This window comes from Aeromicrobium sp. UBA7512 (genome assembly GCF_002476985.1).
GTDB lineage: Bacteria > Actinomycetota > Actinomycetes > Propionibacteriales > Nocardioidaceae > Aeromicrobium > Aeromicrobium phoceense.
Map to the genome: position 1 here is coordinate 925,751 of NZ_DLNK01000007.1, position 56,972 is coordinate 982,722.

54 protein-coding genes (2 of these 54 running past the window's edge) are annotated in these 56,972 nt (G+C 70.9%); 30 read left to right on the forward strand and 24 right to left on the reverse strand.

Annotated features, from left to right (window positions below):
• Both B2363_RS15355 and B2363_RS15360 read right to left on the reverse strand, forming a co-directional pair.
• Positions 1-97: the beginning of a gamma-glutamyltransferase gene (locus tag B2363_RS15355; RefSeq protein WP_286931250.1), read on the reverse strand. It extends 1,379 nt beyond the left edge of the window; the window shows 97 of its 1,476 coding nt (coding positions 1-97); the start codon lies at positions 95-97; the stop codon falls past the left edge of the window.
• Between the two features lie 31 nt (positions 98-128).
• Positions 129-707, reverse strand: a complete 579-nt coding sequence (locus B2363_RS15360) for a dihydrofolate reductase family protein (protein ID WP_286931252.1) — start codon at positions 705-707, stop codon at positions 129-131.
• Positions 708-805: 98 nt separating this feature from the next.
• On the opposite strand from B2363_RS15360, the gene B2363_RS15365 reads away from it, so the two are divergent.
• On the forward strand, positions 806-2,005 hold the full coding sequence (locus tag B2363_RS15365; RefSeq protein WP_286931254.1) for an MFS transporter: 1,200 nt from the start codon (positions 806-808) through the stop codon (positions 2,003-2,005).
• A gap of 132 nt (positions 2,006-2,137) precedes the next feature.
• On the opposite strand, the gene B2363_RS15370 is transcribed toward B2363_RS15365, so the two are convergent.
• The 4 genes from B2363_RS15370 to B2363_RS15385 are packed head-to-tail and all read right to left on the reverse strand — an operon-like array spanning position 2,138 to position 5,913.
• Positions 2,138-3,154 (reverse strand): sulfate/molybdate ABC transporter ATP-binding protein, encoded by a 1,017-nt coding sequence (locus tag B2363_RS15370; protein WP_286931256.1) that lies wholly within the window; start codon positions 3,152-3,154, stop codon positions 2,138-2,140.
• A 14-nt stretch (positions 3,155-3,168) separates the two neighbouring features.
• Positions 3,169-3,999: a sulfate ABC transporter permease gene (locus B2363_RS15375; RefSeq protein WP_286931258.1), complete on the reverse strand. Its 831-nt coding sequence runs from the start codon at positions 3,997-3,999 to the stop codon at positions 3,169-3,171.
• Positions 3,992-4,837 (reverse strand): sulfate ABC transporter permease subunit CysT, encoded by an 846-nt coding sequence (gene cysT, locus B2363_RS15380; protein WP_286931260.1) that lies wholly within the window; start codon positions 4,835-4,837, stop codon positions 3,992-3,994. The genes B2363_RS15375 and cysT overlap by 8 nt, the downstream gene beginning before the upstream one ends.
• Complete coding sequence (locus tag B2363_RS15385) at positions 4,834-5,913, reverse strand: sulfate ABC transporter substrate-binding protein (protein WP_286931262.1); 1,080 nt, start codon at positions 5,911-5,913, stop codon at positions 4,834-4,836. The genes cysT and B2363_RS15385 overlap by 4 nt, the downstream gene beginning before the upstream one ends.
• A gap of 188 nt (positions 5,914-6,101) precedes the next feature.
• Here B2363_RS15385 and B2363_RS15390 point away from each other — a divergent pair, with 188 nt between their 5' ends.
• Positions 6,102-8,318 (forward strand): NADP-dependent isocitrate dehydrogenase, encoded by a 2,217-nt coding sequence (locus B2363_RS15390; RefSeq protein WP_286931264.1) that lies wholly within the window; start codon positions 6,102-6,104, stop codon positions 8,316-8,318.
• A 61-nt stretch (positions 8,319-8,379) separates the two neighbouring features.
• On the opposite strand, the gene B2363_RS15395 is transcribed toward B2363_RS15390, so the two are convergent.
• The 5 genes from B2363_RS15395 to galK all read right to left on the reverse strand — a co-directional run bounded on the left by B2363_RS15395 (position 8,380) and on the right by galK (position 14,050).
• Positions 8,380-9,801 carry a DHA2 family efflux MFS transporter permease subunit gene (locus B2363_RS15395; protein ID WP_286931543.1) on the reverse strand — a complete coding sequence of 474 codons (1,422 nt, stop codon included), beginning with the start codon at positions 9,799-9,801 and terminating at the stop codon, positions 8,380-8,382.
• An 80-nt stretch (positions 9,802-9,881) separates the two neighbouring features.
• The gene (locus B2363_RS15400; RefSeq protein WP_286931266.1) at positions 9,882-10,985 is read right to left on the reverse strand and encodes a GNAT family N-acetyltransferase; all 1,104 of its coding nucleotides are present in this window, start codon (positions 10,983-10,985) and stop codon (positions 9,882-9,884) included.
• Complete coding sequence (locus B2363_RS15405) at positions 10,982-11,821, reverse strand: prephenate dehydratase (protein ID WP_376785984.1); 840 nt, start codon at positions 11,819-11,821, stop codon at positions 10,982-10,984. Before B2363_RS15405 ends, B2363_RS15400 begins: the two co-directional genes overlap by 4 nt.
• Positions 11,822-11,933: 112 nt before the next feature.
• Positions 11,934-12,791, reverse strand: a complete 858-nt coding sequence (locus B2363_RS15410) for a hypothetical protein (protein WP_286931269.1) — start codon at positions 12,789-12,791, stop codon at positions 11,934-11,936.
• A 164-nt stretch (positions 12,792-12,955) separates the two neighbouring features.
• Complete coding sequence (galK, locus tag B2363_RS15415; protein ID WP_286931271.1) at positions 12,956-14,050, reverse strand: galactokinase; 1,095 nt, start codon at positions 14,048-14,050, stop codon at positions 12,956-12,958.
• A 42-nt stretch (positions 14,051-14,092) separates the two neighbouring features.
• Between galK and trpS the strand changes: the two genes are divergently transcribed.
• Positions 14,093-15,112: a tryptophan--tRNA ligase gene (gene trpS, locus B2363_RS15420; protein WP_181752777.1), complete on the forward strand. Its 1,020-nt coding sequence runs from the start codon at positions 14,093-14,095 to the stop codon at positions 15,110-15,112.
• Positions 15,109-15,621, forward strand: a complete 513-nt coding sequence (locus B2363_RS15425; protein ID WP_286931273.1) for a 2'-5' RNA ligase family protein — start codon at positions 15,109-15,111, stop codon at positions 15,619-15,621. The genes trpS and B2363_RS15425 overlap by 4 nt, the downstream gene beginning before the upstream one ends.
• Before the next feature lie 15 nt (positions 15,622-15,636).
• Here the strand turns inward: B2363_RS15425 and B2363_RS15430 are convergent, their stop codons facing one another.
• Positions 15,637-16,515 carry a LysR substrate-binding domain-containing protein gene (locus tag B2363_RS15430; RefSeq protein ID WP_181752775.1) on the reverse strand — a complete coding sequence of 293 codons (879 nt, stop codon included), beginning with the start codon at positions 16,513-16,515 and terminating at the stop codon, positions 15,637-15,639.
• Between the two features lie 81 nt (positions 16,516-16,596).
• Between B2363_RS15430 and B2363_RS15435 the strand changes: the two genes are divergently transcribed.
• From B2363_RS15435 to B2363_RS15465, 7 genes are all read left to right on the forward strand, one after another.
• A complete protein-coding gene (locus tag B2363_RS15435; protein WP_286931276.1) occupies positions 16,597-17,313 on the forward strand; it encodes a succinate dehydrogenase cytochrome b subunit in 717 nt (238 codons plus the stop codon).
• Between the two features lie 7 nt (positions 17,314-17,320).
• Positions 17,321-19,279 (forward strand): fumarate reductase/succinate dehydrogenase flavoprotein subunit, encoded by a 1,959-nt coding sequence (locus tag B2363_RS15440; protein ID WP_206679942.1) that lies wholly within the window; start codon positions 17,321-17,323, stop codon positions 19,277-19,279.
• Complete coding sequence (locus B2363_RS15445; RefSeq protein WP_181752772.1) at positions 19,276-20,016, forward strand: succinate dehydrogenase/fumarate reductase iron-sulfur subunit; 741 nt, start codon at positions 19,276-19,278, stop codon at positions 20,014-20,016. Before B2363_RS15440 ends, B2363_RS15445 begins: the two co-directional genes overlap by 4 nt.
• Positions 20,017-20,139: 123 nt before the next feature.
• Complete coding sequence (locus B2363_RS15450; protein WP_286931279.1) at positions 20,140-21,456, forward strand: hypothetical protein; 1,317 nt, start codon at positions 20,140-20,142, stop codon at positions 21,454-21,456.
• A 28-nt stretch (positions 21,457-21,484) separates the two neighbouring features.
• Positions 21,485-22,810, forward strand: a complete 1,326-nt coding sequence (locus B2363_RS15455; protein WP_286931281.1) for a hypothetical protein — start codon at positions 21,485-21,487, stop codon at positions 22,808-22,810.
• A gap of 101 nt (positions 22,811-22,911) precedes the next feature.
• On the forward strand, positions 22,912-23,328 hold the full coding sequence (locus B2363_RS15460) for a MarR family transcriptional regulator (RefSeq protein WP_181752762.1): 417 nt from the start codon (positions 22,912-22,914) through the stop codon (positions 23,326-23,328).
• Positions 23,325-24,620: an MFS transporter gene (locus tag B2363_RS15465; protein WP_286931283.1), complete on the forward strand. Its 1,296-nt coding sequence runs from the start codon at positions 23,325-23,327 to the stop codon at positions 24,618-24,620. Before B2363_RS15460 ends, B2363_RS15465 begins: the two co-directional genes overlap by 4 nt.
• On the opposite strand, the gene B2363_RS15470 is transcribed toward B2363_RS15465, so the two are convergent.
• Positions 24,552-25,556: an EamA family transporter gene (locus tag B2363_RS15470; RefSeq protein ID WP_286931285.1), complete on the reverse strand. Its 1,005-nt coding sequence runs from the start codon at positions 25,554-25,556 to the stop codon at positions 24,552-24,554. The genes B2363_RS15465 and B2363_RS15470 overlap by 69 nt on opposite strands.
• Positions 25,557-25,594: 38 nt before the next feature.
• Between B2363_RS15470 and B2363_RS15475 the strand changes: the two genes are divergently transcribed.
• The 3 genes from B2363_RS15475 (at position 25,595) to B2363_RS15485 (ending at position 27,886) form a co-directional block, all read left to right on the forward strand.
• Entirely contained in the window at positions 25,595-26,125 is a 531-nt protein-coding gene (locus B2363_RS15475; RefSeq protein WP_286931287.1) for a CGNR zinc finger domain-containing protein, read from the forward strand.
• Between the two features lie 82 nt (positions 26,126-26,207).
• Positions 26,208-27,374, forward strand: coding sequence for an amidohydrolase (locus B2363_RS15480; RefSeq protein WP_286931289.1), 1,167 nt, complete (start codon positions 26,208-26,210; stop codon positions 27,372-27,374).
• A 44-nt stretch (positions 27,375-27,418) separates the two neighbouring features.
• Positions 27,419-27,886: a hypothetical protein gene (locus B2363_RS15485; protein WP_286931291.1), complete on the forward strand. Its 468-nt coding sequence runs from the start codon at positions 27,419-27,421 to the stop codon at positions 27,884-27,886.
• 1 nt (position 27,887) lies between these two features.
• Here the strand turns inward: B2363_RS15485 and B2363_RS15490 are convergent, their stop codons facing one another.
• Positions 27,888-28,358, reverse strand: a complete 471-nt coding sequence (locus B2363_RS15490) for a universal stress protein (RefSeq protein WP_181752751.1) — start codon at positions 28,356-28,358, stop codon at positions 27,888-27,890.
• A gap of 147 nt (positions 28,359-28,505) precedes the next feature.
• Between B2363_RS15490 and B2363_RS15495 the strand changes: the two genes are divergently transcribed.
• The 9 genes from B2363_RS15495 (at position 28,506) to B2363_RS15535 (ending at position 38,077) form a co-directional block, all read left to right on the forward strand.
• Complete coding sequence (locus tag B2363_RS15495; RefSeq protein ID WP_286931294.1) at positions 28,506-29,552, forward strand: BMP family lipoprotein; 1,047 nt, start codon at positions 28,506-28,508, stop codon at positions 29,550-29,552.
• A 116-nt stretch (positions 29,553-29,668) separates the two neighbouring features.
• Positions 29,669-31,234, forward strand: a complete 1,566-nt coding sequence (locus B2363_RS15500) for an ABC transporter ATP-binding protein (RefSeq protein ID WP_286931296.1) — start codon at positions 29,669-29,671, stop codon at positions 31,232-31,234.
• On the forward strand, positions 31,231-32,331 hold the full coding sequence (locus B2363_RS15505) for an ABC transporter permease (RefSeq protein WP_286931298.1): 1,101 nt from the start codon (positions 31,231-31,233) through the stop codon (positions 32,329-32,331). Before B2363_RS15500 ends, B2363_RS15505 begins: the two co-directional genes overlap by 4 nt.
• Positions 32,328-33,590 (forward strand): ABC transporter permease, encoded by a 1,263-nt coding sequence (locus B2363_RS15510; RefSeq protein WP_286931300.1) that lies wholly within the window; start codon positions 32,328-32,330, stop codon positions 33,588-33,590. Before B2363_RS15505 ends, B2363_RS15510 begins: the two co-directional genes overlap by 4 nt.
• Positions 33,587-34,009: a cytidine deaminase gene (locus B2363_RS15515; protein ID WP_286931303.1), complete on the forward strand. Its 423-nt coding sequence runs from the start codon at positions 33,587-33,589 to the stop codon at positions 34,007-34,009. Before B2363_RS15510 ends, B2363_RS15515 begins: the two co-directional genes overlap by 4 nt.
• Positions 34,006-35,184: a cytochrome P450 gene (locus B2363_RS15520; protein WP_286931305.1), complete on the forward strand. Its 1,179-nt coding sequence runs from the start codon at positions 34,006-34,008 to the stop codon at positions 35,182-35,184. The genes B2363_RS15515 and B2363_RS15520 overlap by 4 nt, the downstream gene beginning before the upstream one ends.
• Positions 35,181-36,467, forward strand: a complete 1,287-nt coding sequence (locus B2363_RS15525; protein ID WP_286931308.1) for a thymidine phosphorylase — start codon at positions 35,181-35,183, stop codon at positions 36,465-36,467. The genes B2363_RS15520 and B2363_RS15525 overlap by 4 nt, the downstream gene beginning before the upstream one ends.
• 73 nt (positions 36,468-36,540) lie before the next feature.
• A complete protein-coding gene (locus B2363_RS15530; protein WP_078700098.1) occupies positions 36,541-36,996 on the forward strand; it encodes a MaoC family dehydratase in 456 nt (151 codons plus the stop codon).
• Between the two features lies 1 nt (position 36,997).
• A complete protein-coding gene (locus tag B2363_RS15535) occupies positions 36,998-38,077 on the forward strand; it encodes an adenosine deaminase (protein ID WP_286931311.1) in 1,080 nt (359 codons plus the stop codon).
• Between the two features lie 226 nt (positions 38,078-38,303).
• On the opposite strand, the gene B2363_RS15540 is transcribed toward B2363_RS15535, so the two are convergent.
• From B2363_RS15540 to B2363_RS15570, 7 genes are all read right to left on the reverse strand, one after another.
• Positions 38,304-38,876, reverse strand: a complete 573-nt coding sequence (locus tag B2363_RS15540) for an ATP-binding protein (RefSeq protein WP_286931313.1) — start codon at positions 38,874-38,876, stop codon at positions 38,304-38,306.
• 24 nt (positions 38,877-38,900) lie between these two features.
• Positions 38,901-39,755, reverse strand: a complete 855-nt coding sequence (locus tag B2363_RS15545; RefSeq protein WP_286931315.1) for an aldehyde dehydrogenase family protein — start codon at positions 39,753-39,755, stop codon at positions 38,901-38,903.
• Positions 39,752-41,191, reverse strand: coding sequence for an aldehyde dehydrogenase family protein (locus tag B2363_RS15550; protein ID WP_181752731.1), 1,440 nt, complete (start codon positions 41,189-41,191; stop codon positions 39,752-39,754). The genes B2363_RS15545 and B2363_RS15550 overlap by 4 nt, the downstream gene beginning before the upstream one ends.
• A gap of 6 nt (positions 41,192-41,197) precedes the next feature.
• Entirely contained in the window at positions 41,198-42,103 is a 906-nt protein-coding gene (deoC, locus tag B2363_RS15555; RefSeq protein WP_286931317.1) for a deoxyribose-phosphate aldolase, read from the reverse strand.
• Complete coding sequence (tkt, locus tag B2363_RS15560; protein WP_286931319.1) at positions 42,100-44,196, reverse strand: transketolase; 2,097 nt, start codon at positions 44,194-44,196, stop codon at positions 42,100-42,102. Before tkt ends, deoC begins: the two co-directional genes overlap by 4 nt.
• 68 nt (positions 44,197-44,264) lie before the next feature.
• Positions 44,265-45,416, reverse strand: coding sequence for an ROK family transcriptional regulator (locus B2363_RS15565; RefSeq protein ID WP_286931321.1), 1,152 nt, complete (start codon positions 45,414-45,416; stop codon positions 44,265-44,267).
• Positions 45,417-45,466: 50 nt separating this feature from the next.
• Entirely contained in the window at positions 45,467-46,657 is a 1,191-nt protein-coding gene (locus tag B2363_RS15570; RefSeq protein ID WP_181752722.1) for an ROK family transcriptional regulator, read from the reverse strand.
• Positions 46,658-46,821: 164 nt separating this feature from the next.
• Here B2363_RS15570 and B2363_RS15575 point away from each other — a divergent pair, with 164 nt between their 5' ends.
• The 6 genes from B2363_RS15575 (at position 46,822) to B2363_RS15600 (ending at position 53,074) form a co-directional block, all read left to right on the forward strand.
• Positions 46,822-47,865, forward strand: coding sequence for a substrate-binding domain-containing protein (locus B2363_RS15575; protein ID WP_286931324.1), 1,044 nt, complete (start codon positions 46,822-46,824; stop codon positions 47,863-47,865).
• Positions 47,866-47,931: 66 nt separating this feature from the next.
• Positions 47,932-48,909, forward strand: coding sequence for an ABC transporter permease (locus B2363_RS15580; RefSeq protein WP_181752719.1), 978 nt, complete (start codon positions 47,932-47,934; stop codon positions 48,907-48,909).
• Complete coding sequence (locus B2363_RS15585) at positions 48,906-49,688, forward strand: ATP-binding cassette domain-containing protein (RefSeq protein ID WP_181752717.1); 783 nt, start codon at positions 48,906-48,908, stop codon at positions 49,686-49,688. Before B2363_RS15580 ends, B2363_RS15585 begins: the two co-directional genes overlap by 4 nt.
• Positions 49,685-50,596, forward strand: coding sequence for a sugar phosphate isomerase/epimerase family protein (locus B2363_RS15590; RefSeq protein WP_286931328.1), 912 nt, complete (start codon positions 49,685-49,687; stop codon positions 50,594-50,596). Before B2363_RS15585 ends, B2363_RS15590 begins: the two co-directional genes overlap by 4 nt.
• 10 nt (positions 50,597-50,606) lie before the next feature.
• The gene (locus B2363_RS15595) at positions 50,607-52,013 is read left to right on the forward strand and encodes a xylulokinase (RefSeq protein ID WP_286931330.1); all 1,407 of its coding nucleotides are present in this window, start codon (positions 50,607-50,609) and stop codon (positions 52,011-52,013) included.
• Positions 52,010-53,074 carry a Gfo/Idh/MocA family protein gene (locus B2363_RS15600; RefSeq protein ID WP_286931332.1) on the forward strand — a complete coding sequence of 355 codons (1,065 nt, stop codon included), beginning with the start codon at positions 52,010-52,012 and terminating at the stop codon, positions 53,072-53,074. The genes B2363_RS15595 and B2363_RS15600 overlap by 4 nt, the downstream gene beginning before the upstream one ends.
• A gap of 177 nt (positions 53,075-53,251) precedes the next feature.
• On the opposite strand, the gene B2363_RS15605 is transcribed toward B2363_RS15600, so the two are convergent.
• Positions 53,252-54,868, reverse strand: a complete 1,617-nt coding sequence (locus tag B2363_RS15605) for a phospho-sugar mutase (RefSeq protein WP_286931334.1) — start codon at positions 54,866-54,868, stop codon at positions 53,252-53,254.
• A 43-nt stretch (positions 54,869-54,911) separates the two neighbouring features.
• The gene (locus B2363_RS15610) at positions 54,912-55,703 is read right to left on the reverse strand and encodes a purine-nucleoside phosphorylase (protein ID WP_286931336.1); all 792 of its coding nucleotides are present in this window, start codon (positions 55,701-55,703) and stop codon (positions 54,912-54,914) included.
• A gap of 131 nt (positions 55,704-55,834) precedes the next feature.
• Between B2363_RS15610 and B2363_RS15615 the strand changes: the two genes are divergently transcribed.
• Positions 55,835-56,398, forward strand: a complete 564-nt coding sequence (locus B2363_RS15615; RefSeq protein ID WP_181752705.1) for a TetR/AcrR family transcriptional regulator — start codon at positions 55,835-55,837, stop codon at positions 56,396-56,398.
• 189 nt (positions 56,399-56,587) lie between these two features.
• Here B2363_RS15615 and B2363_RS15620 read toward each other — a convergent pair whose 3' ends face one another.
• Positions 56,588-56,972, reverse strand: the 3' portion of a protein-coding gene (locus B2363_RS15620; protein WP_286931339.1) for an HtaA domain-containing protein. 1,226 nt of this gene lie beyond the right edge of the window; only the last 385 of its 1,611 coding nucleotides appear in the window; its start codon lies beyond the right edge, outside the window; it ends in the stop codon at positions 56,588-56,590.

A 56,972-nucleotide genomic window follows, 5' to 3' on the forward strand; every position in this document is an offset into this window, starting at 1 on the left:
CCAGCGCCGCGTCGATCGCGTTGCCCCCGGCCTTGACGATCGCCTCGCCCGCCTCCGCCGCGGCGGTGTTCGGGGCGGCGATCGCAACGCTGGTCACTCGCTCAGCGTAGGGGCGCGGGCCGCAGTTATCAGGTGGGCCGCGCGACCGCGTAGGTCAGGTGGGCGAACTGGCCGCGGCGGTCGACGTCGGTGAGCCGGAGGCGGTCGGGCCCGAGCCGGCGGGGGAGGAGGGGCTGGCCCGCGCCGAGGGTGGCCGGCGCGACGCTCACCTGCACCTCGTCGAGGGCGTTCGCGTCGTCGAACTGGCCCACGAGGTCACCTCCGCCCATGAGCCAGACGTCGAGGTCGCCCGCGCGTGAGCGGATGGCGTCGAGGTGGTCGCGGACGTCGCCCGAGACGACGGTCAGGTCGGCGCCGGCGGGCACCGGCAGGTCGCGCGAGGTGAACAGGAAGGCCGGCTTGCCCGACATCGCGTCGGGCCAGGCCTCGGGCTTCTCCAGCGCGCCCGTCTCGCGCAGCAGCCACTCGTACGTCGAGGAGCCCAGCACGGTGACGCCGACCGAGGCGAGGAACGCGGTGAACGGGTCGGCGTGCTCGGGGGCGTCGGGGGTGCCGCCCTCGACGGCGAAGAGCCAACTGAGGCTGTGGTCGGTGTCGGCCAGGAATCCGTCGAGCGTGGCGGCGGTGTTGAAGACGAATCGGGTCACACCCGATCGTCGCGCGAACGAGCGGCCTGCGGCAAGCAGTGACCCGGCTCGCACCGCCGGAACGGAATCGAAGCGGCGATGAGGGCCTTGTACCTGCTGTGACCTCGACACCAACCGAACCGACGCGCGCCCGCCACGTCGGCCTGGCCCTGCTGGCCCTGGCCCTCGGTGGCTTCGCGATCGGCACCACCGAGTTCGTGACGATGGGCCTGCTGCCCGACGTCGCCGAGAGCATCGACCGCGACATCCCCACGACGGGTCACATCATCTCCGCGTACGCCCTCGGCGTCGTCGTGGGAGCGCCGCTGATCGTGTCGCTCGCCGCGCGGATGCCGAAGCGCACGCTGCTGCTGTGGCTGCTGGCCGGCCTGGGCCTGGGCAACGCCCTCACGGCCGTGGCGAGCGGATACGTCCCCGTCCTGCTCGCTCGCTTCGTCGCCGGGCTGCCGCACGGCGCCTACTTCGGCGTCGCGTCGCTCGTGGCCGCGTCCCTCGTCCCGGCCGGGCGCCGGGGTCGCGCCGTGGCCATGGTGATGATGGGCCTCTCGGCGGCCACGGTCGCCGGCGTCCCCGCCAGCGCGTGGCTCGGGCAGGCGCTCACGTGGCGCGCCGCCTACGCGCTGGTCGTGGTGATCGCCGCGGTCGCCGCGATCCTCGTCCTGGCTTTCGTGCCCCACCTCCCGGGCGACCCCTCGGCCACGATCCGCGCTGAGCTCGGGGCCCTGCGCGAGCCCGCGGTCATCGCCGCCTTCGCCACCGGCGTCGTCGGCTTCGGCGGGGTCTTCGCGATGTACAGCTACATCGCACCGATCGTCACGGACGTGGTGGACCTCCCGTCATCGGTGATCCCGGTGTTCCTGCTGGTCTTCGGTCTCGGCTCCGTCGGCGGCACCCTGCTCGCCGGGCGTCTGGCCGACTGGGACAACGTCCGCCAGGTCATCGGTGGCCTGGGCGCCACGGTCGTCGTGCTGCTGGCCTTCTACGAGCTGGCCTCGTTCGCGCCCGCGGCCCTGCTGTGCGTGTTCCTCGTCGGGGCGCTCGGCAGCATCGTCGCGATCGGCCTGCAGATCCGGCTGATGGCCGCGGCCGGCGATGCCCAGATGCTCGGCGCCGCGCTCAACCACGCCAGCCTCAACATCGCGAACGGACTGGGTGCCTGGCTCGGCGGTCTCGTGATCGCCGCGGGCGCCGGCTACGCCGCTCCGGCGCTGGTGGGCGTCGCGCTCGCCGTCGCGGGACTCGTGGCGTTCCTCGTGGGGCTCAGGGTCGCGCCCGTGCGGACCCCCGTGCACGCCTGACGCACGTTGAGGGCGACCGGGCCTCCCGGCCCGGCCGCCCTCGTACTCCACCGTCCCGTGGAGCGTGCGGTCGCAGGGCGGTGCCCGGCGAACGGCGTGTGGATCTCGCGGCTCAGCGTACTGAGACGTGGGTCACACTGTAACCCCGAGTTGCGCCGGCGTCGAGAGCGTGAGCGGATCGTTCGTGGCGCGGATCGCCTGGGCGCCCGCCGCGGGGGACAGCCACAGCTCGTCGCCGTGCTGGAGGCCGAGGTTTCTGGCCTCGGCACGGGTCACCGTGACCTGCACGGGCGGCTGCTGCCCCTCGCTCGGCGTGACGTCGAGACGGACCTCGAAGCCGATCCGCGTCCACCGCGTGATGCGGCCGCGCACGGCGTCCGGTCGCGGGGTCACCGAGACCTCGATGTCGTGGGGACGGATCTGCAGGTCGCCGAGCCGGGTGACCGGGCCGAGGAAGCTCAGCACGAAGTCGGTGGCGGGAGCGTCGTAGAGCTCGTCGGGCGACCCGACCTGCTCGATGCGGCCGTCGTTGATGACCACGATCGAGTCGGCGACCTCGAGCGCCTCCTCCTGGTCGTGGGTGACGAAGACCGTGGTCACGTGCACCTCGTCGTGCAGTCGGCGCAGCCAGTCGCGCAGCTCCTTGCGGACCTTCGCGTCGAGGGCTCCGAACGGCTCGTCGAGCAGCAGCACGGTGGGCTCGATGGCCAGGGCGCGGGCCAGGGCCATGCGCTGGCGCTGGCCGCCCGAGAGCTGCGAGGGCAGCCGGTCGCGGAACTGGCCCAGGTGCACGAGCTCGAGCATCTCGTCGACCTTGGCCGCGATCTCGGCCTTGGGTCGCTTGCGGATCTCGAGGCCGAACGCGATGTTCCTCGCCACGGTCATGTGCTTGAACGCGGCGTAGTGCTGGAACACGAAGCCGACGTTGCGCTTCTGCGCCGGCAGCCGGGTGGCGTCGACGCCCTCGATCTCGACGCGGCCGGAGTCGGCCTCCTCGAGGCCGGCGATGATGCGCAGCAGCGTGGACTTGCCGCCGCCGCTGGGTCCCAGGAGCGCGGTCAGCTGCCCGGTGGGGATGGACAGGTCGATGCCCTCCAGCGCGACGAAGTCGCCGAAGTTCTTGTTCACCTGGGAGATCTCGATGCTCATGGCGGCCTTTCGCTTCAGTGCCGCTCGGTGCGCGAACGCAGGAGGGACACGACGATGATGCACAGGACGGAGACGCTGGCCAGCAGGAAGGCGATGGCGTACGCCGACTCCTGCTCCCAGTTGAGGTACTTCTCCTCGACGGCGAGCGTGGCGGTGCGGGTCTCGCCGAGGATGTTGCCCGAGACGACCTTGACCGCGCCGAACTCGCCGAGCGACCGGGCCAGGGTCAGCACGACGCCGTAGATGACGGCCCACTTGATGCCGGGGAGGGTCACCCGCCAGAAGGTCTGCCAGCTGCTCGCGCCGAGCGAGCGCGCGGCCTGCTCCTGCTCGGTGCCGATCTCCTCCAGCACCGGGACCACCTCGCGGACGACGAGGGGCAGCGCCACGAACGCGGTGGCCATGATGATGCCCGGGGTGGCATAGATGATCTGGATGCCGGCGCTCTCCAGCCCCGGACCGAACCAGCCGCCGCGGCCGCCGTAGACCAGCACGAGGGACAGACCCACGACGATCGGTGAGATGGCCAGCGGCAGGTCGATGAACGAGCCCAGCAGGCGTTTGCCGCGGAACTCGTTGCGGACCAACAGCAGCGAGATCGTGACGCCGAAGACCGTGTTGATCACGGTGGCGACGACGGCCGCGAACGCGGTGAGCCGCAGGGCGGCCACGGTGTCGGCGTCGGCGAAGACCGTGCGGAGGGCGTCGAAGCCGTTCTCGAACGTGTTCGTCACGACGAGCGAGACGGGCCACGCCACCAGCAGGAACAGGTAGGCGATCACGGCGAAGCGCACGACGTAGGTGACCGGGCCCTTGCGCGTGCGGATGCGCTGGATGTCAGCCACGGCGGGCCACCCTCCGCTGCAGGAGGTCCAGGAGCAGGATCACGGTCAGGGACACGATGAGCAGCAGCGTGGCGATGGACGCCGCGGCCGCCGGGTTGTCGTTCTCGATCGCGCCCAGGATGCGCACGGAGGCGACCTCGGACGTGAAGGGCAGGTTGCCCGAGAGCAGCACGAGCGAGCCGTACTCGCCGACGCCGCGGGCGAACGACAGGGTGGCGCCGGCGGCGATCGCGGGCGTCAGCGTGGGCAGGATGATGCGCGTGAAGGTGGTGAACCGGCTGGCCCCGAGCGAGGCCGCGGCCTCCTCGATCTCCACGTCGATCTCCTCCAGCACCGGCTGGACCGTGCGCACGACGAACGGCAGGGTCACGAACAGGAACGCCAGGAAGACGGAGGCCTCGGTGTTGGCCACGTTGATGCCCAGCGGACTCTCGTCGTTGCCGTAGAGCGAGAGCAGCACGAGACCGGCCACGATCGTTGGCAGCGCGAACGGGATGTCGATGAGGACCTCGAGCAGGGCCTTGCCGGGAAAGCTGTCGCGGACCAGGACCCACGCGATGGCGGTGCCCACGAAGACGTTCACCACGGTGACGAGCAGGGCGGACGTGACGGTGAGCCGGATCGCGTCGGCGGTCTGCTCGTTCGTCACCGCGTCCCAGAACGCACCGATCCCGCCGCCGGCCGCGGTGGCCACGACCGCCGACAGGGGAATGAGCACCAGGAGGCTGAACCACGTCATGGTGACCCCCAGGCCGATGGCGGAGGCGCGGTTCAGCGCGCCGGCCGGCCGGGTGCTCCCCGGCCGGCCCACGCGCGTGACGACGTCCGCAGAGGTCACGAGGCCGCCTTGCCCGACTTCGCGATCGCCTCGGTCACGATGCCGACGGGGTTTCCGTCCTTGCCGTCGCCGAACAGCTTGTCCTTGACCTCGCCCCAGCCCGGACCGCCGAAGTTCTTCTCCAGCGTGAGCAGGTTGTTCACGGCCGGGTAGGGATCGGAGGAGTCGGGAGCGCCCTTGATGTCGCCGGGCTCGAGATCGACCGCTGCCAGGTCGGGCGTGCCGGGGTTCTCCAGGTTGAGGGGACGGAAGCCGGTCAGCGCGAACTGGCGCTGGCCTTCCGTGCCGAGCACGAAGTCCAGCCAGTCCTGCGAGACGGCGCTGGAGTCCTTGAGGATGGCGCCGGGGTTCTCGATCAGCAGGGTCGTGTCGGGGATGACGAACTCGAAGCCGTTGCCGTTCTGGGCGGCCAGGATCGCCTCGTTCTCGTAGGCGAGCAGCACGTCGCCGGCGCCGCCGAGGAAGCTCTGGGTGGCGTCGCGGCCGCTGTTGGTCAGCGACACGACGTTCGCGAAGAGGTCGTTCACGAACTCGGTGGCCTCGGCCTCGGTGCCGCCGTTCTCGGTGACGTGACCCCACGCGGCGAGGGCGTTCCAGCGCGCGGCGCCCGAGGACGCGGGGTTGGCCGTGACGATCTCGACGCCGGGCTTCACCAGGTCGTCCCAGCCCTTGATGTCCTTGGGGTTCCCGTCACGGACGCCCAGGACGACGATCGAGTTCGACACGATGCCCTTGTTGTCGGCGTCGTCCCAGGTCTCCTCGACCAGGCCGGCCTCGACCAGGCGGTCGACGTCGGTGGCCACCGAGAGGTGGACGTAGTCGGCGTCGAGCCCCTCGACCACAGCGCGGCTCTGGTCGCCCGAGGCGCCGTACGACGTCTTGAAGCTGGTGCCCTCGCCGGCGTCGGTCTTGACGAACTCCTTCTGGATGTTCTTGTTGGCGGCCTCCGGCACGGCGAACCCGACGATCGAGATCTGCTCGCCGCTCTCGGCGGCCTCCGAGCCGCAGGCCGTGAGGGCGGTGGCAGCGGTCAGCAGCAGGGCTGCGGCCGCGATGGGGCGCAAGCGATGTGCCATGGGAGTTCCTCTCGATTGGTCCGCCGCTTCGTGCGGTGGGCTCGAGCAGTCAACGTAGGTCAGTCGCACGAGCTTGTGGACCATGTTCATATTCTGGACTGATTAACTCGACAATGAGTGCTCCGCTACAGGGCGGGGGAGGCCGGGCGACCGCAGCGGTGACCGGCGGACCCGGTAGTTTGGGGGGCGTGACGGACTCGACGATCATCTACACGCACACCGACGAGGCTCCCGCCCTCGCGACCTACTCCTTCCTCCCGATCATCGAGGCGTACGCCTCGAAGGCCGGTGTGGAGGTCGAGACCCGGGACATCTCGCTCGCCGGCCGCATCATCGCGGCGGTCAGCGACCTGCTCCCCGAGGACCAGCGCGCGGCGGACGCCCTCGCCGAGCTGGGCGAGCTCGCGAAGCGGCCCGAGGCCAACATCATCAAGCTGCCCAACGTCTCGGCGTCGGTGCCGCAGCTCAAGGCGGCCATCGCCGAGCTGCGCGAGCAGGGCCACGACCTGCCCGACTACCCCGAGGACCCGCAGACCGACGAGGAGCGCGACGTCCGCGCCCGCTACGACAAGGTCAAGGGCTCCGCGGTCAACCCGGTCCTGCGCGAGGGCAACTCCGACCGCCGCGCGCCCGCGTCGGTCAAGAACTACGCCAAGAGCCACCCGCACTCGATGGGCGCCTGGAGCAGCGACTCCAAGACGAACGTCGCCACGATGGGCGTCGACGACTTCCGCTCCAACGAGAAGTCCGTGACCCTCGAGGCCGACGACACCCTTCGCGTCGAGCTGGTCGGCGACGACGGCTCCACCACCGTGCTGCGCGAGTCGATCCCGGTCCTGGCCGGCGAGATCGTCGACGCCACGAACATCAACGTCGCCGCGCTGCGCGAGTTCCTGACCGCCCAGATCGCCCAGGCCAAGGCCGACGACGTCCTCTTCTCGGTGCACCTCAAGGCCACGATGATGAAGGTCTCCGACCCGATCATCTTCGGCCACGTGGTCCGCGCCTTCTTCCCGAAGACGTTCGCCCAGTACGGCGCCGACCTCGCCGCCGCGGGCCTGAGCCCCAACGACGGCCTCGGCGGCATCCTCGCCGGCCTGGAGTCGCTGCCGAACGCCGCCGAGATCAAGGCCTCGTTCGACGCCGAGCTGGCCGACGGCCCGGCGCTGGCGATGGTCGACTCCGACAAGGGCATCACCAACCTGCACGTCCCGAGCGACGTCATCGTCGACGCGTCGATGCCGGCCATGATCCGCACCTCGGGCCACATGTGGGGCCCGGACGGCCAGGAGGCCGACACCCTCGCGGTGATCCCCGACAGCTCCTACGCCGGCGTCTACCAGGTCGTCATCGACGACTGCAAGGCCAACGGGGCGTTCGACCCGTCCACGATGGGCTCGGTGCCGAACGTCGGCCTGATGGCCCAGAAGGCCGAGGAGTACGGCTCGCACGACAAGACGTTCGAGATCCCCGCCACGGGCACCGTGCGCGTCGTGAACTCCGCCGGCGACGTGCTCCTCGAGCACACGGTGGCGCAGGGCGACATCTGGCGCGCCTGCCAGACCAAGGACGTGCCGATCCGCGACTGGGTCAAGCTGGCCGTCAACCGCGCCCGCGCCACCGGCGACCCGGCCGTGTTCTGGCTCGACGCCGACCGCGCCCACGACGCGCAGCTGATCGCCAAGGTGCAGCAGTACCTCAGCGAGCACGACACCGAGGGCCTCGACATCCGGATCATGTCGCCGGTCGAGGCCACGCAGCTGTCGGTCGAGCGCCTGCGTCAGGGTCAGGACACCATCAGCGTCACGGGCAACGTCCTGCGCGACTACAACACCGACCTGTTCCCGATCCTCGAGCTCGGCACCAGCGCCAAGATGCTGTCGGTGGTCCCGCTGATCAACGGCGGCGGCCTGTTCGAGACCGGCGCCGGTGGCTCGGCGCCCAAGCACGTGCAGCAGCTCGTCAAGGAGAACTACCTGCGCTGGGACTCGCTCGGTGAGTTCTTCGCGCTGGTCCCCAGCCTCGAGCAGTACGCCACCGCCACGGGCAACGCCAAGGCGCAGGTCCTCGCCGACGCCCTCGACCGCGCCACGGCCAGCTTCCTCGAGCACGACCGCTCGCCGGGCCGCAAGCTCGGCACGATCGACAACCGCGGCAGCCACTTCTACCTGGCCCTCTACTGGGCGCAGGAGCTGGCGCAGCAGTCCGAGGACACCGAGCTCGCTGAGGTCTTCGCGCCGCTGGCGCAGAAGCTGGCCGGCGACGAGCAGACGATCGTCGACGAGCTGCTCGCGGTGCAGGGCCAGCCGGCCGACCTCGGCGGCTACTACCAGCCCGACCCGCAGAAGGCCGCGAAGATCATGCGACCGAGCACGACGTTCAACGAGGCGCTCGCCTCCTTCTGAGCCTGCTCACACGACAGCGGCGGCCGGGTGATCCCGGCCGCCGCTGTCGTTCGTGTGGAGGTCAGCGCTGCGACGTGCGCGCGTGGCTCGAGGGCGCGAAGAACTGCACGACGGCGAGTCCGAGGGCGAACGCCAGGGCCGGCACCAGGAGCGACTCGGCCATGGCCTCGGAGAAGGGTCCGGCCAGCTGCTCGGGCAGGCTCTGGCCGCCCGTGCCGCGGGCGGCGGTCTCCCCCGCCTCGGGCAGGTGCACGGCGAGCCGGCTCGTGATCGCGGCGGCGATCGCCGCCGAGCCCAGGACCGCGCCGACCTGGCGGGTGGCGTTGTAGACGCCCGAACCGGCGCCGGCCGACGACATCGGCAGGTTGCGCGTGGCGGTGGAGGCCAGCGGCGCCCACAGGAACGCGTTGCCGAAGCCGAGCACGGCGTTGAGGACGAGCAGCTGCCACAGGGGAGTGTCGGGGGCGATGACCCACGCGGTCCCCAGCATCGCGAGCGCCGAGGTGCCGAAGCCCACCGAGGCGAGCCGGCGCGGCGGCAGCCGGTCGCTCAGCCGGCCGACGACCGGGGCCATGGCCGCGGTGACCACCGCCATCGGCACGAAGAGCAGGCCGGACTGGGTGGCGTCGTAGCCGAGCACGGTCTGGGTCCAGAGCATGAACGGGAAGGCCATCGCCGTCACCGAGAAGGAGACGGTGGAGATGGCCATGTTGGACACCGAGAAGTTCCGGTCGCGGAAGAGGCTGAGCGGCACGAGCGGCTCGCGCCGGTTCCGTGCCTGCCACCAGACGAACACCGCGAGCACGAGCAGTCCGGCCGCGATCAGCAGCGGGACCGAGATCCAGCCCTCGATCGTGCCCCAGTCGTACTCCTCGCCCTCCTGGATGCCGAACACGATGAGGAACATCGCGACGGCGCTCAGCGCCACGCCGATCCAGTCGAAGCTGTGCGTGTGGGTCTCCAGGCTCGGCACGAGGCGCAGCGCCAGCACGAAGCCCACGATGCCCACCGGGACGTTGATGAAGAAGATCCACTCCCAGCCGGCCGAGTCGACGAGGATGCCGCCGAGGACGGGACCGACGAGCGTCGCGACGCCGGCGGTGGCGCCCCACAGGGCCATCGCGCGACCGCGGCTGTCCGCCGGGAACGTGCGCGTGATGACGGCCATCGTCTGTGGCGTCATCATCGACGCGCCGAGGCCCTGGAACACGCGGGCGACGATGAGTCCCTCGACCGAGCCGGTCAGGCCGCACCACAACGAGGAGAGGGTGAAGACGGTCAGGCCCACGAGGTAGACCCGCTTCGGACCGAAGCGGTCGCCGAGGCGGCCGGTGATCAGCAGCGGCACCGCGTAGGCCAGCAGGTAGGCGCTGGTGACCCAGATGACCGAGTTGTAGTCCGTCTGCAGGTCGTCGCGGATGACCGGCGTCGCCACGGAGACGATCGTCGAGTCGACCAGGATCATGAAGAAGCCGATGACCATGGCCCACAGGGCGGGCCACGGGTTCTCCGGCAGGGTCCGGGCGGGGGCGGTGGAACTCACCCGGGGAATCTACGCCTGCGTCAGCGAAGCCGCTCGTACAGGTGGTGGTCGGTGACGGTGCCGTCGGAGAGATGCGCCGTGCGGTGCTCCGTGCCGTAGCGCGAGAAGCCCAGCGACTCGGCGATGCGCAGGCTGGGGGTGTTGCCCTCCGCGGCGACGATCGAGAGCCGCTCGAGGTCGAGCTCCTCGGGGTCGAACGCGTGCTCCACGACGGTTCGCGCCGCCTCGGTCATGAAGCCGCGTCCGCGCGCATCGGGGTGCATCCAGTAGCCGAGCTCGCCGTTGCGCTCGGCCGGGCCGTCGAGGTCCATCACCGAGATGGTGCCGAGCAGCCGGTCGACCCCGGGCTCGGTGATCGCCCACGTCTGGCGCTTGTCGATCGCGGCGTTCCACCACGCCGCGTACAGGAACCGGCGGGCGTCGTCGACCGTGTAGGGCTCGGGCATGTGCGAGAGGTACAGGCGCGTGCTGGGGTCGCCGCACGCCTCGATGATGCGGGGGACGTCGGACTCCACCAGCGGCCGCAGGCGCAGCCGCTCGGTGGCGAGCGTCGACTCGAGCCACGCCGTGCGGGCAGCGGGTGCGTCGCCGAAGCGGATCGACCCGGTCCAGGCGTCGAGGATCCGCCCGCGCTCGAACAGGCGGTCGGGCTCGGTCCCGTGGAGACGGAAGCCGACGGAGTGGGCGACGCGGAGGCTGCCGACGTTGCCGACGTGGGCCGTCCACTGGATGGCCTCCTTGCCCGCCTCGACGAACGCGTGGTCCACCGCCAGGCGGACCGCGGCGGTCATGACGCCCTGCCCGCGGCAGTCGGGGTGCAGCGCGAAGCCGACGTCGGCGAGCGCCTCCTTGCCGCGGATGTCCACGTTGCCGGCGTAGCGGCCCTCGAACTCGATGGCCCAGCACATCGCGGTGCCCTCGTTCCAGTTCTTCGGGACGATCTGCAGCGCGAACTGCTCGCTCATGGCGCGCGAGTGCGGCGTGGGGACCGCGGTCCAGCGCACCATGCCGTGATCCTGGGCCATCTGCAGGGCACGGTCGATGTCTGACGGGGTGTGGGCGCGCAGCGTGACGAGCCCGTCGGTGAGGACGGGGACGTTCAGGGGCCAGAGGGGTCCGCTCACCGGTGCGCGTCGCGGAACGGGCTGGCCGGGTAGACGCCGAGGATCTTGATCTCGGTGGTGAAGAAGCGCAGCTCCTCCAGGGCGCGAGCGAGGCCCATCTCCTCGGGGTGACCGTCGACCTCCGCGAGAAACATCGTGGCGGTGAACTCACCATCGACCATGTAGCTCTCGAGCTTGGTCATGTTGATGCCGTTGGTCGCGAAGCCGCCGAGCGCCTTGTAGAGCGCTGCGGGCAGGTTGCGCACGTTGAAGATGAAGCTCGTGACGACCGGGCCGTTGCCCGCGGGCGCGCGCTGGTCCTCGCGCGACAGCAGGACGAAGCGCGTGGTGTTGTGCTCCTCGTCCTCGATGTCGGCGGCGAGCAGGTCGAGCCCGTAGATCCCGGCGGCCAGGGGAGGCGCGATGGCCGCGGCGGTCACGTCGTTCGCCTCCGCGATCTCGCGCGCGGCGCCGGCGGTGTCGCCCGAGATCAGCGGGGTCCAGCCGTGCTCGCGGATGATCCGGCGGCACTGCCCCAGCGCGTGCACGTGGCTGTGCACGGTCTTGATGGACTCCAGCGTCGTGCCCGGCGTGCCCATGAGGGCGAACTTGATCGGCAGGAAGTGCTCGCCGACGATGTGCAGCCCACTCGTGGGCAGGAAGTGGTGGATGTCCGCGACGCGACCGGCCAGCGAGTTGTCGATCGGGATCATCGCGAGGTCGCAGTGCCCCGAGCTGACGGCCGCGAAGGCGTCCTCGAAGGAGGCGCACGGCACCGCCTCCGCGTCGGGGTGGTGCAGGTCGATGACCAGGTGGGAGTTCGAGCCGGGCTCCCCCTGGTAGGCAATGCGCGTCACGGGGCCAGCGTATGCCCGCCCTGCGTCGGGCCCGACGCCGTGGGGACGCTCCGGGGACGAACGATGATGCATTGGGGTACCGCAGCGGGGCGAGATGCATCATCGTTCGTGCTCATGCTGCCGGACGCGCCGTGGCCCGCAGGAGTTGGTCGATCACCCGGTCGGGCTCGTGTCGGATGGAGAACGAGGAGAACGCGAGCACGCGCCGGCCATCGATCACCAGCTCGTTGGACCGGTGCAGGTCATCGCTCCACTGGTCGATAGCGAGATGTGGGATGCCGTGGATCTCGACGGCGAGGTTGAACCGCTCCCACCAGGCATCGAGGTAGTACCGGCCGTCACGGCCCTTCGCCCGAGCTTGGCGGGTGGGCCGGGGCAGTCGTGCGGCAAGGCGCAGCGCGTCGAAGTCCCTTTCGGGCAATGACTGGATCCCGCCGCGTGCGTCGAGGACCGACTGGATGATCAATGACTTGTGGCGGCAGTTGCCGCGGCGCTCGAGGACCCGGCGCATCCGCACGACACTCGTGAGCCGTTGCTGGAATGCCGCGATCACGAGAGCGCGGGCGCGCCGTGGCGTGGCCGCCCAGCTGGCCGCGTCGACGATGCTGCGCTCGAGCGTCGTGCGCCGCGGCTCGTTCGGGGGAACGTCGACCCCGTCCAACTGGGTGCTCCAGTGCAGTTCGATATCTCCGTGCGGTCGCCGTCCTCCCTCGGGCAGGACGATCGAAATGCGCTCCGCGTCGAACCCCTTCAGCCCCCAGCGGCGCGCTGCCGTGAGCCCAGCCAGGGCGCTCCGGCTCGGGCTGGCGGCCAGCCAGGCGCGCTCGAGCTGGTCGGACGTGAGAGGCCCGTTGTGGGTGACGACCACCCCACGCATCGGTTGCTGCCACGCGCCCGACCGGATCCGCTGCCGCACGACTGACCTGCCGTGGAGAGCGACGGCGCGGGCGGTGGTGAGGACGTCGAGCATGCGCCGAGGCTGCCGCTCGCGTCTCACCCACGGCCAGCACCTTCCGGAGGGCTGTGGACGGCCACTCGGACCCGGACCGCCTGTGGAGGACGAACGATGATGCTTATCGCCCCGCTCCGGTACCTCAATGCATCATCCTTCGTCCCGTCAGCGGGCGGAATGCATCATCCTTCGTCCTCCCGGGCGGCCGCGGGGGCGGGCTGGACGACGAAGACGTGAGGGGCGGCCCAGGAGCGGGCGGCGAAGGCGGCCTCGACGCGGGCGCGGAGGGGGTCGACGTTCTCCGGGGGGAGGAGCGCGATGGCGCTGCCGCCGAAGCCGCCGCCGGTCATCCGGGCGCCCAGCGCGCCGGAGGCGAGGGCGGCGTCGACCGCCACGTCGAGCTCCTCGCACGAGACGGCGAAGTCGTCGCGCAACGACTCGTGCGACGAGGTCAGCATCGCGCCGAACTGCGCCCAGTCGCGGCGGCGCAGCGCGGTGACGGCGCCGCGGACGCGGGTGGTCTCGGTGAGCACGTGGCGGGCGCGCGCCTTCAGCGTGTCGTCGGTGAGCGACAGCAGCCCGTCGAGGCCGATCGCGGCCAGCGACTCGAGGCCGGCCGAGGCCGCCGCCTCGGCGCACTCGCGCCGGCGCTCCGCGTACTCGCCGGCGGCGAGCTCGTGGTGGACGCCCGTGTCGATCACGGCGAGGACCAGCCCGGCATCGACCCAGTCGGCCGGCACGGGCTCGGTGGTGGGCGGGTCGGCGCCGAAGTCGAGGTGCACCGCCTGTCCGGCCTCGGCGAACAGCACCGCGTACTGGTCCATCAGCCCGGTGGGGACCCCGACGAAGTCGTTCTCCGCGCGCTGCGCGATCACTGCCAACTCCTGGCGGGAGTGGCCGGCCCCGGCGAGGTCGTCGAGCGCGAGGGCCACACCGCAGGTCAGCGCCGCCGACGAGGACAGACCCGCACCGACGGGCAGGGTGGACTCGAGCACGAGGTCGGCGCCGGTGACCGGAACCCCGGCCGACCGCAGCGCCCACACGACGCCGGCGGGATAGGCGGCCCAGCCCGAGACGTCGCCGGGCGACACGTCGAGGCCGAACGAGGCGCGCTCGCCGCGGCTCCACAGGTTGACGGCGCCGTCGTCGCGGCGGCGGGCCTTGAGCAGCAGGGAGCGGTCGATCGCGATGGGCAGCGCGGACCCGCCGTTGTGGTCCAGGTGCTCACCGATGAGGTTCACCCGTCCGGGAACCCGCCAACGGCGCACGTCATCCACGCCGTTCACCCTACTCATCGGACGACTGGCAGAATCGACCCCATGTCACGCCTCCCTCGTGCGTTGTCCGGCGCCCAGCCGACGGCCGATTCGTACCACCTCGGCAACTACATCGGCGCGTTCATGAACTGGGTAGCGCTCCAGGACGACTTCGAGGCGTTCTACTTCATCCCGGACATGCACGCGATCACGGTGGACTACGACCCCGCGCAGCTCGCGGAGCGCACCTACGTGGCCGCGGCGCAGATGCTCGCCGCCGGCGTCGACCCCGAGCGCAGCGCCCTGTTCGTGCAGAGCCACGTGCCCGAGCACGCCCAGCTGGCCTGGATCCTGAACGGCGTCACGGGCTTCGGCGAGGCCAGCCGGATGACCCAGTTCAAGGACAAGAGCGCCAAGGCCGGCACCGAGTTCGCCAGCGTGGGCCTGTTCACCTACCCGATCCTCATGGCCGCCGACATCCTCGTCTACCAGGCCGACAAGGTCCCGGTGGGCGAGGACCAGCGCCAGCACGTCGAGCTCACCCGCAACCTCGCCCAGCGGTTCAACCACCGGTTCGGCGAGACCTTCACCGTCCCCGAGGCGTACATCGTCAAGGAGACAGCGAAGATCTACGACCTGCAGGAGCCGACGAACAAGATGAGCGGGTCGAACCCCGTGCACACGGGCGTCATCGACCTCACCGACACCCCCAAGCAGGCCGCCAAGAAGATCAAGTCCGCGGTGACCGACTCCGAGACCGAGATCCGCTTCGACGTGCAGGCCAAGCCCGGCGTCTCGAACCTGCTCACGATCTACTCGGTGCTCACCGGCCGCACGATCGACGACCTCGTCAAGGCCTACGAGGGGAAGCAGTACGGACATCTCAAGGTCGACCTGGCCGAGATCGTCGGCGAGCTCGTGGGCACGTTCGGGGCTCGCACGCGCGAGCTGCTCGACGACCGCGGCGAGCTCGACCGCATCCTGGCCGCGGGTGCGGCCCGCGCCCGCGAGGTGGCCGCGCCCACCCTCGACCTGGTCTACGAGCGCTCCGGCTTCGCCAAGCCGCTGGGCGGCCGCCCGTGACGATCACCGTCGGCGTCTCGATCGCCATCCCCGAGCCGTACGGCGAGGACCTGCGCGACAAGCGGCGGTCCTTCGGCGACGAGATGGCCGACCGAATCCCCAGCCACATCACCCTGGCTCCGCCGCTGGAGGTGGACGACGACGGGATCGCATCGCTCACCGAGGACCTGCGCGAGCTGACCGAGGTCTTCAGCTCCTTCCGGGTGAGTCTGCTCGGCACCGGCACGTTCCGCCCGATCTCGCCCGTCGTGTTCGTCGCGGTGAGCGAGGGCATCGCCCAGATCGAGACCCTCGCCGAAGGCGTGCGCAAGGCCATCGGCGCGCCCGACCCCGAGTTCCCGTTCCACCCGCACGTGACGATCGCGCACAACGTGCCCGACGAGGCGCTCGACGCGGCCCTGAACGACCTGATCGACTTCCGCTGCAGCTTCGAGGTCGACGCGATCCACCTGTACGTCGACGATCCCGAGCAGGGCTGGCTGCCCACCTCGACCTTCCCGCTGGGCTGACGAGGCTGGGCTGAGTCAGCCCTCCAGCGCCTCCACCAGGACGGCGCGAAACGCGCGGGCCGCGAGGGGGAGGGTGTCGAGCGGCCGGTGCGCCACGGCGATGCTGCGCGCCAGCGGTGGGTTCTCCAGCTGGGTGCGACGCAGGCCGGTGCGGGTGCCCATGACGATGTCGGGCACGACGGCGTGGCCGAGCCCGGACTCCACGAACCGCAGCACCGAGCCCATCTCACCGCCCTCCACCGACAGCCGCGGCTCGAAGCCGGCCCGCGCGCACGCGCCGAGCGTGACGTCGCGTAGGTCGTATCCCTCGCGGAACATCACCAGCGGCAGCCCGGCGAGGTCGGCGACGTCCATCGTCTCGGGCATGTCCGTGTCGGCGGGGCTCGCCAGCACGAGCCGCTCGGTGTAGACGATCGAGGTCTCCAGGTCGGGGATCTGCGAGGCGAGCGGCACGATAAGCAGGGCCAGGTCGATGCGCCCGGCCGACAGCTCCGCGGTGAGGTCGCGCGAGCCGGCCTCGTGCACCTCCAGATCGATCTCCGGGTACTCGGCGCGGAACCGGCCGAGCACGGGAGCGAGCAGTCCCTCGACCATCGACGGCGTGGCGCCCATCCGCACCCGGCCGCGTCGCAGCGAGGCGACCTCGTGCACCGACCGGGTGGCGTTGTCGACCTCGATGAGGATGCGCCGGGCATGGGGGAGGAGGGCCTCGCCGGCGCTCGTCAGCTCGATGCCCGCGCGGTCGCGGTCGAGCAGACGCGTGCCCAACGAGTTCTCCAGCGCCCGGATCTGCTTGGACAGGGTGGGCTGCGAGACGCCGAGGATGTCGGCCGCGCGGGTGAAGCTGCGCTCGTCCGCGACGGTGACGAAGTAGGCGAGGTGGCGCAATTGCACGGGGCAAGCATAGCCGTTGTCTATGAAAGACGGGCTTACTTCGACTTAGCGTGAATCGAGGAACGCGCCTAACCTGTGGCCGTGGCCACTTCCCAGATGACGCGCCTGCCCGCTCAGCGGTCAACGGTGGCGCTGAAGTTCCTGATGGCGGTGACCGGCCTGATCATGGTCGGCTACCTGCTCCTGCACATGTACGGCAACCTCAAGGTCTTCGCGGGCCAGGAGGCGTTCGACGACTACTCGCACCACCTGCGCACGCTGTTCCAGCCGTACCTGCCGTTCGGCGGACTGCTGTGGATCATCCGTGTCGTCCTGCTGGCGTCGATCGTCGGGCACGCGTACGCGGCCGTGACGCTGTGGCGCCGCAACCGCAAGGCGGCCGGGTTCGTCGGCGGCAAGCGCTACCACTCGCCCCGCGGCTCGCGCGGCATCCAGCGCTCCTACGCCTCCTTCACGCTGCGCTGGGGCGGCGTCGTGATCCTGCTGTTCGTGATCTACCACCTGCTCCACCTGACCGGGAACCAGATCCACCCCGGCGGCGCGAGCGACAGCCCCTACGAGCGGGTCGTCAACGGCTTCGAGATCTGGTGGGTCGTCCTGTCCTACACGATCGCCCTGCTCGCGGTGGGCCTGCACCTGTGGCACGGCGTCTGGAGCGCCCTCACCACGCTCGGCGCCAACCACAGCGGCACCCGGGTGGGCTCGCGCCTGACCCCGCTGTCGTGGATCGTCGCGGGCATCATCACCATCGGCTTCCTGATTCCGCCCTGGGCGATCCTGCTCGGGATCGTCGACTGAGAGAGACATGAACATGGCTTTGGACTTTCACGTCGTCGGCGACGAGATCCGCGACACCGCCGCGCCGGCGGGCCCCATCGAGAAGCGCTGGGACGAGCACCGGGCGCACATGAACCTGGTCAACCCGGCCAACCGCCGCAAGCTCAGCGTGATCATGGTGGGCACCGGCCTGGCCGGCGCCTCCGCCGCGGCCACGCTCGGCGAGGCCGGCTACCACGTCAAGGCGTTCTGCTACCAGGACAGCCCGCGCCGCGCCCACTCGATCGCCGCCCAGGGCGGCATCAACGCGGCGAAGAACTACCGCAACGACGGCGACTCGATCTACCGCCTCTTCTACGACACGGTCAAGGGCGGCGACTTCCGCGCCCGCGAGTCGAACGTCTACCGCCTCGCGCAGGTCTCGGTGAACATCATCGACCAGTGCGTCGCGCAGGGTGTCCCGTTCGCCCGTGAGTACGGCGGCCTGCTGGACAACCGCTCCTTCGGCGGCGTCCAGGTCTCGCGCACGTTCTACGCCCGCGGCCAGACCGGCCAGCAGCTGCTGATCGGTGCCTACCAGGCCCTCGAGCGCCAGATCGGCCTCGGCACGGTGGAGATGAACACCCGCCACGAGATGCTCGAGCTGATCATGGTGCCCGACGCCGACGGCACCGAGCGCGCGCGCGGCATCATCGTGCGCGACATGGTCACCGGCGCCATCGAGACCCACCTCGCCGACGCGGTCGTCCTCGCGACCGGCGGCTACGGCAACGTCTTCTTCCTGTCGACGAACGCCATGGGCAGCAACGTCACGGCCACGTGGCGAGCGCACCGCAAGGGCGCCTACTTCGCGAACCCCTGCTACACGCAGATCCACCCGACCTGCATCCCCGTCTCGGGCGACTACCAGAGCAAGCTCACGCTGATGAGCGAGTCGCTGCGCAACGACGGTCGCATCTGGGTGCCGAAGAAGGCCGGCGACGACCGCCTGGCCTCGGACATCCCCGAGGACGAGCGCGACTACTACCTGGAGCGCATCTACCCGGCGTTCGGCAACCTGGTCCCGCGCGACATCGCCTCGCGCGCGGCCAAGTACCAGTGCGACGCGGGCAAGGGCGTCGGCCCGGGCGGACTCGGCGTCTACCTCGACTTCGCCGAGGCCATCGAGCGCCTCGGGCGCCCGGCCGTCGAGGCCAAGTACGGCAACCTCTTCGACATGTACGCCCGGATCACCGGCGAGGACCCGTACACGCAGCCGATGCGCATCTACCCGGCCGTGCACTACACGATGGGCGGACTGTGGGTCGACTACGACCTGCAGAGCAACCTGACCGGTCTGTTCGTCGCCGGTGAGGCGAACTTCTCCGACCACGGCGCCAACCGCCTCGGTGCCTCGGCGCTGATGCAGGGTCTGGCCGACGGCTACTTCGTGCTGCCGTACACGCTGGCGAACTACCTGTCGCACGCCCCGTACGAGAAGGTCCCCGAGGACCACCCGCGGGTCGTCGAGGCCCAGCAGGCCGTCGAGGAGCGGGTGCAGAAGCTGCTCTCGATCAACGGCACGCGCACGGTCGACTCCTTCCACAAGGAGCTCGGCCAGATCATGTGGGACTACTGCGGCATGGAGCGCACCGAGGAGGGCCTGATCAAGGCCATCCAGATGATCCGCGACCTCAAGGCCGACTTCTGGAGCAACGTCAAGGTCACCGGCGAGGCCGAGGAGCTCAACCAGACGCTCGAGCGGGCCAACCGCGTGGGCGACTTCTTCGAGCTCGGTGAGCTCATGTGCATCGATGCGCTGAACCGTCGCGAGTCCTGTGGCGGCCACTTCCGCGGCGAGAGCCAGACCGAGGACGGCGAGGCCCTGCGCCACGACGACGAGTTCGCTTACGTCGCCGCGTGGGAGTTCGCCGACAACCAGCCCATCCTGCACAAGGAGCCGCTGGAGTACGAGTACGTCGAGATGAAGGCCAGGAGCTACAAGTGAAGATCACCGTTCGGATCTGGCGTCAGAAGAACGCCGACTCCAAGGGCCAGATGGTCACCTACGGCCTCGAGGACGTCAGCGAGCACATGTCGTTCCTCGAGATGCTCGACGTCCTCAACGAGCAGCTCACGCTCGAGGGCGAGGAGCCGGTGGCGTTCGACTCCGACTGTCGCGAGGGCATCTGCGGCACGTGCGGGGTCGTGATCAACGGCATCCCGCACGGCCCCGAGGTCACCACCACGTGCCAGCTGCACATGCGCACGTTCCACGACGGCGACGTCATCGACATCGAGCCGTGGCGCGCCGGGGCCTTCCCGGTCGTCAAGGACCTCGTCGTCGACCGTGGCTCGTTCGACCGCATCATCCAGGCCGGCGGCTACATCACCGCGCCCACCGGCTCGGCGCCCGAGGCCAACAACCTGGCCGTGCCGAAGGAGGACGCCGACCACGCGTTCGAGGCGGCCACGTGCATCGGCTGCGGCGCCTGCGTCGCCGCGTGCCCCAACGGCTCCGCGATGCTGTTCACGGCCGCGAAGATCACGCACCTGGGCCTGCTCCCGCAGGGTCAGCCCGAGCGTGACTCGCGCGTGCTGGGCATGGTCGAGCAGATGGACTACGAGGGCTTCGGCGGCTGCACCAACATCGGCGAGTGCGCCGCGGCGTGCCCCAAGGGCATCCCGCTCGACGTCATCAGCCACCTGTACCGCGACATGCGCAACGCCCTCACCAAGGCGTGAGCTGACGAAGTAACCGATCGAAGGGGTCCACCGCGCGGTGGGCCCCTTCGTCGTTCCCGAACGCCTCCGGTGTGACGTATGGTTCGCTAACCGGTACATGTTGCTGAATTTCGGGGGGAACCGATGAACACGATGGTCCGACGCGTCGTCATCGCGCTGCTGGCGCTGACCGCGAGCCTGCTGATCGCGCCGGCAGGAGCCGCGCCGTCGTCGAGCGTCCACGCGACTGCGGCGGCCCCCGTGGGGACGATCTCCGGCACCGTGACGGCCTCGCCGGCCCTGCCGGCCGGGTCCCAGGCGTTCGTGGAGGCGCATCGTCGGCTCGCCTCGGGTGAGTGGGAGTCGTTCCAGGGAGGCGCGACCGTCACGGTGGGTCGCAGCTACTCGTTCAGCGTCAAGTCGACGGGCACCTATCGGGTGCGAGCCCAGATCGAGGGGTCGAGCAGTTCCGACTTCCGGACCGTCTCGATCACGAAGGGCGCGAAGCGGACGGGGGTCAACCTCGTGCTGCAGCCGAACCGCACCGTCACGGGGTCGGTGGCGCCCCAGGGCTTCACCGTGGGCGGACTCGACCCCGAGATGCCCCTCATGGTGGCCGCGACCACCGCGCAGGAGGACGCGGCGAGTGCCGTCGTCCGTGCCGATGGCTCCTACACCCTCTCGGTGCCCCGTCCCTACGACCTGGTCCGCATCCGCTTCTTCCAGCAGGGCTGTCCTGACGAGCCGGACGCGGAGTGCACGTTCGGCACGGCGCCGGACGTCCTGACGACCTTCTGGAACGACACGGCGGAAGGCGCGCCCACGTTCGAGCAGGCGAGGGCGCTGGACCTCAGCGCGGCCGGTCCCTTCGCACTCGGGAACACCGCCCTGACGTTGGCCCAGAAGTTCAGCGTCGCCACGAAGCCCACGATCACCGGCACGCGAGCCGTGGGCAAGGTCCTCACGGCTCAGCCCGGCCGGTACTCGCCCGCGGCGACGTCCGTGGTCTACGAGTGGTACTCCGGCTCCGCCGTCTACTACGGCGAGTACGACAAGTACCTGGGAACGGGCCGAACGCTGAAGGTGACCCCCGACCTGCTCGGTGGCTCGGTCGTCGTGCTCGCCCGGCCGGTGCGTGCGGGCTACGAGGGCCCCACCCACAAGTCGTCGTACCTGCGGGTCAAGAGCCCGGCCAGGATGGGGTTGAAGGCCAAGGCGGGCAAGCGCACGGCAACCGTCACGGTGCGGGTCGCCGCGCCCGAGATGAGTGCCGTCCGGGTCTACGGGAAGGTGTCGATCTACGCCAAGGGCAAGCGGATCAAGACGATCACCATGCGCCGCGGCAAGGCGACCATCAAGATCGCCAAGCAGAAGAAGGGCAAGCGCACCTACACGGTCCGCTGGTCCGGCAACGAGTCGATCACGCCGGTGGCGAAGTCGATCAAGATCAAGATCCGCTGACCGCGAGAAGGACAGCACCATGAAGAACATGACTCGAGCCGCACTCGTTGCGGTCCTCGCCCTGGTGGCGAGCCTGCTCCTCGCCCCGGCGGGCACCGCCACCGCGGCTCCGTCCGCCGCGGGAGCGATCTCCGGAACCGTGACCGCCGCGAACCCGATTCCCGGCGGGAAGAAGGCGCTGGTCTCGCTGTACCGCCGCGAGTCCGACGGTCGCTGGACGTGGGCCGACGGCACGTACGTCGCGGTGGGCGGCTCCTACACCGTGTCCGCACCCGCCGCTGGCTCGTACCAGGTCCGCGCCGAAGTCGGGAGCGTGGCGAGTGCGACACCCAGCAGGACCCTGAGCGTGTCGAAGGGTGCCCGGCTGACCGGCGTCAACCTCGTCCTGCAGGACAATCCCACGATCTCCGGGACGATCACCACCGAGGGCTTCGACCTCTCCTCCGTGGGCCCCAAGCGGCTCTACATCCAGTCATGGGGAGGGACGGACGGTCACTGGAGCAAGATCGGCGGCATCACCACCTCCTACGCCGAGCGGCCCGACCTGCAGATCCGGCCCGACGGGACGTACACCATCGCGGTGCCGCACCACTACGACGCGATCCGGTTGGAGTTCGCCCAGGGGCAGTGCCTCGAGGAGGACGAGCTGCCCCCGGACGTGCCGGGCGGATGCGAGTGGGGCGCCGCGCGTGACGTGCAGACCGTCTATTGGGACGGCACCACCCACGGTGCGTTCACGCTGGCGGACGGCGGAGACATCGACGTCCGCTCGGGGTCGGTCGTCGGGAAGGACGTCACCCTCCGGCTCGCCGAGAAGCTCCGCGTGGTGAGGGGTCCGAGGATCACCGGCACGGTCGAGCCCGGCCAGGTGCTCACGGTGGACCCGGGCACCTACGTTCCGGCCGCGACGTCGGCGGAGTACGAGTGGTACAGCGGCGAGTACTGGATCCCCGGAGCGACGAGCCGGACCTTCCGGCCGACGACGGCACACATCGGTGCGTCACTGCGCGTCCTCGTGCGGCCGAACCGTGTCGGCACCGAGGCGCCGGTCCTGTGGACCCCCTACGTCACGGTTAAGTCGCGCAGCAGGTTCGCGGTGAAGGCCAAGGCGGGCAAGGCCAAGGCGACGGTGACGATCGCGATCAAGGCGCCGGGTGTGGCCACGTCGCGGATCCACGGCAAGGCGTCGATCTACGCCAAGGGCAAGCGGATCAAGACCGTGAACGTCAGGAACGGCAAGGCCACGATCAAGATCGCGAAGCAGAAGAAGGGCAAGCGCACATACACGGTGCGCTACTCGGGCAACCGGGTGATCACGTCGTCGACGAAGTCACTCAAGATCGCCATCCGCTGAGCCTGGTCGGAGGGGCCCGCCGTCTCGGTGGGCCCCTCCGTCGTGCCCGAGGGTGAGCCCCGTCTCTTTGATTAGCATGGTTAATGAACTATGCTAAGGACATGCCCACCGAATCCCAGCGTCTCGCGCAGGCGGTGGCCCGACTCAACCGACGTCTGCGCCAGGAGCGCCAGTCCGACCTGACCGCCACCCAGCTCTCCGTGCTGGGCTCCGTGCGCGTCCTCGGATCCGCGACGCCCAGCCAGATCGCCGCGCGCGAGCGCGTCTCCCAGCCGTCGGTCGCCCGGACGCTCAAGTGCCTGCTCGAGGACTCCTACGTCATCAAGAATCCCCATCCCGACGACGGCCGCCAGGTCCTGATCTCGATGTCCGACCTCGGCGAGAAGGTCCTGGCCGAGGAGCGGCAGCGCCGCGACCTGTGGCTCGACCGCCGACTCGCCACGCTGTCCACCGACGAACGCGCACGTCTCCGGGATGCCACCGACCTGTTGGTCAGGCTCGCGGAGGACGACGCGTGAGCCCCACCTTCCGCAGCCTCTCGATCCGCAACTACCGGATCTACTTCGCCGGCTCGATCGTCTCCAACATCGGCACGTGGCTCCAGCAGACCGCCCTGGCCTGGCTCGTGCTCGAGCTCACCGGCAGTGGCGCCGCGCTCGGCGCCACCGTCGCGCTCTACCTCCTGCCCACGCTGCTGTTCTCGCCGATCGCCGGCGCGGTGGCCGACCGCGTGCCGAAGCGCTCCCTGCTGCTGTGGATGCAGGTCGCGATGTCGGTGCCGGCCGGCTTCCTCGGCATGTTCGCGATCCTCGGCCACGTCGAGCCGTGGCACGTCTACGTGCTGACGTTCGTGCTCGGCATCGGCAAGGCCTTCGAGGCGCCGGCGCGCCAGTCGTTCGTCAGCGAGATGGTCGACGCCGACCGGCTCACGAACGCCGTCGCGCTCAACTCCGCCTCGTTCAACTCCGGGCGCCTCATCGGGCCGGGGCTGGCCGGCCTGCTGATCGCCGCCCTCGGGTCCGGCGTCGTCGCCACCGGCTGGGTCATCGTGCTCAACGCGATCAGCTTCTGGTTCGTCGTCGGCGCGCTGCTGCTGATGGATCGCTCCGCGCTGGCCCCCGCGCCGATCTCCGCCCCCGGCAAGCGATCGGTCCTCGACGGCGCTCGGTACGTGGCGTCGCGTCCTGACCTGATGCTGCTCTTCGTGACGGTGTTCTTCCTCGGCGCGTTCGGGATGAACTTCCAGATCACCAGCGCCCTGATGGCCACGGACGTCTTCGGCAAGGGTGCCGGCGAGTTCGGCGTCCTCGGGTCGATCCTGGCGATCGGATCGCTCGCCGGCGCGCTGCTGGCGGCCCGGCGCCCGAAGCCGCGACTGCGCTTCATCATCGGCGCGGCCCTGCTGTTCTCGGTCGCGCAGGTGCTGTCCGGCCTGATGCCGACGTACTGGGCCTACGCCGCCGTGCTGCCGCTCATCGGCATCAGCGTGCTGACCACCGCCACCACGGCGAACGCGGTCATCCAGCTGACGACGATCCCCGAGATGCGAGGGCGCGTGGTGTCGCTCTACCTGATGGTCTTCGTCGGGAGCACGCCCTTCGGTGCGCCCGTCATCGGCTGGATCGGCGAGCACGTCGGGGCTCGCGAGGCCCTCGTGGCCAGCGGCCTCATCGCCGGGCTCGGGATCAGCATCGCCACGCTGCTGTACGCGCGACGCCACGATCTCGACACGCCCGAGCTGTCACCGCTCGTGCGCCGGATGCTCGGGCGGCAGCGCTTCGACCAGCAGGTCCTGGCCCGGGCCGACTGACGTCACCTCGCGCTCGCCGAGCTTCACCACGACGATGCCGGCGAGCACGAGCAGGGCACCCACCAGCTGCAGCGGCTCGGGCACCTGGTCGAGCAGGAGCCAGGCGAAGCCCAGGCCCGCCGCGACCTCGGTGAGCGCCACGAACGACGCGAGGCGCCCGCCGAGGTGGCGCGCCGCGGCGATGCCGGTGCCGTAGGCGATCGCGGCCGCGACGAAGCCCAGGACGAGCACGGGCACCCACCAGGGGACCGAACCGGTCGAGAAGGCGACGTCCTCGGTGGTCGCGGTGAAGGGCAGCAGCCCCGTGGCCGCCACGATCCAGAACGTCACCGAGGCGACCACGAGGCCGCCCGCTGCCAACGTGAGCGGCGGCAGGCCGCTCGTGTCGTCGGCGGACATGACGAAGTACGCCGCGGCTCCGGTCATCGCGCCGAGGGCGAGCAGGACGCCGACGAGATCGAGCTCCGTGCCGCCGAAGACGTCGAGCAGCAGGACGAGGCCCCCGGCGGCCACCGCCGCGCCGACGAAGGTGAACCGGCCCGGCCGCTGGCCGTGCGCGAGCCACATCCACAGGACCACCGCGACCGGTGCCGTGTACTCGATGAGCAGGGCGATACCGACGTCCAGCCGCTGGACGGCCATGAAGTAGAGCAGCTGCGCGCACACCACGGCGGACAGGCCGTAGAGCACGATCGTGCGTGCATGCGTGAGCAGCAGGCGGTAGTGGCCGCGGATCGCCAGCAGGCCGGGGATCGCGAGCACGAGCGCGGCGAGGCTGACGCGCACCGCGAAGGCGGCGCCCGGCGACCAGCCGGCGTCCATGAGGCCGCGCGCCATCGTGCCCGAGGTGCCGAACGACAGGGCGGAGGCCAGGGCGAGCACCAGGCCGGTGGGAGTGTGGCGGACGAAGGTCGCGTCAGGAGTGTCAACGCTCATGAGTCCTGACGCTAGACCTCATGGCATAAGGTGTCAACATGGTCTTCACTCCTGACGTGAGCGATGCGCTCGGCGCGGCCGCCGAGCTGGCGAACTCGGCCGGCGACCCCGACAGGCTCGAGGCGCTGTCCGACCTGACCGAGTTCTTCGACCGGTGGGGCTACACCGGCTCGCGCCCGCGGACGCGGGCCGACCTCGAAGCCCTGCGTGACGTGCGGCCGCGCCTGCGTGAGCTGCTCACCGCCGACCGCGGCGGCGCCGTGCAGCTGGTCAACGCGATCCTCGTCGAGCAGCAGGCCGTGCCGCAGCTGGTCCGCCACGGGCACCTCGACTGGCACGTGCACGCCATCGACGAGGACCGCCCGGTGCACGAGCGCGTCCTGGTCGAGACCGCGATGGCGATGATCGACGTGATCCGCGCCGACGAGATGGACCGCCTCGGCACGTGCGCGGCGTCCGACTGCGAGGACGTCGTCGTGGACTTCTCGCGCAACCGCTCGCGCAAGTTCTGCAGCACGACCTGCGGCAACCGGGAGGCCCAGGCCGCCTACCGCGCGCGCCAGGGGTGAAGGAAACCCCGCTCGGTGACGCGCCGTCCCCGATCTGAGATGACCGCCCTGCGCGGGACGACCGGCGTAGAGTGGACAGGTCATGAATCTTCGAGAAACGATTGCGCGCGCCGTGGAGACGGTGACCCCCGACCTCATCGAGCTGAGGCGTGACCTCCACGCCTTCCCCGAGCTGTCGTGGCAGGAGGAGCGCACCACCGATCTCGTGTACGCCTGGATGGACAAGCTCGGGCTGAGCCCCCAGCGCTTCGACGGCACCGGACTCTCGGTCGACCTCGGCCCCTCCGGCGGCCCCATCGTGGCCCTGCGTGCCGACCTCGACGCGCTGCCCATCCTCGACACCACGCAGGACCCCTGGCGCTCGAAGAACCCCGGCGTCGCCCATGCCTGCGGTCACGACGTGCACATCTCGGCGCTCATCGGTGCGGCCACCGCGCTGGCCGCCGCCGATCGCGAGGTCGGCCTGCCGTACCGCGTGCGGCTCATCTTCCAGCCGGCCGAGGAGGTCATGCCCGGCGGCGCCCTGCGCCTGCTGTCCGACGGCGTGCTCGCCGGCGTCAGCCGCATCTTCGCGCTGCACTGCGACCCCTCGCTCGACGTCGGTCGCGTGGGCATCCGCGAGGGTGCCATCACCGGCGCCTCCGACCAGATCCACGTCGTCCTGAACGGCCGCGGCGGTCACACCTCGCGCCCGCACCTCACCGAGGACCTCACGTTCGCCCTCGGCAGCCTCATCACCCAGCTGCCCGCCGTGCTCTCGCGCCGCTTCGACCCGCGTGCCGGCGCCAGCCTCGTCTGGGGCCAGGTCAGCGCGGGCAACGCGGCCAACGTCATTCCCGCGGTGGGTGAGCTGAAGGGCACGCTGCGGATGCTCGACGCGGCTGCCTGGCACGACGCCGAGCACCTCGTGCGGGGGATCATCGCCGACATCGTCGAGCCGTTCGGCGTCGGCGTCGACCTCACCTACACGCGGGGCGTGCCGCCCGTCGTGAACGACTTCGCCGTCACCGAGCGCCTGCGCCAGGCGGTCGCCAGCGCCCTCGGTCCCGAGGGCGTGGCCAGCACCTCGCAGAGCCTCGGCGGCGAGGACTTCGCCTGGTACGTCGAGACGCTGCCGGGCACGATGGCCCGCCTCGGCACCCGCACCCCGGGTGGCGCCACGTACGACCTCCACCAGGGCAACCTGCGCGTCGACGAGCGCGCCATCGCGGTGGGCTCGCTCGTGCTCGCCAACGCCGCGATCGCCTGAGCGCCACCGTCATCGACGCCGCGGGGGACTGCTAGCGTCCGCGCATGCAAGTCCACGGGAGACGGCGGCTGGCTCGGCTCGGGCCCGTCCTGCTGCTGATGGTGGGCCTCGGAGCCTGCGACGACGAGAAGGCGGACGACGAGACCGAGCTGTCACCGCCGGTCTCCCTCGAGGAGACGATCGACCGCGAGACGCCCCTGGAGGAGCTGATCGGGGAGATCTCACTGGAGCCCGGGACCGTGCTGGCCGAGGCCTCGGGCCGGGGCGGGTCGATGGACGCGGAGTTCGCGACCGACGGCCACCACGCCTTCCGCGCCGTGTGCGACGGCGGGGGCACCCTGCGGGTGACCTCCCTGGCGTCGGGCGAGCGCCCGGCTCAGATCCCCTGCAACCGCGTCGTCACGGGTCTTCGGTACGTGCTGGACACGGACGTGGAGGCATGGTCGCTCGAGGCGAGCCCTGCCCAGGAGTGGTCGATCGTCTGGGTCGACTGGGACCCGCGCGAGGGCTGAGTCAGGCCTCCGGCTCGGACTGCGCCGGGTCGTCGTCGCCGCGCACCACCACGACGGGGCACGGGGCGCTGCCGACGGCGTGCTCGCTCACCGAGCCCAGCATGAGCCCCTTGAAGCCGCCGAGGCCGCGCGGGCCGACCACGAGCAGCGAGGCGCCGTGGGCGGCCTCGACCACGACGGTGGCGGGCTGGCCGCGCTCGACCTGCAGCGTCACCTCGACGCCGGGGTGCTCGGCGAGGATGTCGCGGGTGCCGTCCTCGAGGCGTTCGCGCACCGCGTCGGCGTAGTCCGAGGCCGGGGGGACGTAGCCGAACTCGTGGGTCTTCGGCTTGGGCGCCGTCCGCATCGTCCAGGCGCGGACGATGGTGACGGGCATGTGGGCGCGCTCGGCCAGGGTGAGGGCCCAGCGCAGGGCGTGATCGGCGAAGGAAGAGCCGTCGTGGCCGACGACGATGGGTCCGGAGAAGGGCATGTCCTGATCCTAGGACCCCTTTTGATTACGGTTCGGTGACAGTTGCCGCGTGGGCGGCCGACTCGGTCCGTGGCAGGCCATTCTGCGCCTAATGTCGTGCTGACATCGCGTGCGCCCTCGTTCCGGGCGCAACCCCGAGGAGGAAAAGTGCGTCGAGTGAACAAGCTGACCGCAGCGGCCGCCGTGACCGCTCTGGTCTTTGCCGGAGCCGGTTGTTCGAAGAAGAGCAGCGACGAGGAGAGCGCCTCCGGCGAGGACTGCGTCGAGAAGGGTGACGTCAAGGTCGGCATGGCCTTCGACGTGGGCGGTCGTGGCGACCAGTCCTTCAACGACTCCGCCGCCAAGGGCCTCGACAAGGCCGCGTGCGAGCTCGGCTTCGAGGTCAAGGACGCCGAGGCCCAGGACGGCGAGCCCGAGTCGGCTCGCGAGGAGCGCCTCCAGCAGCTCGTCGACGCCGGCTACAACCCGGTCGTGGCCGTGGGCTTCGCCTACTCCGCCTCCGTCGCCAAGATCTCCGCGGCGAACCCCGACGTGAACTTCGCGATCGTCGACGACGCGGTCGAAGCCGACAACGTCACGAACCTGCTGTTCGCCGAGGAGCAGGGCTCGTTCCTGGTCGGCGCCGCTGCCGCGCTCAAGTCCGAAACCGGCACGATCGGCTTCGTCGGTGGTGTCGACACCGAGCTGATCCACAAGTTCGAGGCTGGCTACAAGGCCGGCGCCAAGGCCGCCAACCCGGACGTCAAGGTCCAGTCGGTCTACCTGTCCACCCCGCCGGACTTCAGCGGCTTCGGTGACCCGGCCAAGGGCAACACGGCCGCCACCGGCATGTTCGAGAAGGAAGCCGACGTGGTCTACCACGCGGCCGGCGGCTCGGGCGGTGGCGTCTTCCAGGCGGCCACCGACGCCGAGAAGTGGGCCATCGGCGTCGACTCCGACCAGGCCAAGACGGCCGACGAGTCGGTGCGCGACAGCATCCTGACCTCGATGACCAAGAACATCGACGTCGCCGTGTACGACTTCCTCAAGGGCGTCGAGGCGGGCGACATCAAGACCGGTCCGCAGGTCTACGACCTCAAGGTCGACGGCGTCGGCTACTCCACGACCGGCGGTCACGTCGATGACATCAAGGAGAAGCTGGACGAGTACAAGCAGCAGATCATCGACGGCACCATCACGGTGCCCTCGAAGTGAGCTTGCTTCCTCAGTGAGAACCTTCTCGACGTACTGAGGCCTGAGGCCCGGCCCTGCGCGATAGCGTGGGGCCGGGCCGCATCTTTGGGCCCGCTGAACCACCGAAAGGTGACACCGTGAGCATCACACCGTCCGAATCCGGCACCGACGCCAGCACCTCGTCCGACGTCGTCGTCCGGCTGCGGGGCATCGGCAAGACCTTCCCCGGCGTCATCGCCAACCACGACATCGACATCGACGTCCGTCGTGGCACGATCCACGCGATCGTGGGCGAGAACGGCGCGGGCAAGTCCACGCTGATGAAGATCCTGTACGGCGTGCAGAAGCCCGACTCGGGCACCATCGAGCTCGACGGGAACGCGGTGTCGTTCTCGTCGCCGTCCGACGCGATCGGGCACGGCGTCGGCATGGTGTTCCAGCACTTCATGCTCGCGGACAACCTCACCGTGCTCGAGAACGTCGTCCTCGGCGCCGAGAAGCTGCACGGCATCGGCGACCGCGCGCGGCAGGCGATCCGTGAGCTCTCCGACACCTACGGCCTCGGTATCCATCCCGACGACCTCGTCGACGACCTCGGCGTGGGTGCCCGTCAGCGCATCGAGATCCTCAAGGTGCTCTACCGCGGTGCGCGGATCATCATCCTCGACGAGCCCACCGCGGTCCTGGTGCCCCAGGAGGTCGACGAGCTGTTCGACAACCTGCGCGAGCTCAAGTCCGAGGGCCTGGCCGTCATCTTCATCTCCCACAAGCTCGACGAGGTGCTGTCGGTCGCCGACACGGTCACCGTGATCCGCCGTGGCACCACCGTCGACTCCGTCCCCGCCGCCAGCGTCACCGCGCGCCAGCTGGCCGAGCTGATGGTCGGCTCCGAGCTGCCCAGCCCGAGCACGGAGCTCTCCACCGTCACCGACGTCGAGGTGCTCGAGGTCGTCGACCTCGGCCTGCCCGACCCGCGCGGCGGCCGTCCCCTGCTGGACGGCATCTCCTTCAAGATCCACCGCGGCGAGATCCTGGGCATCGCCGGCGTCGAGGGCAACGGCCAGGCCGAGCTCGTCGAGGCCATCATGGGCATGCGCCAGGAGACGAGCGGGCACGTCGAGCTCGACGACGCCGACATCGCCGACTGGTCCACCCGGCGACGTCGCGAGGCCGGCATCGGGTACATCCCGGAGGATCGCCACCGCCAGGGCCTGCTGCTGGACGCCCCCCTGTGGGAGAACCGCGTGCTCGGCCACCAGACGCGCGAGCCGAACATCTCCGGCCCCTTCATCGACCGGCGCGGCGCCCGCAAGGACACCGACCGCATCGTCGAGGAGTACGACGTGCGCACGCCCGGCATCGACACCCTCGCCCGCGCACTCTCCGGCGGCAACCAGCAGAAGCTGATCGTCGGCCGCGAGATGAGCAGCGAGCCGAGCCTGCTGATCGCGGCGCACCCCACCCGCGGCGTCGACGTCGGCGCGCAGGCCGCGATCTGGGACCACATCAAGCGCGCCCGCCGCAACGGCCTGGCGGTGCTGCTGATCTCGGCCGACCTCGACGAGCTGATCGGCCTGTCCGACACGATCGCGGTGCTGCTGCGCGGTCGCATCGTCGGCACGTTCGATCCCAGCGACGTCACCCCCCAGCAACTCGGCTCGGCCATGACCGGTGCCACCGACGAGGATGAGGAGTCCGCATGAGGACAGAGTCGCGACTGACGAAGGTCGGGCTCGCGCTGGCCGCGCCGATCCTGGCGCTGGTCACCGCCTTCCTCATCACGAGCCTGGTGCTGATCCTGGCCGGTGACGACTGGCTCGGGGTCTGGAGCCAGATCCTCAGCTGGCCCAACAACCGCACGATGGTGAACATCCTGAACTCCGCCACGGTGTACTACCTGTCGGCGGTCGCGGTGGCCATCGGCTTCCGGATGAACCTGTTCAACATCGGCGTCGACGGCCAGTACCGCATCGCGTCCTTCGCGGCCGCGTGGGTCGCCGGCGAGGCGTGGCTGCCGGGCTTCCTCAACATCGCGCTGGCGATCGTCGCGGGCATGTTCGTGGGTGCCATGTGGGCCGGCATCGCGGGCCTGCTGCGCGTCACTCGCGGCGTCTCCGAGGTCATCTCGACGATCATGCTGAACGCCATCGCCACGGCCGTGGTCGCCTACCTGCTGCGCAAGGTCGCCGTGCGCGAGGAGGGCAGCAACATCATCTCCACGAAGCCGCTGCCCGAGAGCAGCCGGATCCCCGGCATCCCGTTCCTCGGCGGCGAGGTCTACGGCTTCATCGTCGTGGCAGTCATCGTCGGCATCGTCTACTGGGTGCTGATCAACCGCACCCGCTTCGGCTTCGACCTGCGTGCGGCCGGCCAGTCCGAGAGCGCCGCGGTCGCCTCCGGCATCAACGTCAAGAAGATGATCCTGGTGACGATGCTGCTCTCGGGCGCCATCGCGGGCCTGGTCGGCATGCCGCTGCTGTTCGGCCAGGACTACGCCTACGGCTCCACGTTCCAGTCGGGCCTGGGCTTCGCCGGCATCGCGATCGCGCTGCTGGGCCGCAACCACCCGGTCGGCATCGCCATCGGCGCGCTGCTGTTCGCGTTCCTCGACCAGCAGTCGAACCCGCTGCAGATCCTGCTCGACGTCTCACCCGACATCGTCAAGGTCACCCAGGGCGTCATCGTGCTGACCGTGGTCATCGCCTACGAGGTCGTCCGTCGCTACGGCGTCCGCCTCGAGCAGCGTCAGGTGGCGGCCGCCCTGGACCCGCAGTTCCAGCAGGAAGGAGCGTCGGCATGAGTGTCGCGACCGATCCCGTGACCAACGTCCACGGCACGCCCCAGGGGCGGAACCGTCTGACCTGGCCCTGGCTGCTGATCGGCATCGCCGGCGTCCTGGTGATCATGTCGCTGCTGCGGATCATCACCGGCGTCGACGACCTCAGCTCCTCGGGCACGATCCGCGCCACCCTGATCGCCGCCGTCCCGATCGGCCTGGCCGGTCTCGGCGGCCTGTGGTCGGAGCGCGCGGGCGTGGTCAACATCGGCCTCGAGGGCATGATGATCCTCGGCACCTTCGGTGCAGGCTACTTCGGCTACTTCTACGGTCCGTGGCAGGGCGTCGTCGGCGCCATCCTGCTGGGCGCCGCCGGCGGCCTGCTGCACGCGGTGGCCACCGTCTACTTCGGCGTCGACCACATCGTCTCGGGCGTCTCGATCAACATCATCGCCGCGGGCGCGGTCCAGTACCTCGCGGGAATGGCCTTCTCCGGCGTCCCCGGCGGCGGCCAGACCCAGTCCCCGCCGATCGACCGGCTGCCGAGCATCACGATCTCCGGCCTCTCCGAACCGCTGGGCGAGATCGAGCAGGAGAACTGGTTCTTCGTCTCCGAGTTCGCTGCCGTGCTGCGAGCGTTCGTCACCAACATGTCCTCCCTGACGCTCATCGCGATCGGCCTCTTCGTGCTCACGTGGTGGGTGCTGTGGCGCACCGCGTTCGGCCTGCGCCTGCGCTCGGTCGGCGAGTCACCCGGGGCCGCCGAGTCGCTCGGCGTGAACGTCTACCGCTACAAGTTCATCGCCGTGATCGCCTCCGGCGGCCTGGCCGGACTCGCGGGCGGCTTCCTGGCGCTCGTCGCGGCCAACGCCTTCCGCGACGGCCAGACCGGAGGCCGCGGCTACATCGGCCTGGCGGCCATGATCTTCGGCAACTGGCGCCCCGGCGGCCTGTTCGCCGGCGCCACGCTGTTCGGCTACACCGACACGCTGCGCCTGCGCGGTGGCGGCGAGACCGTCCACGCGCTGCTGCTGCTCGTGGCCGTGTTCCTGGTGATGCTGGCGATCTGGCAGTGGCGCCAGCACGGCCGCCGCTCCGCGCTGATCGCCGCCATCCTGGGCGTCATCGTGGCCGGCATCTTCTTTGCCAGTGACGAGATCCCCAACGAGCTCGCCACCATGACGCCGTACGTCACCACGCTGCTCGTCCTCGCCGTCTTCAGCCAGAACCTGAGGATGCCGGCGGCCGACGGCAAGATCTACCGGAAGGGCAGTGTCGGATGACCGGCTTCGGCTTCACCCCGCCCGAGGCTCCTGTCGACTGGGACGCTCTCACCAATTACGCGGTCGAGGTCATGAACCGCGCCTACGCGCCGTACTCGAAGTACAAGGTCGGCGCGGCCGGCCTCGTCGACGACGGCCGCGTCGTGCTGGGCTGCAACGTCGAGAACGCGGCCTACGGTGTCGCGCTGTGCGCGGAGTGCGGCATGGTCTCGGCGCTGCACTCCACCGGAGGCGGCAAGCTGCGTGCGGTCGTCTGCGTCGACGGCCAGGGGCGCCCGGTCATGCCGTGCGGCCGGTGCCGACAATTGCTGTGGGAGAACGGCGGCCCCGAGTGCCAGCTGTTGACCACCTCGGGCGTGAAGCCCATGACCGAGGTGCTTCCCGACGCCTTCGACGTGACGGACCTGAACGACACATGAGCACGCTGACCACCTTCGACCCCACCGACGCCGACTTCCTGCGCGATCCCTACCCGGCCCTGGCCGACCTGCGGCGGCGCGGACCGCTCGTGTGGCACGAGCCGTGGTCGACGTGGCTGGCCACCGATCACGCCACCGTGGGCGCCGTGCTGAAGAACCGCGCGTTCGGCCGGCTGTGGCACGACTGGGAGCCGGTCGAGGAGATGGAGCCGTTCAACGCGCTCCACCGCAACCAGCTGATGGAGAACGAGCCGCCCGCCCACACGCGGATGCGGCGCCTGCTCACCGGTGCCTTCGGGCGCGGCCACGTCGAGCGGATGCGCCCGCGCATCGAGTCGCTCGCCGCCGAGATGATCGCAGCGCTGCCCGAGCAGTTCGACGTGCTCGCCGACTACGCCGAGCCGATGCCCGTCTACGTCATCTGCGACCTGCTGGGCGTGCCGCGCGAGGACCACGAGGACCTGCGCCGCTGGAGCCAGGCGATCGTGCACATGTACGAGAAGGACATCGACGACGCCACCAAGGCCGAGGCCATCGAGGCGAGCACCGCCTTCTCCGACTACGTGCGCGAGGTCATCGCGATGCGCCGTGCGGCGCCGGGGGAGGACCTCGTGAGCGACCTCATCGCCGAGACCGACGCCGGCAAGGGCTTCTCCGACGACGAGCTCGTCGCCACGGTGGTGCTGCTGCTCAACGCCGGCCACGAGGCCAGCGTCAACACGTTCGGCAACGGCCTGCATGCGCTGCTGACCCACCGCGACCAGCTCGCGCGCGTCACGAGCGGCGAGGTGCCGATCGAGATCGCCCTCGAGGAGCTCATCCGGTTCGACGCTCCGCTGCAGCTGTTCGAGCGCACCGCCACGAAGGACGTCGAGGTCGCCGGGCAGCTCGTCACGGCGGGCCAGAAGGTCGCCTGCCTCATGGGCTCGGCCAACCGCGACGCCGAGGTCTTCGTCGACGCCGACACGTTCGACGTGGGCCGCGACCCGAACCCGCACGTCGGGTTCGGGCTGGGCATCCACTTCTGCCTCGGCGCCCCGCTGGCGCGCCTCGAGCTGAGCATCACCCTGCGGGCGCTGCTCGACCGTTTCCCCGACCTCGCCCTCGTGGGCGAGTCCCCGCGCCGCCCCACGTGGGTCCTGCGCGGCTACGAGAGCATCGAGGTGTCTGCATGACCGAGCCGTTCGCCCCCACCGAGGTCATCGTCGCGAAGCGGGACGGTCACGAGCTGACGGACGACCAGATCGACTGGGTCGTCGACGCCTACACGCGCGGCGTCGTGGCGTCCGAGCAGATGTCGGCGCTCGCGATGGCGATCCTGCTGAACGGCATGAACCGTCGTGAGATCGCGCGCTGGACCGCCGCGATGATCGCCACGGGCGAGCGGATGGACTTCTCGTCGCTGTCGCGCCCCACGGCCGACAAGCACAGCACCGGCGGCGTGGGCGACAAGATCACCCTGCCGCTGGCCCCGCTCGTGGCGGCGTGCGGCGTGGCCGTGCCCCAGCTCTCGGGTCGCGGCCTGGGCCACACCGGCGGCACCCTCGACAAGCTCGAGTCCATCCCGGGCTGGCGGGCGGCGCTCTCGAACGACGAGATGATGACCCAGCTCGAGGACCTCGGTGCGGTCATCTGCGCCGCAGGCTCGGGGCTGGCACCGGCCGACAAGAAGCTCTACGCCCTGCGCGACATCACGGGCACGGTGGAGGCGATCCCGCTGATCGCCAGCTCGATCATGAGCAAGAAGATCGCCGAGGGCACGGGCGCGCTCGTGCTGGACGTCAAGGTCGGCTCGGGCGCCTTCATGAAAAGCCAAGATCAGGGGCGGGAGTTGGCTGAGGTCATGGTCCAGCTCGGGACCGACGCCGGCGTGAACACGGTGGCGCTGCTGACCGACATGTCGGTCCCGCTGGGCCTCACGGCGGGCAACGCCCTCGAGGTGCGCGAGTCGGTGGAGGTCCTCGCCGGCGGCGGCCCCGCCGACGTCGTCGAGCTCACGGTCGCCCTCGCCCGCGAGATGCTCCAGGCCGCGGGCGTCCACGACGTCGACCCGGCCGACGCGCTGGCCGACGGCCGCGCGATGGACGCCTGGAAGGCCATGATCCGGGCGCAGGACGGCGATCCCGACGCCGAGCTGCCGACCGCCCGCGAGACCGAGGTGGTCACGGCCACGTCCGACGGCGTCCTCACCTCGCTCGACGCGTACGCGGTGGGCGTGGCGGCGTGGCGTCTGGGCGCCGGCCGCTCCCGGCCGGGCGAGTCCGTCCAGGCCGGCGCGGGCGTGGAGCTCCACGCCAAGCCCGGCGACACGGTGCGCGCCGGCCAGCCGCTGCTGACCCTGCACACCGACACCCCCGAGCGATTCGGCCGGGCCCACGAGGCGCTGGAAGGCGCCTGGGCGATCGGCGAGACCGCTCCCCAGCCGTCCCCCATCGTCCTCGACCGCATCGGCGGCTGAGGGCGCTTCACGACGATCCCACCTGAGGTGTGGGTCAGGAGGTGTCCCAGTTGGACACGATAGGTTCGGAAGCATGCGCATCCTGAATGACAGAGCCGAGATCGCCGCGTCCTCCGGGACGGAGCTGGGAGTCAGCTCGTGGACCGAGATCCACCAGGACCGCATCGACATGTTCGCCGACGCGACGGGCGACCGGCAGTGGATCCACGTCGATCCCGAGCGTGCGGCCGAGGGGCCGTTCGGTGCGACCGTCGCGCACGGCTACCTCACCCTCTCGCTGCTGCCGTTCCTGGGCGCGCAGGTCTACGCCTTCGCCGGCGACCGCGCCCGCGTCAACTACGGACTCAACCGCGTGCGCTTCATGGCGCCGGTCCTCGTGGGCTCGAAGGTCCGCAACCGGGTCGAGGTGCTGGAGGTGCGCGACATTGAGAAGGGCCAGCAGGTGACCCTGCAGCACACCGTCGAGATCGAGGGCAGCGAGAAGCCGGCGTGCATCGCCGAGACCGTCACGCTGCTGATGGACGCCTGACGTGAGGGCCACGCCGGAGCAGATCGCCGCCGCCCCCAAGGTCGCGCTCCACGAGCACCTCGACGGGGGAGTGCGTCCCGAGACCGTCGCCGAGATCGCTCTCGAGATCGGCCATGACCTGCCGGCCGCGCCGGAGGACCTCGGGGCCTGGTTCGAGGAGGCGTCGTCGTCGGGCTCGCTCGTGCGCTACCTCGAGACCTTCCAGCACACGGTCGGCGTCATGCAGCGCCCCGAGGACCTGGCCCGCGTCGCGCGCGAGGCCGTCCTCGACCTCGCGGCCGACGGCGTCGTCTATGCCGAGCTGCGATGGGCCCCCGAGCAGCACCAGAACGCCGGGCTCTCCATCGAGGAGGCCGTCGAGGCGGTGCAGGCCGGTATCGACGAGGGCGTCGCGCAGGTCCAGTCCGGTGGGCGCGCGATGGTGGTGGGCCAGCTGCTCACCGCGATGCGGCACGCCTCGCGCGGCATGGAGATCGCCAAGGTCACCGTCGACTACCGCGACCGTGGCGTGCTCGGCTTCGACATCGCCGGTGCCGAGGACGGCTTCCCGCCGATCCTGCACCTCGAGGCGTTCGAGTACCTGCGCCGCGAGAACATGCACTTCACGATCCACGCGGGGGAGGCCTTCGGGCTGCCCTCGATCTGGCAGGCCGTGCAGCGCTGCGGCGCCGACCGGCTGGGGCACGGCGTGCGGATCGTCGACGACATCGACTTCTCCGGTACGCCCTCGCTGGGACGGCTGGCGGCGTACATCCGCGACCGCCGCATCCCGCTGGAGATGTGCCCCTCGTCGAACCTGCAGACGGGTGCGGTCGCGGGGATGGAGTCGATCGCCGACCACCCCATCGGCCCGCTGGCCGAGCTGGGCTTCCGGGTCACGATCAACAGCGACAACCGACTGATGAGCGGCACGTCGATCGGCCGCGAGATGAACCTGCTGACCGACGCCTTCGGCTACAGCCTCGGCGACCTGCGCTGGTTCACCGTCAACGCGATGAAGAGTGCCTTCCTCCCGTTCGACGAGCGCCTCGTGCTGATCAACGACGTCATCAAGCCCGGCTATGCGGCGCTGGGGAACTGAGTCGCCTGCAGGCTGATCTCGATACGCCGCTCGCTGCGCTCGCGTGCTACTCGATCACCGGCGGTCGGCACCGGCGGGCTGATCTCGATACGCCGCTCGCTGCGCTCGCGTGCTACTCGATCACCGATGGTCGGCACCCGGACGGATCTCGATCACCGGTGGTCGGCACCCGGTGATCGAGTGACGGCGAGCGCAGCGAGACGTCGTATCGAGATCAGGGAGCCCTTCAGCGGGCGGTGAGGTAGCGGTAGGCCCTGCGCGGGTGCATGGGCGTGCAGCCGGCGGCCACGGCCGCGGCGATGATGCGGGGCTGGTCCTTCATCAGCCGCCAGCCGCGGCGCACCAGCGTCATCGGTGGCTTGCGCGACTCGCGCAGGTCGCGCACGAGACGGAGCGCGAAGACCACCGGGCGCGGCCGCGTGAGGCAGATCGCCGCGTCGAGCACGCCGGCCTCGCGGCACGGCGCCACCATGTCGGTGGCGAACAGGCCCTCGGCGATGAAGCGGTCGCCCGTGAGCACCACCTCGCGCATGCCCACCGCTCGGCTGACCGAGATGTCGTAGACCGGCACCTGCGTGCGGCCCTCACGGCACAGCTCCTCGATGGCCGCCATCGCCGCGTCGAGGTCCCACGACCGCACGTCGTCCCAGTCGGGGATCCCGAGCGTGCTCAGGGGCAGGCGCGGGTGGTCCACCGGGTGGTAGAAGTCGTCGAGCCGCAGCACCGTCCACCCGAGTCGCTCGGACAGGTGGGACTTCCCCGCACCGGACGGGCCGGCCAGGATCACGACGTGCGGCATGGGCTCGAGCGTATCGAGACGGGGTCAGACGCCGATCGGGTGCCAGACCGTCTTGTGCTCCAGGAACGGGGTGATCCGCGCGAGCGACTGGGCCGTCGGCGTGCCCGGACGCAGGACGCGCTTGAGGTTCACCGCGGCCTCGGCCTCGAGGTCGCGCGCCACGTCGGGGTCGACGACGCCCGTCAGGTCGAGGGCGTTGACGTCGAGGTGGGAGGCGATCCACGGCCCGATCTCGGCGATGTCACCCGTAAGGATGTTCACCACGCCACCGGGCACGTCGGAGGTCGACAGGATCTCCGACAGCGTGATCGCCGGCAGGGGACGCTCGTACGACGAGACGACGACGGAGGTGTTGCCCGAGAGCAGCACGGGGGCGAGCACCTCGACGAGACCGAGCAGCGAGGAGTCCTGCGGCGCCGCGATCGCCACGACGCCCGTGGGCTCGGGCGACGTCAGGTTGAAGAACGGGCCGTTGACCTGGTTGGCGTTGCCGGTGACCTGCGAGACCTTGTCGGCCCAGCCGGCGTACCAGACCCACGTGTCCACGGCGGCATCCACGATCGCGGTGGCGCGACGCTCGTTCACGCCCTCCGCGGCACGGACCTCGGCGACCAGCTGGTCGCGGCGGCCCTCCAGCACCTCGGCCACGCGGTAGAGGATCTGGCCGCGGTTGTACGGCGTGCGCTTCGACCAGCCGCCGAACGCCTTGCGGGCGGCGCCCACCGCGTCGCGGGCGTCCTTGCGCGAGGCCTTCGAGGCGTTCGCCAGGAACTTGCCGCGCGACGAGCTCACCTCGTAGGTGCGGCCGGACTCCGAACGGGGGAACGCCCCGCCGATGAACAGCTTGTAGGTCTTCCGGACATCCAGGCGATCGGTCATCGTGCACCCTCCAGGTAGGAGGCCAGCCCGTGGCGGCCACCCTCGCGGCCGTAGCCGGACTCCTTGTACCCGCCGAACGGAGAGGCGGGATCGAACTGGTTGAACGTGTTGGCCCACACCACGCCGGCGCGCAGCTGGTCGGCCATCGCGAGGATCCGCGAGCCCTTCTCGGTCCACACACCGGCGGACAGGCCGTAGGGCGTGTTGTTGGCCTTCTCGACCGCCTCGGCGGGCGTGCGGAAGGTCAGCACCGACAGGACGGGCCCGAAGATCTCCTCGCGCGCGATCCGGTGGGCCTGCGTGACGCCGGTAAAGATGGTCGGCGCGTACCAGAACCCGCGCTCGGGCAGCTCGCACGGAGCGCTCCAGCGGGCGGCGCCCTCGTCGTCGCCGGTGGCTGCCAGGTCGCGGATGCGGCCCAGCTGCTCGGCGGAGTTGATCGCGCCCACGTCGGTGTTCTTGTCGAGCGGATCGCCCAGACGCAGCGTGGCCATGCGGGCCTTGAGCCGGTCGAGGACCTCCTCGGCGACGCTCTCCTGCACGAGCAGGCGCGAGCCGGCGCAGCACACGTGACCCTGGTTGAAGAAGATGCCGCGGACGATGCCCTCGATGGCCTGGTCCATCGGCGCGTCCTCGAACACGATGTTGGCGGCCTTGCCGCCGAGCTCGAGGGTGAGGCGCTTGTCGGTGCCGGCCACCGTGCGGGCGATCTCGCGACCGACGGGCGTGGAGCCGGTGAAGGCCACCTTGTTCACGTCGGGGTGCGCGACCAGCAGGCGACCGGTCTCGCCGGCGCCGGTGACGATGTTGACGACGCCCGGGGGCAGTTCGGCCTGGCGGCACACGTCGGCGAACAGCAGCGCCGAGAGCGGCGTGGTCTCGGCGGGCTTCAGCACCACCGTGTTGCCGGCGGCCAGCGCGGGCGCGACCTTCCACGCGAGCATGAGCAGCGGGAAGTTCCACGGGATGACCTGGGCGGCCACGCCGAGGGAGCGGGGGTTCGGGCCGAGGCCGGCGTGGTCGAGCTTGTCGGCCCAGCCGGCGTTGTAGAAGAACCACTGCGAGACCAAGGGCACGTCGACGTCGCGCGACTCCTTGATCGGCTTGCCGTTGTCGAGCGTCTCCAGGACCGCGAACTCACGGCTGCGCTCGGCCAGGATCCGCGCGATGCGGAACAGGTACTTGGCGCGCTCGCGGCCGGGCATCGGGCCCCACACGCGGTCGTGGGCCCGGCGCGCGGCACGGACGGCGCGGTCGACGTCGGCCTCGTCGGCCTCGGCGACTTCGGCGAGGACCTCCTCGGTGGCGGGGTTGACAGTCTTGAACGCGGTGCCGCCGCCGTCGGTGAACTCACCGTCGATGAACAGGCCGTAGCTGGCGGCGAGGTCGACGATGGAGCGCGACTCCGGCGCGGGTGCGTATTCGAACTTGGGCATGTCGGATCAGTCCAGGGTCACGTAGTCGGGGCCGGAGTAGCGGCCGGTGAGCATCTTCTGGCGTTGCATGAGCAGGTCGTTGAGCAGCGACGACGCCCCGAAGCGGAACCAGTCCGGGTCGAGCCAGTCCTCGCCGGCGACCTCGTTGACGACGACCAGGTACTTGATCGCGTCCTTGGAGGTGCGGATGCCACCCGCGGGCTTGACGCCCACCTGGCGGCCGGTGGCGATCCGGTAGTCGCGGACGGCCTCGAGCATGAGCAGCGTGGTGGGCAGCGTCGCGGCGGGCTGGACCTTGCCGGTGCTGGTCTTGATGAAGTCGGCGCCGGCGTCCATCGCCAGCCACGAGGCACGGCGGATGTTGTCGTACGTCTGCAGCTCGCCGGTCTCGAGGATCACCTTGAGGTGGGCGCTGCCGGCGGCCTCCTTGACGGCCACGATCTGCTCGTGGACCTTCGCGAGGTCGCCCGAGAGGAAGGCGCCACGGTCGATGACCATGTCGATCTCGTCGGCGCCCGCGGCCACGGCGGCGGCGGTGTCGGCCAGCTTGACCTCCAGCGGAGCGCGGCCCGAGGGGAACGCGGTGGCGACGGCCGCGACGTGCAGGCGGTCGCCCACGACCTCACGGACGAACGGCACCATGTCGGGGTAGACGCACACGGCGGCTGCGGCGGGGCACGACGGATCTGTGGGGTCGGGGCGCAGGGCCTTGGTGGCCAGCGCCCGCACCTTGCCGGGGCTGTCGGCGCCCTCGAGCGTGGTGAGGTCGACCATCGAGATCGCGAGGTCGATCGCCCACTGCTTGGACGTCGTCTTGATCGAGCGGGTGGCCAGCTGCGCGGCACGCGCCTCAAGGCCGACCTGGTCGACTCCGGGCAGGCGGTCCAGTCCCGCGGTCAGGGTCTTCGTCATCGGGCGTTCCTCTCCTTCTCGTCCGAGCGGACCGAGGCGATGCTGCGGTGCACCGCAGCCACGACGGCCTCGGCGGTGATGCCGCGCTCGGCGAGCACGAGATCACCGGCTCCGCTCGCACCGAACTCCTCGACACTCACTATCTCACCGTTCGTGCCGACGTAGCGGTGCCAGCCGGTGCCGGTGCCGGCCTCGACGCTGACGCGCGCCGTGACGGCCCGGGGCAGGACGGACTCGCGGTAGGCGAGGTCCTGCTCCTCGAACCACTCGAGGCACGGGGCCGAGACGACGCGGACGCCGATGCCCTCGCTCGCGAGGGTGTCGCGGGCCTGCAGGGCCAGGCCGACCTCCGAGCCCGTGGCGACGATGATCGCGTCGGGCGTGGTGGTGGCGTCGGCCAGTACGTAGGCGCCGCGCACGGCGCCCTCGCCGGCGGGAACGGCGTCGCCGACGACCGGGACGCCCTGGCGGCTCAGCACCAGCGCGGTGGGGCGGTCGCTGCCCAGGGCGCGCGACCACGCGTCGACGGTCTCGACCCAGTCGGCGGGGCGGACCACGTCGAGGCCGGGGATCGCGCGGTGCGCCCACAGGTGCTCCACCGGCTGGTGCGTCGGGCCGTCCTCGCCGACGCCGACCGAGTCGTGCGTCCAGACGTAGGTGACGGGCAGGCCCATCAGGGCGGCGAGGCGCACGGAAGGCTTCATGTAGTCGGAGAAGACGAAGAACGTCGCGCCGAACGGGTGCGAGTACCCGGCGAGGGCGATGCCGTTGAGCACCGCGCCCATCGCGTGCTCGCGGATGCCGAAGTGGACGAGCGTGCCGTCGGGGCCGCCGGGCCACTCGTCGCCCGCGTAGCCGGGGGGCGTGAAGCTGCGGGCGTCCTTGATGGCGACGTTGTTGGTCTCGGCGAGGTCAGCGGAGCCGCCCCAGAGCCACGGCAGCTCGGCGGAGATCTCGTTGAGGACCGCGCCGCTGGCGATGCGGGTGGCGGCCTTCTGCGGCTGGGCGCGCAGGGCGGCGAGTCCCTCACGGGCGGCGGGCGTGACGTCGCGGTCGCGCATCCGGTCGTGCAGGGCGGCCTGCTCGGGGTGGGCGGTACGCCACGCGTCGAAGCGGCCCTGCCACTCCTCACGATCCGCGGCGCCGCGCTCGCGCACACGGCGGGCGTGGTCGAGCGCCTCCTGCGGCATCGCGAAGAACTGCTCGGGGTCGAGTCCGAGGGCGACCTTCGTGGCCGCGACCTCGTCCTCGCCGGGGGCACCCGAGTGGGCGCCGGCGGTGCCGCCGACGGTGGGCATCGGGTGGCCGATGCGGGTGCGCAGGCGGATGAAGACCGGACGGTCGGTCACGGCGAGGGCGGCGTCGTAGCCGGCGCGGATCGCGGCGGGGTCCTCGGCGTCCTCGATCTCGACCACGGCCCAGCCGTAGGAGCGGTAGCGCCCCACGACGTCCTCGGTGAAGGCGATCGCGGTGTCGCCCTCGATGGAGATCCGGTTGTCGTCCCAGACGAGGATCAGTCCGTCGAGGCCGAGCGTGCCGGCGAGCGAGGAGGCCTCCTGCGAGACGCCCTCGGAGAGACAGCCGTCACCGGCGACGCACCAGGTGCGGTACCGGAACAGGCCGGCATCGGGCTCGACGTCCGGCTCCAGCAGGGCGTGCACGCGGCGCGCCGACATCGCCAGGCCGACGGCGTTGCCGACACCTTGGCCGAGCGGGCCGGTGGTGGTCTCGACGCCGGGGGTGTGACCCCACTCCGGGTGGCCCGGGGTGAGGCTGCCGAGCGCCCGCGCCTTCTTGAGGTCGTCGAGCTCGAGGCCGTAGCCGCTCAGGTAGTGCTGCAGGTACAGCGAGAGGCTCGTGTGACCGGCCGAGAGGACGAACCGGTCGCGGCCCTCCCAGTCGGGTCGCGCCGGGTCGTGGCGCAGGTACTCCTGGAACAGGACGTACAGCGCGGGCGTCAGGCTGACGGCGGTGCCGGCGTGCCCGTTGCCCTTCGCCTGGACGACGTCGAGAGGGAGGATGCGCGCGTGGCGCACCGCCTCGAGGTCGAGGGGATCGCGCCAGCCGGTGGGGGAGATGTCGGTGTTCGCCACGGGTCAACCGTAGGCGTCCAGGACCCCTTTTGTCTAACGCTGCGCAAAAGCCCCGGTGGCGACGGGCCTCACGCACCGACGAGGGTGTCTACCCTCGCGGGGGCGAGCGCCGCGTCGGCGGCCATCTGGGCAGCGCCGAGCAGGCCGGCGTCGGCGCCCAGCGGGGACGCGACGACGGTCAGGTCGGTGGTGGCGAGCGGGTGCGAGCGCTCGAAGACCCGCTCGCGGACCCCGTCGACGAGCAGGTCGCCGGCCTCGGCCAGGTCGCCGCCCACCACGACCATCGCGGGGTTCAGCACCCCGACGGCCTCGACGACGACGTCGCCGATCCGCCGGCCCGCGGCACGCAGGGCCGCGGTGGCGTCGCGGTCGCCGTTCTCCGCCAGCGCGACGACGTCGGCCGACGTGCGGACGGGGTGGCCGAGCTCGCGCAGCCGCGCGGCGATGGCCCACGCGCCCGCCGACGCCTCGGCGCAGCCCTGCTGACCGCAGCGGCAGCGCGGACCGTCGTCGTGGGGGATGTGCCCGAGGTCGCCGGCGCCGCCACGGGCGCCGTGCAGCACGAGACCGCGCGAGATGATGCCGGCGCCGATGCCCATGCCGACCTTCACCACGAGCAGGTCGTCGGCGCCGGGGACGGCGTCGGCGCGCAGGGCTCGGTGGACGCCCAGCGCGACGAGGTTGGCGTCCTTGTCGACCACGGTCGGTGCGCCGACGTGGGCGGCCATGCGGTCGGCAACGTCGACGCCGTCCCAGCCGCTCATCGTGGGCGGGCTGACGAGACGGCCCGTGCGCTGGTCGACAGGGCCGGGCACGCCGATGGCGGCGCCCAGCACCGGGGGTGTGCTGCCGGTGACGAGGCGGTCGAAGGCGCGGGCGACACCTCCGAGCACCACGTCGGGCCCGTCGTCGATCGCGATGTCCTCGTCCAGCGCCTCCAGGACGCGTCCGCTGAGGTCGGCGAGGCCGTAGCGCGCGTGGCTGCTGCCGATGTCGGCCACGAGGAGGCTGCCACGGGCCGCAGCGAGGTCGAAGACCCCGGCAGGACGCCCGCCGGTGCTGCGGTCGTCGGCCCGCGGGCGGATGAGCCCGGCGCGGACCAGACCGTCGAGACGGTGGGTGGCGGTGGCGCGCGAGAGGCCGGAGAGCTCCACCACCTGCGCCCGGGTCAGGGGTCCGTGCCGGCGGAACAGTGCGAGCGCCTCGCCGAAACCGGACACTGCTCCACCTCTCGTCACACCGCGTGATCCCTGGCGGACACCGTAGTACGTCAGTCGGTGGGCTCGCGTTCGACCAGGCGCCCGATCTGCGCGGGCTCGAGGATCCCGTCGCTGACCAGGTGCGCGAGTCCGACGAGTCCCTCGCGTGGATGCAGGCTGCTGGCCACGATGGTCAGGTCCGCCGTCGCGAGGGGGAGGGAGCGGCTGTAGACGCGCTCGCGGATCGCCGGCAGCAGGTGGTCGCCGCCCGCCGCCACGAGATGCCCGGCCAGCACGACCACCCGGGGATTGAGGAGGTTGACCGCCGTGGCGACGGCGGTGCCGATCGCCTGACCCGCCCGGCGAGCCAGCTGGACGGCCGCCGGGTCGCCCGCGGCCAGGGCTGCGATCAGGTCGTCCTGCGAGCTCACGTCGGCGCCCGACTCCCGCAGGTCGCGCAGGATCGCCCAGCCGCCGGCCCGCGCCTCGAGGCAGCCGTGGTTGCCGCACTTGCACAGCGGTCCCTCGTCGTCGCCCGGCAGCGACATGGGGATGTGGCCGAGGTCCCCGGCCGCACCGTCGGCGCCTCGGTACAGCCGGCCCTCGCGGATCACGCCACTGCCGATGCCGGTGCCGATCTTGACCAGGAGGAGGTCGTCGGCCTCCGGGTGGGAGAACCGGGCCTCGCCGTAGGCCATGGCGTTCGCGTCCTTCTCGAGGAACACGGGGGAGGCGAATCGCTCGCCGAACCAGGCCGGGACGTCGAAGCGGTTCCACAGCGGCATGATCGGCGGATTCACCGACATGCCGGAGCCGCGCTTGACTGGCGCGGGCAGGCTCAGGCCGATCCCGAGGATCTCGTCGGCGCTGGTCCCGGTGTCGGCCAGAAACGTCTCGAAGCACTTCAGGATCGAGGTCAGCAGGACCTCGGGTCCGGCCGTGACGTCGGACGGCAGCTCGATCTCGGACTCGACGTCGCCACCGAGGTTGCACAGGCCCGCGCGGAACTTCGTCGCGCCGACGTCGGCCGCCAGCAGCTTGCCGCGCTCGCTGTTGAAGGAGAAGACCTCGGCGGGCCGGCCCTTCATCACCGTCTCGCGGGCCGAGCCCGAGACGAGTCGTGCCTGCAGGAGCGCATCGATCCGCAGGTTGACGGCACTGCGGGACAGCCCCGTCTCGGCCACGATCTCCGCGCGCGTCATGCCGCCCTTGCGTCGCAGGAGGGAGAGCGTCTCGCTGATTCCCTCGTCGAAGGTGGCCATGACTCCCCATTCTGGCGTTCTCGCGGCTGGTCGGGCGCTGATTTCAGCTGTTGCTTGCGCGTCTTCCACTGTGTGTCGTACATTACACGACAGAAAGTGTTGTATTTACAACACTCAAGATCAAAAGCCGCGTCAGCCGGCGCGCGATGGTGAGAGGAAGCAACATGAGCATCTTCCAGACGAGGAAGAGGATGCGGGTCTCGCTCGGCGTCGTCGCCGTGAGCGCGGGACTGCTGCTGGCGGCGTGCGGCTCGTCCGACGACTCCGGCAGCGACTCCGGTGACAGCAAGGACGCCGGCGACACCAACATCGGCATCGTCATCAAGGGCTTGGACAACCCGTTCTTCCAGCACATGGAGGACGGCATCAACGCCGAGCAGAAGGAGTCGGGCGCCGACATCGAGATCCAGGCCGCCGCCTCGATCACCGACACCGCCGGCCAGGCCGACAAGCTCACGAACCTGGCGAACCAGGAGTTCGACTGCTACCTGGTCAACCCGATCAGCGGCACGAACCTGATCCAGGGCATCGCCCAGATCGCCGCCAAGGGCACGCCGATCGTCAACATCGACAACCCGGTCGAGGCCAAGGCCGCCGAAGCCGCCAGCGCCGAGATCGCCACCTACATCGGCACCGACAACGTCGCGGCCGGCAAGATGGTCGCCGACCAGCTGGCCACGCTCGACTCCGACGGCGGCGACGTCGCCACGGTCGGCGGCATCGCGGGCGACGTGACCAGCGCCCAGCGGATCGACGGCTTCAAGGAGGGTCTGGCCGACAACTTCGAGGTCGTCCAGGAGGTCGCCGCGAACTGGGACCGCCAGGAGGCCCAGACGCAGGCCGAGACGATCCTGCAGGCCAACCCCGACCTCGCTGCGTTCTTCGTGGCCAACGACGACATGGCGATGGGCGTGGCGCGTGCCGTGGCCGCCGCCGACAAGAAGGGCAAGACCCTCGTCGTCTCGGTCGACGGCATCGACGGGGTCGCCTCCGGTGACATCGACGCCGCCGTGGCCCAGTACCCCTTCGTCGTGGGCAAGATGGGCCTCCAGGCCTGCGAGGCCGCAGCCCTCGGCGAGACGCTTCCGGAGAAGGTCGACACCCCGATCGCCCTCATCACGCCGGACAACGCCAAGGAGGCCCAGGACGCGTTCCCGGAGCCCCCGAACGAGTACGACAACCCCTTCGCGGACCTGCTCGGCCGCTGACGTGACCGGTGCGGGCGGGAGTCCGCCTCCCGCCCGCACCGTCCGTCGAGAATCCGGAGACCACACATGACCACCACCACGGCACCCCCGGCATCGCGCGGCACGGCCGCCGTCGAGCGGCTGCGCCAACCCTCGTTCTGGGTCGAATGGGCGTCCGTCCTCGGACTCGTCGTCCTCGTGGCGATCTTCACCGCCCTCGACTCCCGATTCCTCAGCTCGGGCAACATCAAGGCGATGCTGCTGGCCTCGGCGATCCTGACGATCCTGGCCGTCGGTCAGTCCTTCGTCATCCTCACGGCGGGCATCGACCTGTCGATCGCCTCGACCATGACCCTCGCCGCCGTCGCGTTCGGGATGGCGATGACGAGCGGCAAGGGCCTGTTCCTGTCGTGCCTCGTCGCGGTGCTGGCCGGCGCCGCCGTCGGCCTGGTGAACGGCTTCCTCATCGCCAAGGGCGGCATCACCGACTTCATCGTCACGCTGGGCGCCCTCTCGGCCGCCTCCGGACTGGCGCTCATCCTGTCCGACGGCCGCCCGATCACCGTCATCAGCGCGCCGCTGTTCAAGCTCTCCGCCGGCGGCTTCGGGATGATTCCCTACACCTTTCTCATCGCGATCGGCGTCGCCGTCCTCGCCCACCTGGTGCTGTTCTCCACGCCGTTCGGCACGCACGTGCTGGCGACCGGCGGTTCGGTCGACGCGGCGCAGGCCACGGGCGTCCGCACCGCGCGGGTCAAGATGGCCGTCTACCTGATCGCCGGCGTCCTGGCCGGGCTCGCCGCGATCCTGCTCGTGGCGCGGGTCGGCTCGGCCGAGCCCGCTGCGAACACGACCTTCCTGCTGAACTCCGTCGCGGCGGTCGTCCTGGGCGGGGTCAGCCTCTTCGGCGGCAAGGGCTCGATCAAGGGGCCGGTGTTCGGCGCGCTGCTGCTCACCGCCCTGGCCAACGGGCTCACGCTGCTCGGCGTGTCCCAGTTCTACCAACCGCTCGCCGTCGGCATCGTCGTCGTCGGCGCGGCCTTCCTGACGAGGTTCGAGAAATGACGACCACCAGCACCGAGCAGCAGGTCCGGCCCAAGGGCGACGTCCTGCTGGAGGCCGAGGGCGTCTCCCTGTCCTTCGGCTCCGTCCGCGCGCTGGCCGACGTGTCGGTCCAGGTCCGGGCCGGAGAGATCACGGCGCTCGTCGGCGACAACGGCGCGGGCAAGTCGACGCTCGTCCGCTGCATCGCGGGCGTGCACACCGCGGACGAGGGGACCATCCGGTTCGACGGCGAGGTCGTCGCGTTCCACGCGCCCGATCAGGCCCGCAACGCTGGGATCGAGACCGTGCACCAGAACCTCGCGCTGGTCGAGGACCTCACGGTGTGGCAGAACCTGTACCTCAACCGCGAGGTCACGGGCGGCTTCGGGCCGTTCACCTACCTGAAGAAGCGCACAATGCGTGCCGGTGCCCAGGAGATGGTGTCGAAGCTGGCCGTGAACGTGCCCGCCGTGACCTCCACGGTGCGCCGGCTGTCGGGCGGCCAGCGGCAGGCCGTGGCGATCTGCCGCGCCGCCGGGTTCAGCTCGAAGCTCGTCATCATGGACGAGCCCACGGCGGCCCTGGGCGTCCAGGAGACGGCGCGCGTCGAGGAGCTCATCCTGCGACTGCGCGACGAGGGCCACGCGGTCCTGCTCATCAGCCACAACTTCGACCAGGTCGTGCGGCTGTCGGACCAGGTCTGGGTGATGCGCGCCGGGCGCTGCGTCGCCGGACGCCGGACCGCCGAGACCACCGGCGAGGAGATCGTCGGCCTCATCACGGGGGCGATCTCGCAATGACCACCACCGACCACCAGGAGACCACCACCGTGAACCAGCGCAACCCCATCGGCGTGCACGCCCTCGTCTGGGTCGGCGGCACGCGCCCCGACGAGATCGCCGAGGCCGTGCAGCGGACGAAGGCGGCGGGGTACGACCTGCTCGAGCTGTCCCTGCACGAGATGGACGTGCTCGACGTCGAGGACACCCGCCGTGCCGTCGAGGAGGCCGGCCTTGCCGTCGCCTGCTCGCGCGGCCTGGCGTTCGACGCCGACGTCTCCAGCGACGACCCCGACGTGGTCGCCCGAGGCGAGAAGATCCTGCACGAGTCGCTCGACGTCGTGGCCGGACTGGGCGGCTCCATCCTCACCGGTGCCCTCTACAGCGCCCTCGGCAAGTACGGCCGCCCGCTGTCCGACGCCGGCCGGGCGAACGTCGTCTCGGTGCTGCGCTCCCTCGCGCAGGAGGCCGCCGGGCGCGGCGTGCGCCTGGGCCTGGAGATCTGCAACCGCTACGAGACCAACGTGATCAACACGGCGCGGGACGCGCTGCGGCTGGCCGACGACATCGGCGAGGACAACGTCTTCATCCACCTCGACACGTACCACATGAACATCGAGGAGTCGGACTTCGTGACGCCCGTGCTCGACGTCGCCGACCGCCTCGGCTACGTGCACATCGGCGAGAACCACCGCGGTTACCTGGGGTCCGGATCGATCGACTTCCCGGCGTTCTTCCACGCGCTGTCGCGGGTGGGCTTCACCGGGCCGATCACGTTCGAGAGCTTCTCCTCGGCGGTCGTCAGCCCGACCCTGTCCAACGACCTCGCCGTCTGGCGGTCGCTGTGGACCGACGGTGACGACCTGGCTCGCCGGGCGCACGCCTTCATCGACACGCACCTCGCGGCGTCGGCCTCGATCGACGCGTGACGGCGCGGTCATGAGCCGACCGTGCGTCCTGGGCCTGGATCTGGGCACGAGCGGCGTCAAGGCCGTGCTGGTGGGGGAGGACGGCTCCGTCCTGGCCCGGGCGGACCGCGGCTACGACGTCGACTCGCCGCACCCGCACTGGGCCGAGACGGACCCGGCTCAGTGGGAGGCCGCGGCACGTGACGCGGTGAGTGCCGTTCTGGCGTCGGTGGACGTCGAGGTCCTGGCCGTCGGGATCGACGGGCAGATGCACGGGACCGTCCTGGTCGACTCCGACGGTGACCCCGTGCGGCCCGCCGTCCTGTGGCCGGATGGTCGCGCCACTGCGGAACTGGCGCTGTGGCAGGGCCTGCCCGCCGAGCGGCGCCGTGGGCTGGCGAACCCCCTCGCGCCCGGCATGACCGGGCCGGTCCTGGCGTGGCTCACCCGCCACGAGCCGGACGTCGTCGCGCGGGCCCACCGGGTCCTGCTGCCGAAGGACTGGCTGCGCACGCGCCTGGTGCCGGGGGTGTTCGTCACGGATCCCTCGGACGCGTCCGCGACCCTCGCCTGGGACCTGGAGCTCGACGAGTGGAGCGGCGCGGTCCTGGAGTCGACGGGCATCCGGCCCGACCTGCTCCCGGAGGTCGTTCCCTCGGATGCGGTGGTGGGGCAGCTGGCTGCCCCGGAGGCGTCGAGCTGGGGACTGCCGGCCGGCATCCCGGTCGTCGCCGGATGCGCCGACGCCGCAGCGACACTCGTCGGCTCCACCTCGACCCCGGGCCGCCTCATCGTGACCGTCGGGTCGGGCGCCCAGGTCGTGCTGCCGGGCATCACGCCGTCGTTCGGCGGCGAGATCACCCACCACACGTACCGAGCGGCGGACGGCGGCGCCTACGCGATGGTGGCGGTGATGAACGCCGGCATCGCCCTGACGCGGGTGGTCTCCCTGCTCGGGGGGACCTGGGACGACCTGTACGGCGACTACGACCGCAGCCGGCCCGTTCCGGGCTTCGTGCCGTTCCTGTCGGGCGAGCGGCTGCCGACGTCGGTCCCCGCCGGGTCGGGCCGCTGGTTCGGGCTCGGTCTGGAGACCGAGCGTGCGGACCTGTTCGCCGCCGCCCTCGAGGGCCTCTGCTTCACGATCCGTCGCGGCATCGAGTCCATGCCGGCGGTCGCCGACCCGCTGATCGACGTGGCGGGAGGCGGGACCCGGTCGCCGGTGTTCGCCCGGCTGCTGGCGGACGTGCTCGGCCGCGACCTGTGCCGCGTCGACCTCGAGGACGCCACGGCCGTCGGCGCCGCCCGGCTGGCCTTCGGCGCGGCCGGACTGCCGCTCCCGGCCGTGCGGGAGCGCACGGGGTCCACGGTCAGCCCGGGGGAGCCGGGGCTGCTGGAGGAGCGCTACGCCCGCTTCGTGGCGGAGCTCGACCGGTGACGGGCTTCGAGCCCGTGCGGTGGGCCGTCGCGGGCTGGGGCGTCGGCGGGCGGGTGTTCCACGCGCCGCTCATCCGCTCGGCCGACGGCCTGGACCTCGTCGCGGTGGTCTCGACCAATCCCGAGCGCGGCCGCGAGGCCCGCGCGGACGGACTCGAGGTGGTGGAGGACCTCGCGGCCCTGCATGACTCAGGCGTCGAGGGCGTGACGATCACGACCCCGGCCGGCACCCACGCCGATCTCGCGGTCGAGGCGCTCGGCCTGGGACTCCACGTCGTCGTGGACAAGCCCTTCGCGACCACGGCCGACGACGCGCGGCGCATCGTCGCCGCTGCCTCGGGCGACACGGTGCTGACCGTCTACCAGAACCGCCGGTGGGACGGGGACTTCCTCACGATCGAGCAGCTGGTGCGCGACGGTGAGCTCGGCCGGGTCGATCGCCTCGAGTCGAGGATCGAGCGGTTCCGGCCCGACCTTCCGCGGTGGACCCGCGACCACACGTCGCAGGCGGGCGGGGGCGTGCTGGTGGACCTCGGCCCCCACCTCATCGACCAGGCGGTCCACCTGCTGGGGCCGGTACGGCAGGTCTTCGCCGATCTCGCCACGCTCGGTGAGGACCGGGTGAGCGAGGACGACTCGATCGTGATGCTGCGGCACGGCAGCGGAGCGCGGTCGACCATCGTGGCGTCGGTGCACGCGGCGGCGGAGGGTCCACGGTTCCGCGTCTCGGGGACACGCGGTGGCCTGCGCATCGAGGGGTTCGACCCCCAGGAGGACCAGCTGTTCGCGGGCGAGAGCCCTCGCACTGCGGGGGCACGCTGGGGCGAGGAGGATCCGGGCCGCACGCTGCTGTTCGAGGGGGCCGACGGCGCGCAGGACCGCCCCCTGGCTCGCGGTCGGTGGGACACCTTCTACCCGGCCGTGGCCGCGGCGATCCGCGCCGGATCCGAGGTGCCCGTGCCCCCGTCAGACGCGGTGCACGTGGCCGAGATCTTCGACGCGGCTCGGCTCAGCGCGGCCGAGGGCCGGTGGGTCGACCTGGCGTCACCCGCTATAAATTGACAGGCACGCCGGTGGCGCTGAGGCTTGAAGCAAGGCGACGTCGTTCGCCGCGGCGGGCTGTGTGGCCCGTCCGAGGACGCCGCCGTCGGGGACTCCCTCGTCGTGAGCGCGGCAAAGTCGCACTCCCTCGGCTCCTCTGCCGCAGACTCCGACGCCCCGACGGCGGTTCCTCTCTGCTCAGGCCAGCCGCAGGTACGCCCTCAGGTCGTCGATGATCGCCTCGACCGTCGCGGCCGCCGTGTCGCGCGCGTCGTCCGCGGAGTCCTCCACCGCGACGACGGCCTCCACGTAGCACTTGAGCTTCGGCTCCGTGCCGGACGGACGACAGATGATGCGGCTGCCCCCGGCGAGTGCCAGGCGGATGCCGTCCGTGGGCGGCAGTCCCTGGTAGCCGACGGCGAGGTCGTCGACCGACGTCACGGGCACACCCGCGAGCGTGGTGGGGGGATCGGTGCGCAGCCGATCCATCGCCGCCGCGATGATCGCGAGATCGTCGACCCGCACGGCGAGCTGGCCGGTGGCGTGCCAGCCGTGCTGGCGGTAGATGTCGTCGAGCAGGTCGAGCAGGGTGCGCCCCTGCGCCTTCAGCGACGCGGCGAGCGACATGATCAGCAGCGACGCGGAGATGCCGTCCTTGTCGCGAGCGATGTGCGGAGCGACGCAGTAGCCGAGGGCCTCCTCGTAGCCGAAGACGAGCCCCTCGACCTTCCCGATCCACTTGAATCCGGTGAGCGTCTGCCGCCACGGCTGTCCGTGCGCCGCGGCCTGCCGTCCGAGGAGGTCGGACGAGACGATCGAGCAGGCATAGGTGCCCTCGATCCCGCGGGTCAGCAGGGACTCGGCCAGCAGGGCGCCCACCTGGTCGCCGGTGAGCATCCGGTGACCGTCGGCGGTGCGCACGCCCACGGCGCACCGGTCGGCGTCGGGGTCGTTCGCGATGACGACGTCGGCGTCGACCGATGCCGCCAGCGCGAGCGCGAGGTCCATCGCGCCGGGCTCCTCCGGGTTCGGGAACGCGACGGTGGGGAACGCCGGATCGGGCTGCAGCTGCTCGGCGACGGTGTGCGGCGCCGGGAAGCCTGCCCGCTCGGCCGCGGCGGCGAGCAGCCGCCCGCCGACCCCGTGCATGGGGGTGTAGGCCACGACGAGCTCGCGCGGCCCGTCGGGGACGAGGGCGGCCACGGCGTCCAGGTAGGCCTGGGCCACGTCGGCGCCCAGGACGGCGTAGCCGTCGTCACGGGCCAGCTCGTCGACGCGCCCCACCGCGTCGATGGCGGCGGCGATCTCGGCGTCGGCGGGCGGCACGATCTGGCTCGTGTCGGCGAGGTAGACCTTGTAGCCGTTGTCGCGGGGCGGGTTGTGCGAGGCGGTGACCATGACACCTGCCGACGCGCCGAGGTGGCCGATCGCGAACGCCAGCACCGGGGTGGGGAGATGGTCGGACAGTAGCATCGCGCGCACGCCGGCCGCCTGCATGATCTCGGCGGTGTCACGGGCGAAGACGTCGGAGTTGGTGCGCGCGTCGTAGCCCACGACCACGCTCGGGGAGTCCTCGGTGGCCACCAGGTGCTGCGCCAGCCCGGCGGCCGCACGCGCCACGGTGACCCGGTTCATCCGCATCGGCCCGGCGCCGAGCTCGCCCCGGAGTCCGGCGGTGCCGAACTGCAGCCGGCCGGCGAACCGTGCCGCGATCTCGGCCTGGTCGCCGGCGTCGATCAGCGCGGTCAGCTCGTCACGGGTCTGCGCGTCGGGATCCTGCGAGATCCAGTCCCGGGCAGCGTCGATCGGGTCCATCCGACCACGGTAGCGGGAGGCGACCGTCGATCGGCGGCCTCGGTCAGACGCGCGGCAGCAGGTCGGCGAGCAGGGCGCCCATGCGGGTGGCGGCGGACTTGCCGGCTTCGAGGACCTCCTCGTGGTTCAGCGGCGCGTCGGAGATGCCCGCGGCGAGGTTGGTGACGAGCGAGATGCCCAGCACCTCCATGCCCGCCTCGCGCGCGGCGATGGCCTCGAGCGTCGTGGACATGCCGACCAGGTCGCCGCCGAGGATGCCGGCCATCCTGACCTCGGCCGGCGTCTCGTAGTGCGGTCCGGGGAACTGCACGTAGACGCCTTCGTCGATGGACGGGTCGACCTCGCGGACGAGGTCGCGCAGGCGCTGGGCGTAGAGGTCGGTGAGGTCGACGAAGTTGGCGCCGACGATCGGCGAGGTGGCGGTCAGGTTGATGTGGTCGCGGATCAGCACGGGGGTGCCGGGCGTCCACGCGGGGTTGAGCCCGCCGCAGCCGTTCGTCAGCACCATCGTGCGGACCCCGGCCGCCGCGGCCGTGCGCACGCCGTGCACGACGGCGTCGACGCCCTTGCCCTCGTAGAAGTGGGTGCGGCCCAGGAACACCAGCGCCCGCAGGTCGCCCACGCGCACCGAGCGGATGGTGCCGCCGTGACCGGCGACGGCCGGCTTGCTGAAGCCCGGCAGCTCCTCGGTGGGCACCTCGAACTCGGGCTCGCCGAGGGCGTCGGCGGCAGGCAGCCAGCCGGAGCCCATCACGAGGGCGACGTCGTGGTCGCCGCCTCCGGTGCGGTCACGCAGGGCGGTGGCGGCTTCGCTGGCGAGGTCGTAGGCGTTCACCCGAGCCACCCTACCGACGGCGATCCGGCCCGGGACGGCCCTCACGATGACGAAACGGTTGCGATTCGGCGACCTCCGTGGCGCCCCCGCCGCGGGACGCACGTCGGCGCCGGGGCGCGTACTCTACGGACGTGCCGAAGATCATCGGGGACTCCCTGGAGGAGCACCGCGCCGCCATGCGCCGGCGGGTCTTCGCCGCCCTCGTGGAGCTGCTTCGGGACCGGCCCTTCGACCTGATCACGATGGCCGACCTGGCGGCGCACGCCGAGGTCGGGCGGTCGTCGCTGTACAACCACTTCAAGGACAAGGAGGCCGTCGTCGTCGCCTTCGCGACCGACGAGACCTCCCGCTACCTCGCCGAGCTGAACGAGTCGCTCGCCAGCCGGACCTCCCCGACCGAGCGCCTCGAGACGTACGTGCGCCACCACGTGGACACGTCGAAGGACTTCCACATCGGCCTCGGTCCCGAGCTGCGGGCGATGCTCTCGCCCGAATCGGTCATGGCGATGCGCGAGCACGTCGTCGCGGTCGAGCAGGTGCTGCGCCAGATCCTGGTCGACGGCGTGGCCCAGGGGGAGTTCGTCGTGGACGACGTCGACGCCACGGTCTCGCTGCTGCACGCCACCCTCTCGGCCCGGCACGCGTCGGCCGACACCACCACGCGGTTCGTGCTCGCGGCCGTCTCCGCCACCTGACCCGCCGCGCCTGAACGCCGAGTGGCGCAAAGTCGCCCGCCACTCGCCGAGTGGCGGGCGTTTCTGCGCCACTCGCGACCCCGGTTTGCGCCACTCGGCGACGGGGAGTGGGGCGGTGAGGGGCAGGCCCCCGGGAACGCCGAAGGCCCCCGTCGACGGACGAGGGCCTTCGGAGGGTGGGGACTCAGGTCACTTGGCGACCTTGAACGAGCCCGCCTTCACGTAGCCGCGCGGCGTGTAGTTCGCGTTGCCGTAGTAGGCGACGCGGACGACCCACTTGCCCTTGGCGAGCTTCGGCAGCTTCACCAGGCGCTTGCCGCTCGACAGGTTGGCCGTGACGTACTTGCTCTTCTTGCCCTTGGTCAGCTTGATCTTGACCTTGCCGGTCGGGGCGGCCGCGCCCGAGGCGCCCTTGACCGACACGACGGCCAGGCCCTTCTTCTTCGACGTGGGCTTGCGGGTGACCTTGACCTTGCCCTTCGAGGCGGCGGTCCTGGCGATCTTGACCGTGACGGTCGTGGCCGCCGGAGCGGTGAGGCTCGCGTCGGTGGGGGCGAACGTCACGCGGTACGAC

Excerpts from the sequence above, each read along its gene's own strand:
- B2363_RS15370 (WP_286931256.1), bottom strand. The coding sequence starts at position 3,154 with ATGAGCATCGAGATCTCCCAGGTGAACAAGAACTTCGGCGACTTCGTC.
- B2363_RS15385 (WP_286931262.1), bottom strand. The coding sequence starts at position 5,913 with ATGGCACATCGCTTGCGCCCCATCGCGGCCGCAGCCCTGCTGCTGACC.
- B2363_RS15395 (WP_286931543.1), bottom strand. The coding sequence starts at position 9,801 with ATGGTCATCGGCTTCTTCATGATCCTGGTCGACTCGACGATCGTCTCC.
- B2363_RS15410 (WP_286931269.1), bottom strand. The coding sequence starts at position 12,791 with ATGCTCGACGTCCTCACCACCGCCCGCGCCGTCGCTCTCCACGGCAGG.
- trpS (WP_181752777.1), top strand. The coding sequence starts at position 14,093 with ATGTCACGCCTCCCTCGTGCGTTGTCCGGCGCCCAGCCGACGGCCGAT.
- B2363_RS15440 (WP_206679942.1), top strand. The coding sequence starts at position 17,321 with ATGAACATGGCTTTGGACTTTCACGTCGTCGGCGACGAGATCCGCGAC.
- B2363_RS15450 (WP_286931279.1), top strand. The coding sequence starts at position 20,140 with ATGAACACGATGGTCCGACGCGTCGTCATCGCGCTGCTGGCGCTGACC.
- B2363_RS15455 (WP_286931281.1), top strand. The coding sequence starts at position 21,485 with ATGACTCGAGCCGCACTCGTTGCGGTCCTCGCCCTGGTGGCGAGCCTG.
- B2363_RS15460 (WP_181752762.1), top strand. The coding sequence starts at position 22,912 with ATGCCCACCGAATCCCAGCGTCTCGCGCAGGCGGTGGCCCGACTCAAC.
- B2363_RS15470 (WP_286931285.1), bottom strand. The coding sequence starts at position 25,556 with ATGAGCGTTGACACTCCTGACGCGACCTTCGTCCGCCACACTCCCACC.
- B2363_RS15475 (WP_286931287.1), top strand. The coding sequence starts at position 25,595 with ATGGTCTTCACTCCTGACGTGAGCGATGCGCTCGGCGCGGCCGCCGAG.
- B2363_RS15480 (WP_286931289.1), top strand. The coding sequence starts at position 26,208 with ATGAATCTTCGAGAAACGATTGCGCGCGCCGTGGAGACGGTGACCCCC.
- B2363_RS15485 (WP_286931291.1), top strand. The coding sequence starts at position 27,419 with ATGCAAGTCCACGGGAGACGGCGGCTGGCTCGGCTCGGGCCCGTCCTG.
- B2363_RS15490 (WP_181752751.1), bottom strand. The coding sequence starts at position 28,358 with ATGCCCTTCTCCGGACCCATCGTCGTCGGCCACGACGGCTCTTCCTTC.
- B2363_RS15505 (WP_286931298.1), top strand. The coding sequence starts at position 31,231 with ATGAGGACAGAGTCGCGACTGACGAAGGTCGGGCTCGCGCTGGCCGCG.
- B2363_RS15510 (WP_286931300.1), top strand. The coding sequence starts at position 32,328 with ATGAGTGTCGCGACCGATCCCGTGACCAACGTCCACGGCACGCCCCAG.
- B2363_RS15515 (WP_286931303.1), top strand. The coding sequence starts at position 33,587 with ATGACCGGCTTCGGCTTCACCCCGCCCGAGGCTCCTGTCGACTGGGAC.
- B2363_RS15520 (WP_286931305.1), top strand. The coding sequence starts at position 34,006 with ATGAGCACGCTGACCACCTTCGACCCCACCGACGCCGACTTCCTGCGC.
- B2363_RS15525 (WP_286931308.1), top strand. The coding sequence starts at position 35,181 with ATGACCGAGCCGTTCGCCCCCACCGAGGTCATCGTCGCGAAGCGGGAC.
- B2363_RS15530 (WP_078700098.1), top strand. The coding sequence starts at position 36,541 with ATGCGCATCCTGAATGACAGAGCCGAGATCGCCGCGTCCTCCGGGACG.
- B2363_RS15540 (WP_286931313.1), bottom strand. The coding sequence starts at position 38,876 with ATGCCGCACGTCGTGATCCTGGCCGGCCCGTCCGGTGCGGGGAAGTCC.
- B2363_RS15545 (WP_286931315.1), bottom strand. The coding sequence starts at position 39,755 with ATGACCGATCGCCTGGATGTCCGGAAGACCTACAAGCTGTTCATCGGC.
- B2363_RS15550 (WP_181752731.1), bottom strand. The coding sequence starts at position 41,191 with ATGCCCAAGTTCGAATACGCACCCGCGCCGGAGTCGCGCTCCATCGTC.
- deoC (WP_286931317.1), bottom strand. The coding sequence starts at position 42,103 with ATGACGAAGACCCTGACCGCGGGACTGGACCGCCTGCCCGGAGTCGAC.
- B2363_RS15570 (WP_181752722.1), bottom strand. The coding sequence starts at position 46,657 with ATGGCCACCTTCGACGAGGGAATCAGCGAGACGCTCTCCCTCCTGCGA.
- B2363_RS15575 (WP_286931324.1), top strand. The coding sequence starts at position 46,822 with ATGAGCATCTTCCAGACGAGGAAGAGGATGCGGGTCTCGCTCGGCGTC.
- B2363_RS15580 (WP_181752719.1), top strand. The coding sequence starts at position 47,932 with ATGACCACCACCACGGCACCCCCGGCATCGCGCGGCACGGCCGCCGTC.
- B2363_RS15585 (WP_181752717.1), top strand. The coding sequence starts at position 48,906 with ATGACGACCACCAGCACCGAGCAGCAGGTCCGGCCCAAGGGCGACGTC.
- B2363_RS15590 (WP_286931328.1), top strand. The coding sequence starts at position 49,685 with ATGACCACCACCGACCACCAGGAGACCACCACCGTGAACCAGCGCAAC.
- B2363_RS15595 (WP_286931330.1), top strand. The coding sequence starts at position 50,607 with ATGAGCCGACCGTGCGTCCTGGGCCTGGATCTGGGCACGAGCGGCGTC.
- B2363_RS15605 (WP_286931334.1), bottom strand. The coding sequence starts at position 54,868 with ATGGACCCGATCGACGCTGCCCGGGACTGGATCTCGCAGGATCCCGAC.